The organism is Salinarimonas soli (assembly GCF_008386575.1).
GTDB lineage: Bacteria > Pseudomonadota > Alphaproteobacteria > Rhizobiales > Beijerinckiaceae > Salinarimonas_A > Salinarimonas_A soli.
Genome location: NZ_VUOA01000034.1, coordinates 169,023 through 213,572, shown reverse-complemented (window position 1 = coordinate 213,572; position 44,550 = coordinate 169,023). Strand labels below are relative to the sequence as shown.

36 protein-coding genes and 3 pseudogenes (1 of these 39 cut by a window edge) are annotated in these 44,550 nt (G+C 69.9%); 19 read left to right on the top strand and 20 right to left on the bottom strand.

Annotated features, from left to right (window positions below):
- Window positions 1-54 precede the first annotated feature (54 nt).
- The 8 genes from F0L46_RS19450 to F0L46_RS19415 all read right to left on the bottom strand — a co-directional run bounded on the left by F0L46_RS19450 (window position 55) and on the right by F0L46_RS19415 (window position 7,488).
- The gene (locus tag F0L46_RS19450; RefSeq protein WP_149820618.1) at window positions 55-366 is read right to left on the bottom strand and encodes a cupin domain-containing protein; all 312 of its coding nucleotides are present in this window, start codon (window positions 364-366) and stop codon (window positions 55-57) included.
- A 35-nt stretch (window positions 367-401) separates the two neighbouring features.
- Window positions 402-1,031, bottom strand: coding sequence for a glutathione S-transferase family protein (locus tag F0L46_RS19445; protein ID WP_149820616.1), 630 nt, complete (start codon window positions 1,029-1,031; stop codon window positions 402-404).
- Window positions 1,032-1,104: 73 nt separating this feature from the next.
- Window positions 1,105-2,553 carry a siroheme synthase CysG gene (gene cysG / locus F0L46_RS19440; protein WP_149820614.1) on the bottom strand — a complete coding sequence of 483 codons (1,449 nt, stop codon included), beginning with the start codon at window positions 2,551-2,553 and terminating at the stop codon, window positions 1,105-1,107.
- Window positions 2,528-2,668, bottom strand: coding sequence for a (2Fe-2S)-binding protein (locus tag F0L46_RS27200; RefSeq protein ID WP_368732171.1), 141 nt, complete (start codon window positions 2,666-2,668; stop codon window positions 2,528-2,530). Before F0L46_RS27200 ends, cysG begins: the two co-directional genes overlap by 26 nt.
- A gap of 321 nt (window positions 2,669-2,989) precedes the next feature.
- Window positions 2,990-3,577 carry an ANTAR domain-containing response regulator gene (locus tag F0L46_RS19430; protein WP_149820612.1) on the bottom strand — a complete coding sequence of 196 codons (588 nt, stop codon included), beginning with the start codon at window positions 3,575-3,577 and terminating at the stop codon, window positions 2,990-2,992.
- A 119-nt stretch (window positions 3,578-3,696) separates the two neighbouring features.
- Window positions 3,697-5,952 (bottom strand): xanthine dehydrogenase family protein molybdopterin-binding subunit, encoded by a 2,256-nt coding sequence (locus F0L46_RS19425; RefSeq protein ID WP_149820610.1) that lies wholly within the window; start codon window positions 5,950-5,952, stop codon window positions 3,697-3,699.
- Window positions 5,945-6,997, bottom strand: a complete 1,053-nt coding sequence (locus F0L46_RS19420; protein WP_149820609.1) for an FAD binding domain-containing protein — start codon at window positions 6,995-6,997, stop codon at window positions 5,945-5,947. Before F0L46_RS19420 ends, F0L46_RS19425 begins: the two co-directional genes overlap by 8 nt.
- A complete protein-coding gene (locus F0L46_RS19415; protein ID WP_149820607.1) occupies window positions 6,994-7,488 on the bottom strand; it encodes a (2Fe-2S)-binding protein in 495 nt (164 codons plus the stop codon). The genes F0L46_RS19420 and F0L46_RS19415 overlap by 4 nt, the downstream gene beginning before the upstream one ends.
- 192 nt (window positions 7,489-7,680) lie before the next feature.
- On the opposite strand from F0L46_RS19415, the gene F0L46_RS19410 reads away from it, so the two are divergent.
- The gene (locus tag F0L46_RS19410) at window positions 7,681-8,274 is read left to right on the top strand and encodes a TetR/AcrR family transcriptional regulator (RefSeq protein ID WP_149820605.1); all 594 of its coding nucleotides are present in this window, start codon (window positions 7,681-7,683) and stop codon (window positions 8,272-8,274) included.
- A gap of 77 nt (window positions 8,275-8,351) precedes the next feature.
- Here F0L46_RS19410 and F0L46_RS19405 read toward each other — a convergent pair whose 3' ends face one another.
- A complete protein-coding gene (locus tag F0L46_RS19405) occupies window positions 8,352-9,239 on the bottom strand; it encodes an aldo/keto reductase family oxidoreductase (protein WP_149820603.1) in 888 nt (295 codons plus the stop codon).
- 92 nt (window positions 9,240-9,331) lie between these two features.
- Here F0L46_RS19405 and F0L46_RS19400 point away from each other — a divergent pair, with 92 nt between their 5' ends.
- Complete coding sequence (locus F0L46_RS19400) at window positions 9,332-10,231, top strand: LysR family transcriptional regulator (RefSeq protein WP_149820601.1); 900 nt, start codon at window positions 9,332-9,334, stop codon at window positions 10,229-10,231.
- A gap of 23 nt (window positions 10,232-10,254) precedes the next feature.
- Here the strand turns inward: F0L46_RS19400 and F0L46_RS19395 are convergent, their stop codons facing one another.
- The 4 genes and pseudogenes from F0L46_RS19395 to F0L46_RS19380 form a co-directional block, all read right to left on the bottom strand.
- On the bottom strand, window positions 10,255-10,782 hold the full coding sequence (locus F0L46_RS19395) for a carboxymuconolactone decarboxylase family protein (RefSeq protein ID WP_240540068.1): 528 nt from the start codon (window positions 10,780-10,782) through the stop codon (window positions 10,255-10,257).
- 113 nt (window positions 10,783-10,895) lie between these two features.
- A pseudogene (locus F0L46_RS19390) lies at window positions 10,896-11,618 on the bottom strand (DJ-1/PfpI family protein).
- Window positions 11,615-12,664 (bottom strand): GlxA family transcriptional regulator, encoded by a 1,050-nt coding sequence (locus F0L46_RS19385; protein ID WP_149820597.1) that lies wholly within the window; start codon window positions 12,662-12,664, stop codon window positions 11,615-11,617. The pseudogene F0L46_RS19390 and the gene F0L46_RS19385 overlap by 4 nt, the downstream one beginning before the upstream one ends.
- A 126-nt stretch (window positions 12,665-12,790) precedes the next feature.
- Entirely contained in the window at window positions 12,791-13,546 is a 756-nt protein-coding gene (locus tag F0L46_RS19380; protein ID WP_149820595.1) for an SDR family NAD(P)-dependent oxidoreductase, read from the bottom strand.
- A gap of 136 nt (window positions 13,547-13,682) precedes the next feature.
- On the opposite strand from F0L46_RS19380, the gene F0L46_RS19375 reads away from it, so the two are divergent.
- Window positions 13,683-14,573, top strand: coding sequence for an AraC family transcriptional regulator (locus tag F0L46_RS19375; protein WP_149820593.1), 891 nt, complete (start codon window positions 13,683-13,685; stop codon window positions 14,571-14,573).
- 356 nt (window positions 14,574-14,929) lie between these two features.
- Here the strand turns inward: F0L46_RS19375 and F0L46_RS19370 are convergent, their stop codons facing one another.
- Window positions 14,930-15,787 (bottom strand): oxidoreductase, encoded by an 858-nt coding sequence (locus F0L46_RS19370; protein ID WP_149820647.1) that lies wholly within the window; start codon window positions 15,785-15,787, stop codon window positions 14,930-14,932.
- A 93-nt stretch (window positions 15,788-15,880) separates the two neighbouring features.
- Here F0L46_RS19370 and F0L46_RS19365 point away from each other — a divergent pair.
- A pseudogene (locus F0L46_RS19365) lies at window positions 15,881-16,779 on the top strand (LysR family transcriptional regulator).
- Window positions 16,780-17,117: 338 nt separating this feature from the next.
- Here the strand turns inward: F0L46_RS19365 and F0L46_RS19360 are convergent.
- Window positions 17,118-18,509, bottom strand: coding sequence for an aspartate aminotransferase family protein (locus tag F0L46_RS19360; RefSeq protein WP_149820591.1), 1,392 nt, complete (start codon window positions 18,507-18,509; stop codon window positions 17,118-17,120).
- A gap of 27 nt (window positions 18,510-18,536) precedes the next feature.
- The gene (locus F0L46_RS19355) at window positions 18,537-19,019 is read right to left on the bottom strand and encodes a DUF2147 domain-containing protein (protein WP_149820589.1); all 483 of its coding nucleotides are present in this window, start codon (window positions 19,017-19,019) and stop codon (window positions 18,537-18,539) included.
- A 150-nt stretch (window positions 19,020-19,169) separates the two neighbouring features.
- On the opposite strand from F0L46_RS19355, the gene ispH reads away from it, so the two are divergent.
- Both ispH and hpnH read left to right on the top strand, forming a co-directional pair.
- The gene (gene ispH / locus F0L46_RS19350; RefSeq protein WP_149820587.1) at window positions 19,170-20,156 is read left to right on the top strand and encodes a 4-hydroxy-3-methylbut-2-enyl diphosphate reductase; all 987 of its coding nucleotides are present in this window, start codon (window positions 19,170-19,172) and stop codon (window positions 20,154-20,156) included.
- Window positions 20,153-21,313, top strand: a complete 1,161-nt coding sequence (gene hpnH / locus F0L46_RS19345; protein WP_149820585.1) for an adenosyl-hopene transferase HpnH — start codon at window positions 20,153-20,155, stop codon at window positions 21,311-21,313. The genes ispH and hpnH overlap by 4 nt, the downstream gene beginning before the upstream one ends.
- Here the strand turns inward: hpnH and F0L46_RS19340 are convergent.
- The 3 genes from F0L46_RS19340 to F0L46_RS19330 are packed head-to-tail and all read right to left on the bottom strand — an operon-like array spanning window position 21,272 to window position 25,202.
- Window positions 21,272-21,958 (bottom strand): phosphorylase family protein, encoded by a 687-nt coding sequence (locus F0L46_RS19340; protein ID WP_149820583.1) that lies wholly within the window; start codon window positions 21,956-21,958, stop codon window positions 21,272-21,274. The two genes, hpnH and F0L46_RS19340, sit on opposite strands and share 42 nt — an antisense overlap.
- Before the next feature lie 54 nt (window positions 21,959-22,012).
- Complete coding sequence (shc, locus tag F0L46_RS19335) at window positions 22,013-23,965, bottom strand: squalene--hopene cyclase (RefSeq protein ID WP_149820645.1); 1,953 nt, start codon at window positions 23,963-23,965, stop codon at window positions 22,013-22,015.
- A gap of 34 nt (window positions 23,966-23,999) precedes the next feature.
- Window positions 24,000-25,202 (bottom strand): glycosyltransferase, encoded by a 1,203-nt coding sequence (locus tag F0L46_RS19330; protein WP_149820581.1) that lies wholly within the window; start codon window positions 25,200-25,202, stop codon window positions 24,000-24,002.
- Window positions 25,203-25,449: 247 nt separating this feature from the next.
- Between F0L46_RS19330 and F0L46_RS19325 the strand changes: the two genes are divergently transcribed.
- From F0L46_RS19325 to F0L46_RS19270, 12 genes are all read left to right on the top strand, one after another.
- Complete coding sequence (locus tag F0L46_RS19325; RefSeq protein WP_149820579.1) at window positions 25,450-26,358, top strand: efflux RND transporter periplasmic adaptor subunit; 909 nt, start codon at window positions 25,450-25,452, stop codon at window positions 26,356-26,358.
- Window positions 26,355-29,456 carry an efflux RND transporter permease subunit gene (locus F0L46_RS19320; RefSeq protein WP_149820577.1) on the top strand — a complete coding sequence of 1,034 codons (3,102 nt, stop codon included), beginning with the start codon at window positions 26,355-26,357 and terminating at the stop codon, window positions 29,454-29,456. Before F0L46_RS19325 ends, F0L46_RS19320 begins: the two co-directional genes overlap by 4 nt.
- Window positions 29,457-29,673: 217 nt before the next feature.
- The gene (locus F0L46_RS19315) at window positions 29,674-30,018 is read left to right on the top strand and encodes a hypothetical protein (RefSeq protein WP_149820575.1); all 345 of its coding nucleotides are present in this window, start codon (window positions 29,674-29,676) and stop codon (window positions 30,016-30,018) included.
- 77 nt (window positions 30,019-30,095) lie between these two features.
- Window positions 30,096-30,851, top strand: coding sequence for a gluconate 2-dehydrogenase subunit 3 family protein (locus tag F0L46_RS19310; RefSeq protein WP_188312046.1), 756 nt, complete (start codon window positions 30,096-30,098; stop codon window positions 30,849-30,851).
- A gap of 13 nt (window positions 30,852-30,864) precedes the next feature.
- The gene (locus F0L46_RS19305) at window positions 30,865-32,628 is read left to right on the top strand and encodes a GMC family oxidoreductase (RefSeq protein ID WP_149820571.1); all 1,764 of its coding nucleotides are present in this window, start codon (window positions 30,865-30,867) and stop codon (window positions 32,626-32,628) included.
- Between the two features lie 872 nt (window positions 32,629-33,500).
- Window positions 33,501-35,645, top strand: a complete 2,145-nt coding sequence (locus F0L46_RS19300) for a hybrid sensor histidine kinase/response regulator (RefSeq protein ID WP_240540067.1) — start codon at window positions 33,501-33,503, stop codon at window positions 35,643-35,645.
- A gap of 314 nt (window positions 35,646-35,959) precedes the next feature.
- Window positions 35,960-36,937, top strand: a complete 978-nt coding sequence (locus tag F0L46_RS19295; protein ID WP_149820567.1) for an NADPH:quinone reductase — start codon at window positions 35,960-35,962, stop codon at window positions 36,935-36,937.
- 196 nt (window positions 36,938-37,133) lie between these two features.
- The gene (locus F0L46_RS19290; RefSeq protein ID WP_149820565.1) at window positions 37,134-37,442 is read left to right on the top strand and encodes a hypothetical protein; all 309 of its coding nucleotides are present in this window, start codon (window positions 37,134-37,136) and stop codon (window positions 37,440-37,442) included.
- Window positions 37,443-37,829: 387 nt separating this feature from the next.
- Window positions 37,830-39,365 (top strand): alpha/beta fold hydrolase, encoded by a 1,536-nt coding sequence (locus F0L46_RS19285; RefSeq protein ID WP_149820563.1) that lies wholly within the window; start codon window positions 37,830-37,832, stop codon window positions 39,363-39,365.
- 356 nt (window positions 39,366-39,721) lie between these two features.
- Window positions 39,722-40,420 (top strand): DUF4286 family protein, encoded by a 699-nt coding sequence (locus F0L46_RS19280; protein ID WP_149820561.1) that lies wholly within the window; start codon window positions 39,722-39,724, stop codon window positions 40,418-40,420.
- Window positions 40,421-40,932: 512 nt separating this feature from the next.
- Window positions 40,933-41,811 carry an MBL fold metallo-hydrolase gene (locus F0L46_RS19275; protein WP_149820559.1) on the top strand — a complete coding sequence of 293 codons (879 nt, stop codon included), beginning with the start codon at window positions 40,933-40,935 and terminating at the stop codon, window positions 41,809-41,811.
- A 38-nt stretch (window positions 41,812-41,849) separates the two neighbouring features.
- Entirely contained in the window at window positions 41,850-42,425 is a 576-nt protein-coding gene (locus F0L46_RS19270) for a cytochrome P460 family protein (RefSeq protein WP_240540066.1), read from the top strand.
- Window positions 42,426-42,623: 198 nt separating this feature from the next.
- Here F0L46_RS19270 and F0L46_RS19265 read toward each other — a convergent pair.
- A pseudogene (locus F0L46_RS19265) lies at window positions 42,624-43,035 on the bottom strand (integrase core domain-containing protein); the annotation flags it as partial.
- A gap of 846 nt (window positions 43,036-43,881) precedes the next feature.
- Between F0L46_RS19265 and F0L46_RS19260 the strand changes: the two are divergent.
- On the top strand, window positions 43,882-44,550 hold the 5' portion of the coding sequence (locus tag F0L46_RS19260) for an ABC transporter permease (protein ID WP_149820557.1). It continues 372 nt past the right edge of the window; only the first 669 of its 1,041 coding nucleotides appear in the window; the start codon lies at window positions 43,882-43,884; its stop codon lies beyond the right edge, outside the window.

Below are 44,550 nucleotides of genomic sequence, written 5' to 3'. Positions count from 1 at the left end.
ACGACGGGGCTTTTTGACGTTCATGAGACCGAACAATATGCCGGCGACAGAACCTCAACCCGGCAGGTTCGTCTCGATCACAACCGTCTCGCTGTCGAAGCGCGCCGCGTGCCAGGCGTCCGCCGGGAAATGGAACACGCTTCCCGGCCCGAACGCCCGTGCGCCCTGATCCGTCTCGAGGGTGCCGGAGCCCGAGAGCACCTGCACGAACTGCTCGTGCGGGTGGCTGTGCCGGTCGGCCCTGACCCCGGCGGGCACGCGCACCATGACGAGCGACGCGCCCTCCCCCGCAATCACCCGCTTGCCCACGCCGGACGACGCGACCTCTTCGGGGATCTCGGTCCAGTCGACGCAATGCGGGATCATCGGGCCCTCGTCGTGTTGAGGATGGGCTTACCCGTTCAGGGCTGGGTTCGCCGGAAGCTCTCGCGGTTCGAGACCCGCTCCCACCAGGCACCGACCTCCGGCATGGCGACGAGATCGTCCCGGTGCGGGGTGAGCGTCAGATAGGCGAAGATCGGGGCGAGATAGAGGTCCGCGAGGCTCGGCTCGCCGCCGGCCAGATAGGGCGAGCCGCCCTTGATCCGCATGAGCTCCGTCAGGACCTTCCGTGTCTTCCCCAGCGCCTCGTGGTGGGCCGCGTCGTTCTTGCCGCCGACGAAGTCGGGGAAGAGGTGATAGGCCGCGACGCCGCCCACCATGGGGCCATAGCCATACGAGTCGATGATGCTCGTCACCATGTCCATGCGCGCGCGGTCCTTCAGATCGGCGGGCACCAGAGCGGGCCCGGGCAGGATGGCGTCGAGATAGCGCGCGATGGCCGGCGTCTCGATGATCCTGAACCCGTCCACGTCGACCACCGGCACCTTGCCGAACGGGTGGCGGGTGAGATGCTCCTCGCTCTTCGGCTCGCCCTTGAGCACGTCGACGGGCACCTGCTCGTAATCCGTGACGCCCTTCTCGGCGAGGAGCATCCGCACGGTGCGGACATAGGTCGAGCCGCTGAACCCCCATATCGTGATCTTGGGCATGTGGCACCTCCAGTCGATTCGCGCCCAGGATCGGGGTGTCGCTGCGTAAAGTCCAGCCCGGCCCGACAATCTCTCAGCCGGCGGCCGCCGCAGGAGCCCAGGCCTCCAGGGGATGCGCGTCCCGCAGGCGCATGGCCTCGCCGATCATCACGATCATCGGCCCCGCCTCCCCGGCCGGAACGGCTTCCGCGAGGTCGGCGATCGAGGCCGCGATCACCCGTTCGTCCGGGCGTGTGGCGCGCAGAACCGCGACGGCCGGCGTCCGGGGGTCGAGGCCGTGGGCCAACGCCTCGCCCACGAGGCGCGCGAGCGTCCGGCGCGGCATGTAGACGACCGTCGTCGCGGCGGGATCGGCGAGCGCGGGCCACGAGACGCCTTCGGGCAGCCCGCCGCGATGATCGTGCCCGGTGACGAACTGGACGCGACGGGCGACGCGACGATGGGTCAGCGAGACCCCGAGGCTCGCCGCCGCGCTCTGGGCGCTCGTGATGCCGGGCACCAGCTCGACGGGGATGCCAAGCGCCCGGCAGGCGTCTATTTCCTCCGCGGCGCGGCCGAAGATCAAGGGATCGCCGCCCTTGAGGCGCACGACGCGCCGCCCCTCGCGGGCGAGCCGCACCATGAGGTCGCAGATCTCGTCCTGGGTGCAGGAGGGGCCGTGGCCCGTCTTGCCCACCAGGATCGTCTTGGCCTCGCGCCGGGCGAAGTCGAGGATCTCGGCGGCCACGAGGTCGTCATAGAGGATGATGTCTGCGGTCCGCAGCGCCCGCACGGCCCGCAGCGTCAAGAGCTTCGGGTCGCCTGGCTCGGCGCCGACGAGGGTGACGCAGCCGCCCGCCTCCGGACGGCCGTCGAGGAGCGCCTCGCGGTCGGCCTCGGTCGGTGCGCGATGGGCGTGCAGCATGGCCCGTGCTGCGAAATCCTCCCAGAAGCGCCGTCGCCCGGCGAAGGTGGCGATCCGCTCGCGAACCGCGTCCCGCCAGGCCTTCGCGGCGGCGGTCCAGGCGCCGACCCCACGCGGCAGCAGGCCCTCGATGGCCGAGCGGATCGACTGGCCGAGGACGGGCGCGGCGCCGTCGGTCGAGATCCCCACCACGAGGGGCGAGCGGTTCACGATGGCGCCGAACTGCACGTCGCACAGGTGCGGCCGGTCGACGGCGTTGGCGATCGCGCCATGTGTATGCGCCACGGCCACGAACGCCTCGCAGGCTGCCTCGTCGTCGAGAGCCGCGATGGCGAAGGCCGTGCCGGCGAGATCGTCCGGGGTCCAGTCGCGCTCGTGGAGCGCGATGGTGCCGTTCACCGCGCCGCCGGCCGCTTCCCGCATCTCGTCGGAGGGCTGCGGCGCGAAGACCGCGACCGCGGCGCCCGCGGCGGCGAGGAGGCGGGCCTTCCAGGCCGCGCCCGCGTTCCCTCCCGCCACGACGGCGCGCTTGCCCTCGAGCCGCAGGAAGAGCGGCAGAACGGAGAGCGGCGCGAGACCTGGCGCGACGTTCTCAGTGGGAAGCCGGCGTGCGTTCATGGGCGATGATCCTTTTCAGGTCAGGCAGGCAGGAGCCGCAATTCGTGCCCGCGCGCAAGAGGGCGCCCAAAGCTTCGGGCGTTTCGGCGCGCCCCGTGCGAACGGCATCGCGGATGGCGGGCAGCGTGACGCCGAAGCAGGCGCAGACCAGGGCGCCGCCGCCCTCCGGCGTCCGGCCCGAGAGGAGGGCGATGCGGGCGTCGCGATCGAGCGCGGTGGCCGCGAAGGCGGCACGGGCGGCGCTCCAGCAGAGGCGGTCGCCCGCAGGGCCGACGAAGAGGATCGCCTCGAGACGATCGCCGACGAGAGCCGCGCAGCGATAGATCCCGGCGGTGGCGTTGGCATACTCGATCAGGGCCGCCTCGCCGAAAGCGCCCGCCGCCCAGGCGGCGAAGGGCGCGGGGGGCCTCAGAGGCCGGATAGCCGATGCGCAGCCTCATCCGAGCAGCTCCGATGCGGTGACGATCGCCCGCGCGATGTCCGCGAGCCTGCGCTTCTCGTTCATGGCCTTGCGCCGCGGCAGCGCATAGGCCTCGCTCTCGGAGAGCCCCCGCGCCTGCATGAGGATGCCCTTGGCGCGCTCGATCACCTTGCGGTCGGCGAGCTCCGTGCGGGCGTCCACCAGCTCCCGCTGGTGTCGGCAGAAGGCGTTGAAGCGCAGGATCGCCACGTCGATGATCGACTTGACCCGCTCCGGGCGCAGCCCGTCCACCAAGTAGGCCGAGACCCCGGCGTCGACGGCGGCTTCCATCATGGCCGGGTCCGTCCGGTCGACGAACATGGCGACCTGGCGCGCCACCACCCGCGTGACGTGGAAGAGCTGCTCCAGAAGGTCCCGGCTCGGGCTCGCCACGTCGATCACGACGACGTCGGGGTTGATGGCGGCGAGCCGCGCGAGCAGGTCCTCGGTCTCGCCGATTACGGCGACCCGCGCCACGCCCGCCGAGCGCAGCCCCTCCTCGACGATCGCCGCCCGCGCGGGGCTCGGATCGACCACCGCCACCGTGAAGGTCTCGTCCGTCATCGCTCCCGCGGGCCGTGCTGTCCTGGCGGTGTGCTTGCAAGGACCGTGCCCGGGCTAAGGGGCTAGGGCGGACGAGGTTCGTCGCGGGAGCGCCCCCCTGTAGAGCGCCAGGCAGCCAATCAGGCGAGAAGGTCCGCGAGGCCGATCGGGAAGCTCCGGACCCGGGTCCCGGTCGCGTGCCGGACGGCGTTGGCGATCGCGCCGGCCGAGCCCGTGATGCCGATCTCGCCCACGCCCTTGATCCCGAGGGCGTTCACGTACGGATCGTGCTCCTCGACGAGGATCGCCTCCATCGGGGGAACGTCGGCGTTCACGGGCACGTGGTACTCGCCCAAGTTCGCGTTCATGACCCGCCCCGAGCGCCGGTCCACCACGGCCTTCTCGTGGAGCGCGAAGGACAGCCCCCAGATCATGCCGCCATAGAGCTGGCTTTGCACGAGGCGCGGGTTGATCACGCGTCCCACCGCGAAGGCGCCGACGAGCCGCGTCGCCCGGATCTGGCCCAGCTCCGGATCGACCTTCACCTCCGCGAACACCGCTCCATGGGCGTGCATGGCGTAGTCCGCCCCCGCCGCCGGATCGCGGGCGGCCCGTCCCCGGCCCTCGATCTCGGCGACCCCGGCGCGGGCCAGGATGTCGGCGTAGGACTCGTGGCGGCTCTCGTCGTCGCGGCGCACGAGGCGGCCGTCCCGCGCCACGACCCCGGCATTGCCGGCCCCGAACAGCGGCGAGCGCTCGTCCCCGGTCGCGAGGTCGGCAAGCCGCGCGATGGCGGCCGCGGCGGCCTCGTGGACCGCCATGCCGGCGGTCGCCATGTGGGCCGAGCCGCCCGCGATGCCCGCATCAGGCAGGTCGGACGAGCCGGCCCGGAACTCCACGGCGTCGATGGGAAGGCCGAGCCCGTCCGCCGCGACCTGCGCCAGGGCCGTCCAGGCGCCCTGGCCCATGTCGTGGGCACCGGTCTCCATGAGCCCCGTCCCATCGGCGCGGATCACGGCACGCGCCTGGCCCTGGAACATGAGCGCCGGGAAGGTCGCGGTGCCCATGCCCCAGCCGACCAGGAGGCCCGCCTCGTCGCGCATCTGGCGCGGGGCAAGCGGACGCCCGGCCCAGCCGAAGCGAGCCGCCCCCTGCTCGTAGCACTCGCGCAGGGCCTTGGACGAGAACGGCCGGCCCGTCATCGGCTCCACCTCGGCGTAGTTCGCCAGGCGGAACGCCAGCGGATCCATGCCGCAAGCCTCGGCCATCTCGTCCATGGCGCATTCCAGCGCCAGCGACCCCGGCGCCTCGCCGGGCGCACGCATGAAGGTCGGCGTACCCGTGTCGAGGCGCACGGCATCGTGCGAGGTGCGGATCGCAGGCGAGGCGTAGAGGGAATGCGAGGCGCCCGACGCCGCCTCGTAGAAGTCGTCGAAGCTGCTCGTGGCCGTGCGGGTGTGGTGGTGCAGGGCGGTCAGGCGCCCCTCGCCGTCCGCCCCGAGCCGCAGGGTCTGGCGGGTCGGCGCGCGGTGACCCACGGGGCCGAAGGCCTGCTCGCGGCTCAGCACGAGCTTCACGGGACGGCCGAGGAGGCGCGCCGCCATGATGCCCAGAAGCTGCGGCCCAGACACGCCCGCCTTCGAGCCGAACCCGCCCCCGAGGAAGGGGCTGCGGATGTGGATGTCGCCGGGCATGATCCCGAGGAGCTGCCCGAGCCGCATCTGCGTCATGGCGAGCGCCTGGCTCGGCAGGTCGAGGGAGAGCCGGTTGCCGTCCCAGGCCGCCACGACGGCATGGGTCTCCATCGTGTTGTGATACTGCGCGGGGGTGTCGTAGGTCGCCTCGACCCGGTGCGATGCCGCCCCAAGGCCCGCCTCGACCTCGCCGTGCGCGACGTCCGCCGGGCTTCCCGCTCCCACGACCGCGGGCGTGAAGACCTCCCCGTCGTCGAGGGCCGCACGGGCCGGCTCCTCGTCGAAGCGCGGCGCGAGCCGCTCGGCGCCCTCGGTCGCGGCCTCCAGGGTCTCGGCGATGACGACCGCGATGGGCTGGTTCGGGAAGCGGACGCGGTCGGATTGCAGCACGTTGAGCCGGAAGGCGAAGGGGTTCGTCTTCTCGTCCGGGTCAGTGGCGAGCCTCGGGGCGTTGGCATGGGTCATCACCTCGACGACGCCGGGGACCGCACGCGCGGCCTCGACGTCGAGGAATGTCACGCGGCCGCGCGCCACGCGGCTAACCGCGAGGACGGCATAGAGCATGCCCGGCGGGTGGTTGTCGGCGGCGTAACGGGCGGCGCCCGTGACCTTGAGGACGCCGTCGCGACGGGTCAGAGGCTGGCCGAGGGTGGAGCCGTGGCGGGCACGAGGCCCGGTCAGGCCAGGCATGGGATCAGTCATGGAGGGAGCCTCCGGAGGCGAAGGGGGAGCCGGGAAGGGCGGGCAGCCGCTCGGGCGTGCCGGCGGCGGCAAGCGTCAGGGCGCGGGCGATCACGCGGCGGGCAAGCTCGATCTTGTAGGCGTTGTCGCCGGACGGGCGCGCCTCGGCGAGGGCGAGCGCCGCGGCTTCCTGGAAGCTTTCGAAGCCAGGCGAGGCCCCGGCCAGCGCCGCCTCGGCCTCGCGGGCGCGCCAAGGCTTGAGGGCGACGCCGCCGAGCGCCAGGCGCGCGGCCTCGATCCGCCCGTCCGCGATCCGAAGGGCGGCCGCGGCGGAGACGACGGCGAAGGCGTAGGAGGTGCGCTCGCGGACCTTGAGGTAGCGCGCGTGGCCTGCGAAGGCCGCAGCGTCAGCGCTCAAGCGCACCGCGACGATCAGCTCTCCCGGGGCGAGCACGGTCTCGATCTGCGGCGTGTCCCCGGGCAGGCGGTGGAAGTCGGTGAGCGGCACCTCGCGCCGGCCCCCGCGCCCCTCGATCTCGACGACGGCATCGAGCGCGGCGAGCGGGACCGCGAAGTCGGACGGGTTCGTCGCGATGCAGGCTTCGCTCCAGCCGAGCACCGCGTGCTGGCGATTCTCGCCCGCAAGCGCGTCGCAGCCGGCACCGGGCTCGCGTTTGTTGCAGGCGCTCGCCGTGTCGTAGAAGTAGGGGCAGCGGGTGCGCTGGAGGAGGTTGCCCCCGGTCGTCGCGGCGTTACGCAGCTGCGCCGACGCCCCCGAGAGCAGCGCCTCCGCCACCATGGGAAAGCGGCGGGCGAACTCTTGGTGGTAGGCGAGGTCCGCGTTGCGCACGAGGGCGCCGATCCGCACGCCCCCGTCGGGCAGGGTCTCGATCGCGTCGAGGCCGGGGATCCGGCCAACGTCGACGAGGCGGGTCGGGCGGGCGATGCCGCCCTTCATGAGGTCAAGCAGGTTCGTGCCGGCGGCGAGGAAGGCTGAGCCGGGCTCGGCCCCCGCCGCGACGGCCTCGCTCACGCTCGAGGGCCTGACGTAATCGAACCGGTTCATGCAGCCTTCTCCGCGTCGGAGGTGAGGGCGCGCTGCGCCTCGATCACCGCCTCGGTGATGCCCGCATAGGCACCGCAGCGGCACAGATTCCCGCTCATGCCCTCCCGCACGCGCTCGGGATCGTCGCCGGCCTGCCCCTCCCCGATCAGGCCCACGGCGCTCATGATCTGCCCCGGGGTGCAATAGCCGCACTGGAGGGCGTCATGGGCGATGAAGGCCTGCTGGACGGGGTGAAGGGCGTCGCCGCGCGCCAGCCCCTCGATGGTGAGGATCTCGGCGCCGTCGTGGCTTATGGCGAGCGCGAGGCAGGAATTGATCCGCCGCCCGTCGACGAGGATCGTGCAGGCGCCGCACTGGCCGCGGTCGCAGCCCTTCTTGGTGCCGGTGAGGTCGAGGCGCTCGCGCAGGAGGTCGAGGAGGGTGACCCGCGGGTCGTCGAGGTCGATGCGCCTCGGCTCGCCGTTGATGGTGAGCGTAATGGACAATGGCATGCTGCGCTCCATTGAGAGAGCCGTCGTCGGCACGGCGGGCTCGGACGGGATCCGGCCCCGGTGACGACGTGTCGAACGCATGGTACTTCGCGGGAGGGGTGTCGCCGGCCTCGACGGCCGGCCGCTTGCCCGCTTCGGCAATTATGCGGAGGATGCCTCCGCTTTTCAAGAGCCCGGTTTCGGAAAAGTCCGATGGACGAGGACAAGGGCAAATCGGCAAGGCGGCCGCGGGCGGATGCCCTGCGGAACCGCGAGCGCATCCTGGAGGCCGCCAAGGCGGTGTTCAGCGCCGGCGGACCCGACGCGAGTCTCGAGGCCGTGGCCCGGGAGGCGGGCGTCGGGATCGGCACGCTCTATCGCCATTTCCCCACCCGTGAGGCCCTGTTCGAGGCGGTGTACCGGCGCGAGGTGCAGCAGCTCGCGGATCTCGCCGACCAGCTGAAGGTCGATGCCGAGCCCTGCGAGGCGCTGCGGCGCTGGCTGCGGGCGAACGTGGAGTTCGTCGCGACGAAGAAGGGCATGGTCGCGGCGCTGGCTCTGGCTGTCGACAAGCGGTCCGACCTCACCGCCCTGTCCTTCGAGCGGCTGACGGAGGCCGTGGGCGGCCTTCTCGAACGCGCCGCGCAGGCGGGGGAGATCCGATCCGACATCGGGCCGGAAGACGTCCTGCGGGCGCTCATCGGCATGTGCTACCTGCACGACAAGCCGGGCTGGCAGACGAGCGTGCTGCGCCTCGTCGACGTCTTCGTCGACGGGCTCTGCCGCGGACGCCAGGGGGGCGATTGAGGTCCCGGTTGCGGCCGGCGGAGCGAGGGCCGAAGGCGCCTCAATCACCACGGTCCAATCCCCGCCTCCGTCCACGCCTATCCATTCCGCTCGGGATGCGGGCCGCTCAAGCCGTCCAGCTCCGCGAGCACGTCGTCCGGCAGCACGAGGGCGGCCGCGGCGACGTTCTGGTTCAGGTGAGCCACCGACGACGTTCCCGGGATCACCAGGATGTTGGGCGAACGCTGCAGAAGCCATGCGAGAGCGACCTGCACGGGCGCGACGCCCAACCGCTCCGCCGCCGCCGAGAGCGCGGCGGACTGGATCGGATTGAACCCGCCGAGGGGAAAATACGTGACGTAGGGAATGCCCTGGCGGGCGAGCGAGCCGATGAGCCCGTCGTCGTGCCGATGCACGACGTTGTAGTGGTTCTGGACGCAGGCGATGGGGCAGATGTCGATGGCCTGCACGACCTGGCGGACGGTGGCGTTGCTGATCCCGACATGCCGCACGAGCCCCTCCTCCCGAAGGGCGGCGAGCGCCGCGAGCGGCGCCTCGATCGAGCCCTCGGCAGGCCCGTGCGGATCGAACATGAACCGGAGATTCACGACCGGCAGGACGTCGAGCCCGAGATTGCGCAGGTTGTCGTGGACCGCGCTCCTCAGCTCCTCGGGGGAGGAGGCAGGGAGCCACGACCCGTCGGACCCCCGCCGGGCTCCGACCTTTGTGACGATCACGAGGTCGTCCGGGTAGGGGTGAAGGGCCTCCCGGATCAGCCGGTTGGTGACGTGGGGGCCGTAGAAGTCGCTGGTGTCGATGTGGTTCACGCCGAGCGCCACCGCCTCCCGGAGCACGGCGACCGCCGCGGCCGGGTCCTTGGGCGGCCCGAACACCCCAGGCCCGGCGAGCTGCATCGCGCCGTAGCCGAGCCTCCGGACGGTGCGGTCTCCGAGCGCGTAGGTGCCTGACTTCTCGATGATGGACATGAGACTTCTCCTGTAACGGATTTCCATCTGGTGCGGGCTCACCCGTGCGATAAGCTGCTGCAATCGGCACGACCCGTGCGCGGAGGCGAACAGTGAAGGCGGACCTCGGGGACGTCACGGCTTTCCTCTCGGTGGCACGGGCCGGGGGCTTTCGCGAGGCCGCCCGCGCGACGGACGCAAGCGCGTCCGGCTTGAGCCAGGCGGTCCGGCGGCTCGAGGAGGCTCTGGGCGTGCGCCTTCTCCACCGCACCACGCGCAGCGTCGTGCCGACCGAGGCGGGGCGCGATCTCATCGCCCGTCTGGAGCCGGCCCTTCGCGAGGTCGAGGCGGCGCTGGACGGGGTGAACCGCTTCCGCGACCGCCCCGCGGGCACCCTCAAGCTCAACGTGCCGGTCAGCGCGGCCCGGCTCATCCTCCCCGGGATCGTCCCGCTCTTCCTGGCGGCCTACCCGGAGATCCGGCTCGAGGTGACGGCGGACAGCGCCGTGCTGGACGTGCTGGCCGCGGGCTTCGACGCGGGGATCCGCTACGACGAGCGCCTGGAGCAGGACATGATCGCGGTGCCGATCGGCCCGCGGGTCCAACGCTTCGCGGCAGCCGCCGCCCGCGCCTATCTCGACCGCCGCGGGCGGCCGGAGCACCCCCGCGACCTGCTCGGCCATGCCTGCCTGGCGACCCGCTCCGGCCAGGGCGTAGGTCCCTGGGAGTTCGAGCGCGCCGGTGAGATCGTACGCGTCGACCCGACGGGGCCCCTGGTCGTCGCGATCGGGGGCGGGATCGACCTCGCGGTTGCGGCCGCCCTCGCGGGCACCGGGATCGTCTACACCTTCGAGGGTTTCCTGGCGCCGCATCTCGACGGCGGCGCGCTGGAACCGGTGCTCGAGCCCTGGTGGCAGCCCTTCCCCGGCCCGTTCCTCTATTATCCGGGGCGGCGCCTCGTCCCGGCGCCGCTGCGGGCCTTCGTGGACTTCGTGAAGACCATCCACGCTTGAGCGCTCCGCCGACCGATGACCTTTCAAGCGGCGCGCCAGGCATGCTCCGCGAATGCGGTCTCGAGCTGCGGCGTCGTAACGTTCGCGGTGTAGTTCGTGATGGTCGATGCCGCGCTGACGGCGATAACCTCCAAGAGATGGTGCGGGGCGAAGCCCGGGGCGAGGAACGCGTCCACGTCCTCTTTGCCGAGCTTGCCCCGCCGCTCGATCAGGGCTCGCGTCAGCGCGGACAGGGCAGCGAGGCGGGGGTCTCCGGGCAGGCTACGCGAACGGATGGCGTCCACGTCCGCGGCGGAAATTCCCTGCTGGAGCGCCAGAGCCGAATGGAAGGCGGACGCCCACTCGCTCCTGTTGGTCACAGCGTTCGTCAAGAGGAGAACCTGGATCTCCGGCTCGGAGAGGCTGCCTCCGTGCACCTTGCCGAAGACGGAGACGAGGCAGTTGATCAGCACGGGCGACGTCGCCATCGCGCCGGCTATGTTCGGGATGAGTCCGAAGGTGGCAGCCAGGACCTCCAGGGCCTCGCGGGACGCCTCGGGGGCGGTGCTCATGGAGTGGATGGGAAAGTGGGTCATAGTGATTCATCCGGTCTTGTCGGTTGCGATCCGCCGGCCGGGGAGGCCATGCGGGCGGTGAAGGCGGCGCGGACGAGACGGCGAGGGTGTCAGCCCATCGGGTGCAGGGGGCGCTCCTCACGCAGCCGTCGTTCAAATTGCAACGCCGTTGCCCTGCGCCGGCGCGTGATCTCCGCCGCGGACTCGCGGGCCCGGGCTACGATGACCGGAGGCGCACGGTCCGGCGTGCCGGCGTCGAACGGGGGTTCGGGCGCGTACTGCATGGCGAGCTGAATCGTTTGCGCGGCCTCGTCGCCGCGCAGCCTCGCCGCCACCCGGAGGGCGCCGTCGATCCCCGCGGTGACGCCCGCCGCGAAGACCACGTTGCCGTCCTCCACCACCCGCTCGTCGACCGGGGTCGCCCCGAAGTGGTGCAGGAGGTGGAGGGCCGTCCAATGGGTCGTCGCCCGTCGCCCGACGAGGAGCCCGGCGGCCCCACAGATCAGGGCGCCCGTGCAGACGGAGAACACGCAGAGCGCCGACGAGGCTTGGGCGCGCACCCAGGAAAGGACCGCCTCGTCCTCCATCAGGGCCTCCTGGCCCTAGCCGCCGGGGATGTGGACGACGTCCAAGGGCGGCGCCTCCTCGAGGGCGCCATCGGGCGCGAGGCGCAGCCCGTAAATGTCCCTGACGGGCTGCCCTCCCGGGCTGAAAACGCGGTACGTGGCGTTCGGGACGCGGGCTAGAACCTCGAAGGGGCCGGCCAGGTCGATCTGGTCGAGGCCTTCGAACAGCAGGGACCCGATCTGGAGGTGTCGTTCGCTCGGGATCATGGGTGATCTCCTCTGAGGTCATTCGTCGACCGGCGGCGCCTGTCGCCATGGAAGCGGTCGCGGTACTGGGCCGGGGGCACGCCGACGTGCCTGAGGAAGGCGCGCCTGAGGGTCTCCTCGGTCCCGAAGCCGCAGGAGGCGGTCACGACCGAGAGCGCCTCGGTGCCGCGCTCCAGGAGGCGGCGGGCCGCCTCCACCCGGATCGCCTCGACGGCACGTCCCGGGGTCTGTCCGGTTTCCGCCCGGAAGGAGCGGGCGAATTGCCGGGGGCTGAGGTGGACGCGCTCTGCAAGCCGCTCGACGGAGATCGGCTCGCTGAGATTGTCGGCGACCCAGGCGAGCACGTCGGTGAGGCGCGCGGAGGTGCTGGTCTGGGCGCTCAGCAGGGTGCTGAACTGCCGCTGGCCACCCGGCCGCCTGAGAAACATGACGAGCTCGCGGGCGATCGCCAGGGCGAGCGGGTGCCCGTGGTCGTCCTCGACGAGCCCGAGGGCGAGATCGATCCCGGCCGCGATGCCGGCCGAGGTCCAGACGGCGCCGTCGCGGATATAGATCGGCTCCGGATCGACCCGCAGATCGGGGTACCGGCGGGCGAGCTCCGCGCACCAGCGCCAATGGGTCGAGACGCGCCGGCCCCCGAGCAGCCCCGCCTCGGCGAGAAGGAAGGCGCCGGTGCAGATCCCGACGACCCGGCGGGCCCCCTCGGCGAGCTCCCGGATCAGGGGGGACGCGGGGGAGCCGCCCACATCCCGCCGCGCGCCCTCGCCGCCGGCGACCACGAGCGTGTCCACCGGGAACCCGGCCTCGAGCTCGTCCCGGGTGACCGACGAGGCCAGTCGAAGTCCCGCCGACGTGTTCGGCTCCTCCGGCGAACCGAGGATGTGCAGATCGATCTCGTAGGGGCCGTCGCCGCTCGCCCCCCTCCCCGCCTCGACAGCTTCCATCGTCCGCAGCCGGTTGGCCTGGGCGAAGACCTCGATCGGCCCAGCGACGTCGAGCAGCTGGGCGGGCGCAACGGCCAGAAACAGGATCTTCTTCGGCAGCATCTCCGGAACCCTCCGGCCATCCTCGTTCGTGTCCAAGGAGGGTGCCACCCGGGTCCCGCGGCAGCAATGCCATGGTTCCCACAGATCCGGACATCCTCAAGCCCCCGGATCGGCGACGTGAAGCGCTCAGATGCCCTGGCCGCCGGACACCTCGATGCGCTGCGCGGTCACCCAACGGTTCTGCTCCGACAGGAGGCTCGCGATCATCGGCCCGATATCGTCGGCCACGCCCACACGCCCCAGCGCCGTCATCTCGGCGAAGTACCGGTTGAACTCGGGCGTGTCGCGCACGGCGCCGCCGAAGAAGTCCGTCTCGATCGCGCCGGGCGCCACGGCGTTCACCGCGATGCCGCGGGAGCCCAGCTCCTTGGCCATGTAGACGGTGAGTACCTCGACGGCGCCCTTCGCCGCCGCGTAGGCCGCCCAGCCCGGCGCGGAGACCCGGGTCAGGCCGGTCGAGAGGTTCACGATCCGGCCGCCGTCGGCGATGAGCGGCAGCAAGGCCTGCGTGAGGAAGAACACGCCCTTGAAGTGGACGTTCACCAGCCGGTCGAACGCTGCCTCCGTCATCTCGCTGATCGGGGCCACGTCGCCGTGGCCGGCGTTGTTGACGAGGTGATTGAAGGTGTCGCGCCCGAACTCGTCCCGCAAGGCCGCCCTCAGCCGCTCCGTGAAGGCCGGGAAGCCCGCGACATTGCCCGTGTCGAGCGGGAGCGCGACCACCTTGCGGCCGAGCGCCCGGATCTCGGCAGCGACAGCCTCGGCGTCCTCGGCCCGGCTCTGGTAGGTGAGGACGACGTCGCCGCCCGCGCGGGCGATGCTGAGTGCCGTGTTGCGGCCGAGCCCGCGGCTGGAGCCGGTGACAAGAGAAATGGTGGTCATGGCTGAAGCTCCTCTGATCTGACCGCTCCTGTATGCTCCCGACCGGCGTATCCGTGTTGTCGTGGACGGCTCGTTCCTTGCCTAATCCTGCCAAGCGTGGGATGCGCGACCGGCCGGGGCGGGTTAAGATCCTTCGATGAGCAGACTTCTCGACGCCGTTCGCCGCCACGCCGAAGGTCACTCCGACCGGAACGGCATCGGCCGGACCCCGATCCCGGGTCTCTACACCGTGCGGGCCACCGCGCCGGGCGACCTCGTCCATGCGATCTCGCGCCCGCTCGCCTGCCTGGTGCTGCAGGGCGCCAAGCAGGTCACGAGCGGCGCCCGGGTCTTCGACTTCGCGGCCGGCGACTCGCTCCTGATCACGGCGGACGTGCCCACCGTAAGCCAGATCACCCGGGCGAACCCGGTCGCGCCCTACTACTCCATCGTGCTGGAGCTCGACGCCGGGGTGATTGCGGACCTGAGCGCGCAGATGCAGACGGGCCCAGTTGCCGACGGCGGGCCCGTAGGCGGCGAGCCCTTCGACGCCGAGGTGGAGGACGCGGCCTTGCGGCTGATGGGGCTCCTGGAGCGCCCGGCCTCGGTTCCGGTGCTCCAGGCCCAGCACGTGCGGGAGATGCACTATTGGCTGCTCGCCGGACGTCACGGGGCGACGATCCGGCGGCTGGGCTGGCCGGGGAGCCACGCGGGCCAAGTCGCGCGGGCGGTCGCCCTGCTGCGCGGCGAGTACGACAGAAGCCTGCCGGTCGAGCGCCTGGCGGCCGTCGCCGGCATGAGCCCGTCCTCGTTCCACAGGCACTTCCGGGCGGTCACCACCCTCTCGCCACGTCAATTCCAGAAGCAGCTGCGCCTCATCGAGGCCCGGCGGCTCATGCTGTCCGAGGGCATGTCGGCGAGCCACGCGGCCTTCAAGGTGGGTTACGAGAGCGTGCCCCAGTTCACACGCGAGTACGGCCGGCTGTTCGGCCTCCCCCCGGTCAAGGACACGGAGGCAGCGCGCCGGCAAGCGGAAGCGGCCGCCTGAAGCCCTGGATACCGTGTCGGGCACGCGGCGCGTTCATGGTGCGCGGGTTCGGCTCGAGCGCGTCCTGCCCAACCGGCAGAGGCAGCGCAACGCAGGCGAGCTCGACCGAGCCGCTCCCGGGTGTGCCTCCGCTCCGTCGACGATGCTTGCAGGTCCTGCCCGTCTTGCGCGCCAAGCCAGCCATCCAGCGCCCTGACCGCGTCATCCGGCAGCACCAGAGCCGCCGCGCGATGTTCCGGCACAGGTGCTCGATCGAGGGGGGGCCCGGGATCAGGAGGATGTCGGGCGGCCGGTGAGTCAGCCGGGCGAGAGCGACCTGCATCTGCGGTGCGCTCTCGCCTGGTCATCCCTCCTGCTTACGCGTCCGCCTTCTCGGTGATGTCGGTCCCTCGCGTCACGGCCTCCCAGGCGTCCGTCTCGCGTCGCAGATCGTCCAGCTTCGTGCGCAGCTGTTCGAGGGCGTCGCTCCCGATCAGGAGGTGCACCGGCGGCTTGTCGGCTTCCACCGCGGCGATGATCGCCCGCGCGCCCAGCACCGGATCTCCCGGCTGCTTGCCGTGGCCGGCCTGGGTGCCGGCGCGCAACTTGCCGGCCGTACCGGCATAGTCGTCGATGATCGTGGCCGACTGCTTCATCGAGTCCGGCCCGCGAAAATCGGTGCGGAACGCGCCGGGCGCCACGACCGTGACACCGATTCCAAGGGGCGCGACCTCCTTGGCCAGGGCATCGGACATCGCCTCCACGCCGAACTTCACCATGTTGTACCAGCCCACGCCTGGATAGGTCAGCAGGCCGCCGATCGAGCTGATGTTCACGATGTGCCCATTGCGGCGCGCACGCATCGCCGGCAGCACGGCCTTGATGAGGTTCACCGGGGCGAACAGGTCGGTCTCGAAGAGCGCACGGACGTCGTCGTCCTCTCCCTCCTCGATCGCCCCGAGATAGCCGTAGCCCGCATTGTTGACGAGCACGTCCACCGAGCCGAAGCGATCCTCCGCGGCCCTGACGGCGGCGGCGATCTGGTCGCGGTTCGTCACGTCGAGGGCGACCGCGAGTGCGGCATCGCCGTGCTCCTCGACAAGCTCGGCGACGTCCTCGAGGCGCCGGGCGGTCACGACGACGCGATAACCGGCATTGAGCGCCTCCCTCGCGATGGCCCGGCCCAGCCCCTTCGAGCAACCGGTCACCAGCCAAACGGCGTTGTGTGCAATCATGTCGACCTCCTTCAACAGAGCCTGAAGGTGGCGCGTGGATCGTCATACGATTAGGTGTCATCATTCGCATGGGCCGTTGAATGAGGTTGGATGATCAAGAAGCCGAGCCTTGACGATCTGGCGGCCTTCGCAGCCGTCGCCCGCAGCGGCAGCTTCACGAAGAGCGCCGCCGCGCTGGGCATGTCGACCTCGAACCTCAGCCACACGATACGCCGCCTCGAGGCAGATCTCGGGCAGCGCCTGCTCCAGCGGACCAGCCGAAGCGTCGCCACCACGGAAGCGGGAGACACGCTCCTTGCCGCGCTCGGTCCATCCCTGGACACGATCGACGAGGCGCTGGGCGCCGTGGAGCGCGGCGCCGGCCGGGTGGCGGGCACGCTACGCATCACGGCGACGAGGCAGGCGCATGAGGCCGTGATCAGGCCTGCGCTGCCGCCCTTCCTCGCGGCTCACCCGGACGCAGCCGTCAAGGTCATGGTCGACTACGCGTTCCGGGACATCGTCGCCGACCGTTTCGATGCGGGATCAGGCTCGGCGAGAAGATCGAGCGCGACATGGTCGCGGTCAGGGTCGGACCCGACCTCAGCATGGCCGTGGTCGCATCGCCCACCTACCTCGCCGGGCGCGGGCCGATCCTGCACCCCCGTGATCTCACGGGACATGAGTGCATCAATTACCGCATGACGGGGTCTGGAGCCATGTACGCCTGGGAGTTCGAGCGCGGGGAGGAGGTGCTGACCGTTCAGGTGCCGGGAGCGTTCGCGACCAACGAGCCTTGGATCATGCTGCAGGCAGCGCTCGACGGTCTTGGTGTCGGGTACCTCCTCGACCATGAAACGGCGGGTCACGTTCGCGAGGGCCGTCTGGTTCGGCTCCTGCAGGAATGGACACCACCTTTCCCCGGCTTTCACCTCTACTACCCGAGCCGACGCCAGATGCGCCCGGTGCTCGCGGCCTTCGTCGATGCGCTCAAGCGCGGGCGCATTCGGTGACCCACCTGCCAGGAGCCCGCTTGCGCCGGGCCTAGGCCGGATGCTGCCGGGCCGGTGCGCCGCGGGACGGCGGATCCACGACTCGACCGAACAGGCAGGCCGCCTCGCCTTCGCGGACAGCTGCTGTGCATGTCCTTCGGGGGCGTGAGCGGGTCCAGCACTCCAACGAAGCGCACATCGCAATCGCGGCTGAGCGGCCCCCGGATGCGTCAAGCCGGCCGGCGGTCCAGACCTGGATCGAGGCTTACGAGGCGTTCCTCGGACACGTCCGCCACCCTGGGTTCCCGGGCGGGACGGTCGAGGAGCCAGCGATCAGGGCTCGACGGCTTCCCCAGCGCTCAAGCGGCTCCGGCACGCATCTTCATGGCATGGCCGGCCAGGGTCTTGCCGAGCGACCAGGCGGCTCCCGGCACCCGGTGGCTGTCGGCGATCACCGCGTCGAAGGCGCGCTCGATCCACTCGCAATCTCCGTCGGAGATCACGAGCGGGGGCAGGAGCTTCACCACGTGGCTCGCATGGCCGGCGACTTGCGTGAGGACCTTGTGCTCCTTGAACAGGGGCACCGTGATGAGCTGGCAGAACAGGCCCTTGTTCATGCCCTCGAGCATGGTCCAAGCCGCCTTGAGGGACATGGAGCGGGGCGGGCCGAACTCCACCCCGATCATGAGCCCCTTGCCCCGCACGGTCTTCAGGAACTCGTAGCGCTCCGCCATCTCGGCGAACGCGGCCATGAGGCGCTCGCCCTTGGCGGCCGCGTTCTGCACGAGGCGCTCGGACTCGATCGCGTCCAGGGTCGCAAGCCCCGCCGCCATGGCGAGGTCGTTCTTCGAGAAGGTTGAGCCGTGCACGACCGCCCGGTCCATGCGATCGAAGATCTTGTCGAAGATCCGCTTGCGGGTGAGCACCGCGCCGACGGGCACGTGGCCGCCCGACAGCGCCTTGGCCAGCAGCACCATGTCAGGCTCGACGCCCCAGTGCTCGACGGCGAGGAACCGGCCCGTGCGTCCCATGCCTGTCTGGATCTCGTCGGCGACGAGGAGGGTGCCGTAGCGCCGGCAGAGATCCGCGGCGGCCTTGAGATAGCCGTCGGAGGGGATGTTGACGCCTTTGCCCTGGATCGGCTCGACGATGAAGGCGGCGATGTCCCGGGACGCGAGCGCCCGCTCCAGCGCCGCCAGATCGTCGAAGGGGACCTCCGCGCAGCCCGGCAGCAGGGGCCCGAAGCCCTTGCGGAACACGTCGTCGCCGGTGATCGAGAGGCCTCCATAGGTGAGCCCGTGGAAGGCGTGGCCCGCGAAGACGATGCCGGGCCGTCCGGTGGCCCCGCGGGCGAACTTGATCGCCGCCTCCACCGCCTCGGCGCCCGAGTTCGCGAAGAAGGCGCGGTCGAGGTAAGGCGCGTAGCCGAGGAGCCGCTTCGCCAGGAGGCCTGCGAGCGGCGAGACGTCCATCTGGACGAGGTTCGGCAGGTCGCCGTCGAGCACGGAGACGAGGGCGTCGCGCACCCCCGGGTGGTTCCGGCCGAGGGCGAAGACGCCCCAGCCGCTCAGGAGGTCGAGATAGCGCTCGTCGTCGCGGTCCCACAGATACGGGCCCTTGGCCCGGCGGAAGCCCACGTCGTAGCCGATCACCTTGAGGACGCGCACCATCTGCTCGTTCAGGTGCCTGTTGTGCAGCTCGTAGCGCTCGCCGTCGTGCTCGGCGAAGAGGGAGGCGATGTCGAGGCTCATCCGGATCTCCAGGCGGCGCGGCGGGTCTCAGCGGGTGGTCGGCGTGCCCGGACGTCCCTTGCCGGGCGCCGCCGGGGTGGTTCCGGTGGCGTCGACGGCGCGGGTCCACGTCTCGCCGCCACACAGGAGCCCGCCCAGGATGCAGCCCTCGATGCGCAGGGCGCCAGGCCCCTGCGGCGACAGGGTGGCCGCGTAGGTCCTGCCGTCCTGGGCATTGTACACGCTTCCCTGCCAGCGGTCCGGCCCAGCCGACTTCATCGTCTTGATGATCTCGAGCCCGAGGACGGGCTGCGTGCGCCGGCTCGGGTCCGGATTGTGCTCGTCGATCCCGCCCGGGGTCTTCGTCCAGACGACGGTGCCGCACAGGGCATCCTTGCAGGGGGCGATCCTGATGACCGCCGTCTGATCGGCGACGACCCAGTCGCCCGCGATCTCGACGGCATGGGATGGCGTGCCCAGGGCGATCAAGGCCGCGAACGCGGCCGCCGGCCGAGCGATGATCCGTACCATGTGATGTCTCCGGTCCCGGAGCGTCCCCGCGGCCGTGCGAAGCCGAAACGCGGGGCTGAAAGGAACTAGCTCTCGCAAATGCGAGTCTTGTAGTCTCAAAGCGGCAAGGGTGAGGCGTGCCCTTGTGAGGGCGACCAGCTGGATGGCGGAATGGCACCCATCACGACACCTCATCGGCCGCCCCTGCGCGTGGTGCTGGCGAAACCGCGCGGCTTTTGCGCGGGCGTGGAGCGGGCGATCGAGATCGTCGAGATGGCGCTGGCGCAATATGGGCCTCCCGTCTATGTCCGCCACCAGATCGTCCACAACCAGCGCGTCGTGAGCCGGCTGGAGGCCGAGGGCGCGGTCTTCGTCGGCGAGGTCGACGACATCCCGGTCGGCGCGGTCGCGGTCTTCAGCGCCCATGGGGTCGCCCGGGTCGTCGAGCGGAACGCCGCGGCGCGCTCGCTTCGCACCATCGACGCGACATGCCCCCTCGTCGCGAAGACGCATCAGGAGGGGCAGCGCTACGCGCGACAGGGCTTCGAGGTCGTCCTGATCGGCCATCGCGGGCATCCGGAGGTCGTCGGCACGCTCGGCCGGATCCCGGGCGTCGTCCACCTGATCACCTCGGTGGCGGACGTCGCGGCGATGCACCCGTCCGACCCGAGCCGCCTCGCCTACGTGACCCAGACCACGTTGAGCGTCGACGACACCCGCGACATCATCCTGGCTCTCAAGGCGCGCTTCCCGGCAATCGTCGGCCCGGACACCCGCGACATCTGCTACGCGACCCAAAACCGGCAGAACGCCGTGCGGGCGCTCGCCGAGGTGACCGACGTGGTCCTGGTGCTCGGGGCTGCGAACAGCTCGAATTCCAACCGGCTGCGCGAGGTGGCCGATGGGGCAGGCGTGCCCGCCTACCTCATCGAGGACGCCACGGCGCTCGACCCCGCCTGGCTCGCCGGCGCGTCCCGGATCGGCGTCACCGCAGGCGCCTCGGCCCCGGAGGAGCTGGTCGACGAATTGCTCGACCGTCTCCGACTTCTTTTCGACACGGAGATCGAGACTCTTCCCGGGATCGAAGAGAGCGTTCGATTCCGGCTCCCCGAGCCGTTCGCGCGCGGACCGGAGCGCGGCAGGAGATCCGATCCATGACGGTGCCGATCAAGCAGCAGATCCGCGTGGGGGCCTACATCATGAGCCAGCGCCTGCGCGGCCGTGAGCGCTACCCGCTCGTCCTGATGCTGGAACCCCTCTTTCGCTGCAATCTCGCCTGCGCGGGCTGCGGCAAGATCGATTACCCCGACGCGGTCCTCAACCGGCGCCTCTCCGTCGAGGACTGCGTCCAGGCGGCCGAGGAGTGCGGCGCGCCCATCGTGTCGATCCCCGGCGGCGAGCCGCTCCTCCACAAGGAGATCGGCGAGATCGTGAGCGAGCTCATCAAGCGCCGGCGTTTCGTCTATCTGTGCACCAACGGGCTCCTCCTCGAGAAGAAGCTGCATCTCTTCACGCCGAGCGACTACCTCACGTTCAACGTCCATCTCGACGGCCTGAAGGAGGAGCACGACCGGTCCGTCTGCCAGGGCGGCGTGTTCGACCGGGCGGTCTCGGCCATCCGCGCCGCCAAGGCCAAGGGCTTCCGGGTCAACGTGAACGCGACCCTCTTCAAGGGCGTCGATCCCGACCGCGTCGCGGCCTATCTCGATTTCGTGACGGACGACCTCAAGGTCGACGGGGTGAGCATCTCTCCGGGCTATGCCTACGAGCGCGCGCCCGACCAGGAACACTTCCTCAACCGCCAGGCCTCGAAGACGCTGTTTCGCGAGATCTTCCGGCGGGGCAAGGGGCGCCGGACCAAGTGGCGCTTCGGGCAGTCGACGATGTTCCTCGACTTCCTGGCGGGCAACCAGGACTACCGGTGCACGCCGTGGGGAACGCCGACCCGCAACGTCTTCGGCTGGCAGCGGCCCTGCTACCTTCTCAACGAGGGCTATGTCCCGACCTTCCGGCAGCTCCTCGACGAGACGGACTGGGCCTCCTACGGCACCGGCGCCTACGAGAAGTGCGCCGACTGCATGGTCCATTGCGGCTACGAGCCGACCGCCGTCACCGACACGGTCGAAAACCCGCTCAAGGCGCTCAAGACGGTTCTGCGCGGGATCCGCACCGAGGGGCCGATGACCCCGGAGATCTCGCTCGAGGGGCAGCGGCCGGCCGAGTTCGTCTTCGAGCGGGTCGTGACCTCCGCGATCGAGCACGGGCGGCCGCCGTCAGCGCCCGCCGCCGGCGCCAGCAAGCACAGCGTCGCGTAGGGACCTGAAGGCGGCGCGGGTGTCGAGGGCAAGCCGCGCCACGGCGGGCCACTCCCCTGGCTTGGTGAGGAGGGCGCGGGCGATCCGGGGCAGGTCGACGGTGCCGTCCCCCCGGAGCGGCACGCGGGCGACGCCCGGCAGCACCGTCCCCGCCCCGTCCGCAACCGCTCGCACCACGATGAAGGGAAGCCCGAACGCCTCCGCGGCCTCGGCTACGGCGCCGCTCTCCATGTCGACGGCGAGCGCGCCGAATTCGCGGTAGAGCCGCTGCTTCTCGGTGGCCGACGCGAGGAGCCGGTCCGATCCGGCCACCGGTCCGACATGGACGGGGCGCCCCGTCAGGGCGACCCGCCGCCGCGTCCAGGCGAGCCATGCGGGATGAGTTTCGACCTGGCGTCCGTCGGGCAGCACCACCCGGTCGGCAAGGACCACCTCCCCGGCCCGCAGGCTCGGATCGAGGCCGCCGGCCAAGCCGAAGCTCAGGAGCGCCGACACCCCGCTTTCCGCCAGCCGTTCGGCCTCCGCGCGGGCGACGTCCGGGTCGGCCCCGGTGCGGACCACGACGAGCCGAGTCCTGGAGCGCAGCCGCAGCGGCCCGAGTAGGCGGGCCTCCGCCTTGAGGCCCGTCAGAACGCCGATCCGCATCGGGCAGCCTCCGTCCCCCGCTGGAGCCGGATCAGCCGCAGGCAGGCACCAACGTCACATGCCCCAGGGCACCCTCGTCTCCCCGCGCAGCAGGCGCTTATAGCGCGCGAGCGCCCAGAGGGGGAAGTAGGCGGCATAGCCGTGGTACTTCAGGTAGAAGACGCGCGGGAACCCCGTCCCGGTCCAGGGCTCCTCGCGCCAGCGCGCGCCCTGGCGAGGGGCGCTCTCCAGGAAGGCGGCGCCGCGCCGGGCCGCTTCCCCCGCGCCCTCCCCGGCCGCCATGAGGGCGAGCACGGCCCAGGCCGTCTGCGAGGGCGTGGAGGGGTAGGCGCGGTCGCGGCCCGCGGGCGCGTAGGAGGCGCAGTCCTCCCCCCAGCCGCCGTCCGGGTTCTGGCGCGCCTTGAGCCAGTTCCCCGCCCGGCGCATCGCGGGGCTGTCGGGCGGCTCGCCCACGGCGTTGAGGGCGCACAAAGCCGACCACGTGCCGTAGACGTAGTTCACGCCCCAGCGGCCATACCAGGAACCGTCCGGCTCCTGCTCGCGGCGAATGAAGGCGACGCCGCGCCGAACCGCGTCATGATCCCGCCCGAGCCCGAGCTGGGCCAGCATGCTGACGCAGCGCGCCGTGACGTCCACGGTCGGCGGGTCGAGCAGGGCGCCGTGATCGGCGAAGGGGATGGCGTTGAGGTAGTGGTAGGTGTTGTCGACGTCGAAGGCGCCCCAGCCGCCGCTGCGGCTCTGGATGCCGACGATCCAGGCGCAGGCCCGCTCCAGGCACGCCCGGTAGCGATCCGGATCGGCCCGGTGGAGCGCCATCGCGACCACCGCCGTATCGTCCACGTCCGGGTAGTGGTCGTTCCGATACTGGAAGGCCCAGCCCGAGGGGGGCAGCAGGGGCCGCTTCCAGGTCCAGTCGCCGCGGGTCTCGGCGATCTCCCGGTCGAGGAGCCACTGCGCGGCGCGATCGAGCACCGCGCCCTCGATGGTCTCCCCCGCCTCGAGGAGGGCATGCATAGCAAGGGCGGTGTCCCAGACCGGCGAGAGGCAGGGCTGGCAATAGGTCCGCTCGCCGTCGACGAGGAGCTTGCGGATCGCTTGCTTCGCCGTCTGGACCGCCGGGTCGTCCTTCGGGCGGCCGATGGCGTCGAAGGCCATGACCACGTTTGCCATGGCGGGGAAGATCGCGCCGAGGCCGTTGTCGCCGTTGAGGCGCGGCTCGATGAAGTCGATGGCCGCCTGGATCGCCCGCTGCCGCATGCCCCGGGGGAAGCGCGGCTCGACCTCCCGCAGCAGGCGGTCGAGGTGGAGGAAAGCAGGGCCGAGGCGGGCATCGGCCGGATGGGTGATGTAGGCCTGCTCGTCCTCGGGCGGCCGCAAGAAGAGCTCCCGGATGTGGACGCCGCGCGGGTTTCGCGCCTGAGGCCGCAGCGCCATGAGAATCAGGAGCGGGACGATCACGGTCCGCGACCAGTACGAGATCTTCTCGACGTGAAAGGGCGACCGCCGCGGCAGGAGCATGAGCTCGACGGGCATGGCCGGCACGGCGCGCCAGGGCACCTGCCCGAAGAGCGCGAGCGCGATGCGCGTGAACACGTTCGCCTTCGCGGCGCCGCCGAGGCTGAGGATCAAGCTGCGGGCCCGGATCATGTGCGGCGCGTCCGGATCGTCGCCGGCGAGCTTGAGCGCGTAGTAGGCCTTCACGGTGGCGGAGAGATCCGGTTCACCCGCCTCGAACAAGGGCCAGCCGCCGTTCGAGGCCTGGCATCCGCGGATATAGGCGGCGATCCGCCCCTCCTCCGCCGGATCGATCTCGTCGAGATAATGCTGGAGGAAGATGTACTCGGCCGAGATCGTGACGTCCGCCTCGAGCTCGAACAGCCAGTGACCGTCCGGCCGCTGCAGCGCGACGAGCGCCGCGCGGGCCTCGGCCACGATAGAGGATTCCCCGCCGTCGAGGGGAGCGGAGACCGGTGGATCGATCCACAGCCGCCCGTCCGCGCGGAGCATCACGGGCGGCAGGTCCCGTCTTGCGGTTCCAAGATCAGAAGGTCGCGTCAGAGCCAATCGAACCCCCTTGCGTCCGCCCTTTCCAGGCTCCCCCGCGGCCTCGCCCATGGGCGGCCGCCGAGTCGATCGTCATGGCACAATAGAGCACGGCCGCGCCGGGCAGGAGCAAGGCCCTCCAGGGCGCGAGGCCATAGAACCGGATCATCGGCATGAACGCCACGGTCATGAGAACCCACGCGAGGGCGCCGAGTGCGGCCGCAGGCAGGTTCTCGTGCCAGGGTGCGGACAGGACGAGACCTGGCGGCACAAGATAGACCAGGATCATGCCTACGATGGTGAGGCCGAGAAGGACGGGAGAGTGCCGCAGCTGGGTATAGGCGCTGCGCGCCACCATCCCCCAGATGCCCGACAGGCCGGTATAAGGCCGCACGCTGCGGACACGCCCCGTCAGCCCGAGCCAGAGCGACCCGCCGCCCTCCCGCCCCCGTGCCTTGATCGCGCGGGCAAGGGCGCAGTCGTCGATGATCTCGCCCCGGATCGCGGCGAGGCCCCCTGCCCGCGCCAGGGCCTCCCGGCGCAGGAGCACGCAGCCCCCGGCCGCAGCCGCGGTGCGGCGCCGGCGGTCGTTCACCCAGGCGAACGGGTAGAGCATCGCGAAGAAGAACACGAAGGGCGGGACGAGCAGCCTCTCCCATGGTCCCTCGCAGGACAGGCGGGCCATCACCGATACGAGATCCCGATCCTCCGCCGACACCTTGGCGACGAGGCTGCGCAGGGTGTCGGGATCATGCTCGATGTCGGCATCCGTGAACCAGACGAAAGGTGCGTTCGGCGCCTCGCGGGCGGCGAGGTCGAGGCCCTCGCTGAGCGCCCAGAGCTTGCCGGTCCAGCCGCCCGGAAGCGGGCGCGAGACCACGATCCTCAACCTCTCGCCGCGACCCCGGCGTTCTGCGGCGAGACGCGCCAGCTCGGCGGTGCCGTCCGTGCTGTGATCGTCCACAAGGACGACCGTGAGCGGGCCCGGATAGTCCTGGTCGACGACGGAGGCGATCGTGCGCCCGATGACGCCAGCCTCGTCGCGCGCGGGCACCACCGCGACGACCGCGGGCCACGGCACGCGCGGGTGCACCCTGTCGTCGAGCCGCTCGCGTGCTCGCCAGAAGCCGCCCCGGGCGAACACGAGCACGGCCCAGATCGCGAGGCTCGCTCCGGCCAAAGTCAGGGGCACGAGGCTCATCCCACCTCCAAGCGAACATGTCCCGGGCACCATCGCTGGGCAGGGCAGCGGGCCGGCTCCATAGCCACGATGGTCCGCCCCCACGCGAAGCACCGCACCAGCGATGCGCCAAGTAGCAGGGCTCAATGTGGTCTTCGTACGGCCGAGCCCATGATGGACAATCAGGGAGGGATCTGGCTTTCTCGATTAACCGTTCACGCCAGGCTTGGAGCGACGGGTCGGCAGGGATGATCTGGATCGGATCGCGATGAGTCTCCCCTCTGTACGGCACTGGCTCCGGCGCCGTGCCGCCCCTCTTGCGATCCCGCTCCTCGCCGTCCTCGATCCCTTGACCATGGGGCTGGCGGCACAGCCCGGCCCGGCGGGTCAGGCCGTGACGGTCGCCCGGGTGGCGGAGGAATGCCTCGCGGATCGCGTGCCGTTCATCGGGATGCTCGTCGCCCGGGAGGATGCGCTCGTCCTGCCCCCCATCGAGGGCGGGCGCGTCACGGAGGTTCTCGTCGAGGAGGGCGCGCGGGTGACGGCGGGACAGGTTCTCGCGCGCCTTGCCCCGCCCGGTCCGGCGGGGAGCGGCGGCGAACCGATCGATGTGACCGCTCCGGTGGACGGCCTCGTGCTGGCCCGCGGCGCCCGGATCGGTGTGATCGCGTCGGCGTCGAGCCCGGACCCGCTCTTCCGGCTCGCCCGGGACGGCGCGATGGACGTGGCGACGGGCCTTGCCGTCGCGCGCCTCGCCAATGTCCAGCCGGGCCAGGTCGCGCGCCTCCAAACGCCGGGCGGGCTGATCGCAGGCCGCGTGCGCCACGTCGCGCCCGAGATCGACCGTCAGAGCCGCCTGAGCCTCGTCCGCATCGCCTTCGAAGCCGACCCGCGGCTGCGGTTCGGCGCCTCGGTGGCGGGGACGATCGAGATCGGCGCCGGCTGCGGCCCAGTCGTGCCGATCTCGGCGCTCGTCGCCGAGGGAGAGCGCACCATGGTCCAGCGGGTCCGGGACGGTCGGGTCGAGACGGTGACGGTGCGGCCCGGGCTCGTCGAGGGCGGCCGGGTGCAGATCCGGGAGGGACTCGCGGCCGGCGATCTCGTCGTCTCCCGCGCGAGCGCCTTCGTGAGGGACGGCGACCTCGTCCGCACGATCCTCCCCGAGACCGCGCGATGAGGCTCAACGTCTCGGCGGCCTCGATCCGGCGGCCGATCCCCGCGCTCGTCCTCTTCCTCGTCCTGGTTGCCCTGGGCATGACGAGCCTGCAACGGCTGCCCGTGACCCGGCTGCCGTCTGTGGACCTCCCCATCGTCTCAGTGGTCGTCCCCCAGTTCGGCGCCGCGCCCGCCGAGATCGAGGCGCAGGTCACCAAGCCCGTCGAGACGGCGGTCGCCAGCATCGCCGGCGTCCGGCACGTATCGTCCTCGATCACCGACGGCTTGTCGTCGACGCTCATCGAGTTCCGGCTGGAGACCGACCCGGCCACGGCCGTCAACGACGTGAAGGACGCGCTGGGGCGCCTGCGGGCGGACCTGCCCCAGACCGTGCAGGAGCCGATCGTCCAGCGCATCGAGATCGCCGGCCTCCCGATCGTCACCTTTGGCGTCGTCGCGCCCTCCCGGACGGCGGAGGAGATCTCCTCCTTCGTCGACGACACGGTGAAGCGGGCGCTGCTCGGCGTCGCGGGGGTCGGCACGGTCGAGCGCATCGGCGGCTTCGACCGGGAGATCTCCGTCACCCTCGACCCGGTCCGCCTGGCGGAGGCGGGGCTCACCGTCCCGGGGGTGAACCAGCAATTGCGGGCCGCGACCGCCGACATGGCGGGCGGGCGGGCGCCGGCGTCGGGTCGCGATACGGTGATCCGGACGCTTGCCGGCGTCCACACCGTCGAGGCGCTCGCCTCGACCCCGATCGCGATGCCGAACGGCTCGACCCTGCGCCTCGACGACCTCGGCACGGTTCGAGACACGGTGGCGGAGCCGCGCACCTTTGCCATGTTCGACGGCGAGCCCATCGTGGCCTTCGCGGTCTCCCGGGCCCGGGGCGCGAGCGACGTCGACGTCGCGCGGGAGGTCGCGGCTCGCGTGGCCGCGCTCGCCGCCGCCCACCCCGGGGTCTCGTTCAGGCTCGTCGACAACCCGGTCGAGTACACGATCGGCAACTATCACGCGACGGTGAGCACGCTCCTGGAGGGGGCGGCGCTCGCGGTGATCGTGGTGTTCATCTTCCTCAAGGACTGGCGGGCGACGCTCATCGCCGCGATCGCCCTCCCGCTCTCCATCCTCCCGACCTTCTGGGCCATGGAGACGCTGGGCTTCTCCCTCAACCTCGTCAGCCTGCTCGCGATCACGCTCTCGACGGGGATCCTCGTGGACGACGCCATCGTCGAGATCGAGAACATCATCCGGCACATGCGGACGGGGAAGTCGGCCTACGACGCGGCGCTGGAGGCGGCGGACGAGATCGGGCTCGCCGTAATCGCGATTACGGCGACGATCATCGCGATCTTCGTGCCATCGAGCTTCATGGGCGGGATCGCGGGCCAGTTCTTCAAGCAGTTCGGCGTCACGATCGCGGTGGCGGTGTTCGTCTCGCTCCTCGTGGCGCGCCTGATCACGCCCATGCTCGCGGCCTATTTCCTGCGCGACAGCTCGGCCGCGCACGCCCATGACGAGGCCGACGGGCGCATCCTGCGGGCCTATACCGGCCTCGTCGCTTGGTCGGTGCGCCACCGGATCGTCACGGTCGTCCTCGGCCTCGCGGTCTTCGCCGGCTCGATCGCGAGCGCGCTGCTCCTGCCCACGACGCTCCTGCCGCCCGAGGACACCAGCCGCTCGCTCGTCGTCCTCGAGCTGCCGCCCGGTGTCGGCCTCGACGGGACGCGCGCCACCGCCGACGCGGTGACCCGGCGGCTGAAGGCGATCCCCGAGGTGCGCTCCGTCCTCGTCCAGGGCGGGCGGGTGCCGATCGGCGCTCCCGAGGCCCGGCGGGCGACGTTGATCGTCGATTACGCGTCTCGCGCCGAGCGCAAGCGGCCCCAGCGCGAGCTCGAACGCGTGATCGCCGACGAGCTCGCCCAGGTGCCCGACATCCGCTTCTACTTCCTCGACGCCAACGGCCTGCGGCCCGTGACCGTCATCGTCACGGGGGAAGACGGGGCAGGCGTATCGGCTGCCGCGGCCGACCTCGCGGCGCAGATGCGCCGGCTGCCGCAGCTCAGCAACGTGATCTCCACCGCCTCCCTGGCGCAGCCCGAGATCCGGGTGCTGCCCCGCCCCGAGGCCGCCGCCCTCGGCCTGCCGTCCGCGGCGCTCGCCGAGGCGCTGCGGGTCACGACGCTCGGGGATGTCGGCCCCAACCTGCCCCGCGTCGACATGGGCGGGCGCCTCCTGCCCGTGCGGGTTCGGCTCGATCCGGCCTTCCTGGAGGACCGGCTCTTCCTCGAGGCCCTGCAGGTCGCCGGACCGCAAGGCCAGCCGGTCCCCTTGGGCGCCGTGGCGGAGGTGCAGCTCGGCCAGGGGCAGGCGAGCATCGAGCGCTATGACCGCGCGCGCAGCATCACCATCGAGGCCGATCTCGCTGGAGGCGTGGCGCTCGGCGAGGCCATGAGCGCCACGCTCGCCCTGCCGGCCGCGCGCCAGCCGCCGCCCGGCATCTCGGTGCGAGAGGCGGGCGACGCCGAAACCATGACCGAGCTGTTCGACGGGTTCGCCATCGCCATGCAGGCCGGCCTGCTCCTGGTCTACGGCGTGCTCGTCATCCTGTTCGCGAGCTTCCTCCAGCCGATCGTGATCCTGTTCTCGCTCCCGCTGTCCATCGGCGGCGCGATGCTCGGGCTCCTCGCCGCCGGACAGCCGATCAGCATGCCGGTCTCGATCGGCATCCTCATGCTCTTGGGCATCGTGACCAAGAACGCCATCCTGCTGGTCGATTTCGCGCTGGAGGCCGAGGCGCAGGGCTTAAGCCGGGAGCGGGCCATCGTCGACGCGGGCCGCAAGCGAGCTCGCCCCATCATCATGACGACGGTCGCCATGGTGGCCGGCATGGTTCCCTCGGCGCTCGCCATCGGGGCGGGCGGCGAGGCACGGGCGCCGATCGCCATCGCGGTCATCGGCGGCCTGATCACCTCAACCCTGCTCTCCCTCGTCTTCGTCCCGGCCGTCTTCATGCTCATGGGCGATCTCGGCCGCGCCCTCCGCCCGCTGGCCGGCCTCGTAACGGGGCGACGAGGGCGGCCGTTGCGGGAGGACGAGCGTCGCGGCGAGGTCGGGTGAACGGCTAGCCGACGAGGCTTCCGTTCAGGATCGAGCACGTGCTCTGAGGCGCCGTCACTGTCGCCGGACCCGCGATGCGCGCCCGGCCTATACCTCCGTGTATCCACCCTGAACCAAGATGTCGCGCGGCACCCCGGGCGCATGATGGAGCGTTGAGGCGCCTTTAGCGAAGATCGACCCAGCTTCAGACCACCCCCGCTCCGCCCGGAGGACGCCGATGAACCGGTCGACCCGAACCGCCCGACAGCGACTCGCCCCGTCGGCGATCCTGTGCGCGTGGTGCATCGTGCAGGTCTCCACCGCCGGGAGCGCGCTCGCCGGTTGCGCCGAGGATCTGACCCGTATCCAGCTGGCGCTTCCCCACGCCGAGCCGCAGACCCGGTCGCACGTGAGCCCGCTTGTCACGCAAGCCGCGGCCAGAGCGAAGGCGGTCGACGCGGCGGGCTGCGAGACCCTGACACGCCAGGCGCTCGAGGCATTGCACCTCCCCACCCTGGCGGCCGTCCAGCTCTCGACCCCGGTCACCGAGCCGCCCGCGCAGGGCTCAGGCCGCGCGCGGTGAACGCCGGCTCGGGCGCGGCAGGGCCGGGGCCCGCCGTAGGCTCGATCCGCTCCATGCATCCAGGAGGACGCCGCGCCATGAACGCTCCCGACGGGCCCCCGACCCAGACCTCGCGACGCAACTTCCTCATCGCGGGCGTCGCCGCCACGGCCCTTGTCGGCGAGGCGGCGACGCCCGCCGCCGCACAGACCCCAACGGCCGCCGCCGTCCCGGACAAGGCGCCCCCGGCCGGACCCGGCCCGGCCGGTTCGCCGGCACCCTTAGGTCCCCAAGGGTACCGCTTCCTGTCAGGCGCCGAGGTCGAGACGCTCACCGCCATGGTCGACCGGCTCATCCCGGCGGACGAGACCGGTCCGGGCGGCGTCGAATCCGGGGTCCTCACCTTCATCGACCGCGAGCTCGGCGGGCAGTTCGGCGCTGCGGCGCGCTGGTACATGGCCGGGCCGTGGGCCGAGGGCACGCGCTCTCAAGGGTGGCAGCTCGCGCTCACCCCGGCCCAGGTCTACCGCACGGGCTTCCTCGCCCTCGACCGCTGGTGCGTCGGCACCCGGGGCAAGCGCTTCGCCGAGCTGTCCCCCCCGGCGCAGGACGAGGTCCTGACCCTGATGCAGGGCGGCAAGATCGACCTGGCCGGCCTGTCGTCCGCCGTGTTCTTCGATCTGCTCTGGCAGAACGTCGTCGAGGGCTATCTCAGCGACCCGCTCTATGGCGGGAACCGCGGCATGGAGGCCTGGCGCATGATCGGCTTCAAGGGCGCCAACCCGGTCCTGACCGACGCCGTCGACCTCAACGGCGAGCTCTACCAACTCGATCCGATCGCCATCGGCGCCTGACAGGGAGGCCCTCATGCCCCGCACTATGCCACGCGTCGACATCGTCATCGTCGGGATGGGCTGGACCGGCGGCATCGCCGCCCGCGAGCTCGCCGACACGGGCCTGCGGATCGTCGGCCTGGAACGCGGCCCGTTCCGCGACACGATCCCCGACTTCACGGCGCCGCAGGCGCTCGACGAGCTGCGGTGGAGCGTCCGTGGCGAGATGTTCCAGAACCTGTCCCGGGAGACCGTGACGTTCCGCAACAACCTCGACGAGACGGCGCTCCCGATGCGCCGTCTCGGCGCCTTCCTGCCCGGGGACGAGCTGGGCGGGGCCGGCGTGCACTGGAACGGCCAGCACTGGCGCTTCCTGCCCTCCGACTTCCGCATGCGCAGCCTCAACGAGGAGCGCTACGGCAAGTCCTTCATCGATCCCGAGCTCACGATCCAGGACTGGGGCGTCACCTACGAGGACCTCGAGCCGCATTACGACAAGTTCGAGCATGTGTGCGGCACGTCGGGCCGGGCGGGCAACCTCGACGGCAAGGTCCAGGCGGGCGGCAATCCCTTCGAGGGCCGGCGCTCGCGGGACTACCCGACGCCGCCTCTGAAGCAGGGCTACGGGCCGCGCCTCTTCGCGCAGGCTGCGGAGAAGCTCGGCTACAAGCCTTTCCCTCAGCCCGCCTCGAACATGAGCGCGGAGAGCTACACGAACCCCGACGGCGTCCAGATGGGGCCGTGCACCTATTGCGGCTTCTGCGAACGCTTCGGCTGCTACAATTGGTCCAAGGCGAGCCCCTTCAACACGGTCCTGCCGATCGCGCTGAAGAACCCGAACTTCGAACTGCGCTGCGACAGCCACGTCACCCGGGTGGAGCTCACGCCCGACCGGAAGGCGGCGCGGGGCGTCACCTATGTCGACGCCACGGGCAACGAGATCTTCCAGCCCGCCGACCTCGTGCTGCTCTGCGCCTTCCAGTTCCACAACGTGCGCCTCATGCTCACGTCGGGGATCGGAGAGCCCTACGACCCGAAGAGCGGGCGGGGCACGACGGGCAAGAACTTCGCCTACCAAACCATGGCCTACGTCTCCCCATTCTTCGCGGACAAGCGCATGAACGCCTATGCGGGCGCGGGCGCCATGGGCATGGCGATCGACGAGTTCAACGGGGACAACTTCGACCACGAGCCGCACGGCTTCGTGGGCGGCGGCTATATTCTCGGCCAGACCACCGGCATGCGGCCGATCCAGCAGACGACCCTGCCCGACGGCACCCCGTCCTGGGGCGCGGGCTGGAAGCGGGGCCTGCGCGACTGGTACGACCGTTCCTTCCCGATCCAGGCCCATGGCGCCAGCATGGCCCGGCGCACCAACTACATCGACCTCGACCCGACCTACCGCGACGCCTACGGAATGCCGCTCGCGCGCATGACCTTCGACTTCTCGAAGAACGATCTCAGGATGCGGGAATTCCTCGTCGGCAAGGTGACCGAGATCGCCCGGGCCATGAACCCGACGCACATCAAGGTGTCGCTCCCCCCGGTGCCGTTCAGCATCGTGCCCTACCAGACCACGCACGTCACCGGCGGCGCCATCATGGGAGCGGACCGCGAGACCTCGGCGGTCAACACCTACCTGCAGAGCTGGGACGTCTCCAACGTGTTCGTGCACGGCGCCTGCGCGTTCCCGCAGAACGCCGGCTACAACCCGACCAACACGGTCGCGGCGCTGACCTACCGCTCGCTCGAGGCCATGAAGGCGAGATACCTCAAGAGTTCCGGGCCGCTCCAGTAGGCCGGGTGGACCCGGGCCACCTCGGCTCCGTGGGGCCCCGATCAGCCCGAGAGCGCGCTCCGGACGCAGCCGGCGATCCGACATCCGACGCCCCCCGCGCAACCAAGGCAGGCCACCATGTCCGGCGACCAAGACCCCACACGTGCCCCTGCCGATCTCCTCGATCATGACACCGTCGAGCGGGCGGACGTCGAGTCGTTCCCGGCCAGCGATCCGCCCGCCTGGACGGGGGTGACGGGGACGCGTCTGCCAGCCGGGCTGGATCGGCTCCGCGCCGACGCCGCCGCGGACGTCTCGCCGCAGGCGCAGCAAGCGCCGGAACGGCATCGGCACACCAGCTAGAGGCGTGCCCTCGCCGTATGAGATAAAACAGGGATTCGGAGGCTGGACCATAAAGGGTGCCATTCTCCACCCTCGTCCTGAGGCGCCCACCGCAGATGGGCCTCGAGGGGCTCTCCAGGGGCCTCCGAACGGCCATGGCAGCGTTTTGCGAGCTTCGAGGCCGGGCTCCGCACGGCACCTCAGCATGAGGGGAACAGGAGCGAACCGTCCCGGGTCAGGCTCTCTGGTGGCGACCTTTCGCACAAGCGCCTGACCGACGGCCTGACGCCCGCCGAACGACGCGCACCTTACGACGGATCTGGCTTACGAGCCGAGCGAACGCCCAAGCCCAGCGGAGCCTGCCCGACGGTGTCGGGCACGTCGCGATCCTGCGACGGCGGCTGGCACCGGTAAGTGGTCGCAGCGGCCAAGCAATGGTGCTAACTAGCCGCGATGCGGTCGGTATCCCCTCTCAAGCGGTCGAGCCTCCTCCCTCGATGATCCGCCTCCATCGTTTCCTGCTCGTCGCCTCCGTCCTTGTGCCTGCGGCCGTGTTCGCCGCCGCCGCGCTGTGGAACCGCTCGGAGGTGCTGCGGGAGGACACGCAGACGATCCAACGCACGACTGCCATCCTCCATGAGCATGCGCGCAAGGTCTTCGACACCGTCGAGCTCGTGATCGGACGAGTGGACGACCGGACACGAGACCTGTCGTGGGAGGAGATCGCCTCCCCTGCGACGAGCGCCTTCCTCCGCGATCTCAAATCGCCTCTGGAGCAAGCGGTCTCGATCTGGATCACCGATGCAAGCGGGCGCGTTCGGGCAGGGAGCCAGGCCTGGGATCCTGCCGTGAGCCTGGCAGATCGGGACTTCTTCGCCGCGCAGCGCGAGCGGGATGCGGGGCTGTTCATCAGCGAGCCTTTCCAGGGCAGGGCCACGCGGACATCGTCCTTCGCCGCCAGCCGCCGCCGGTCCGCCGCCGACGGGCGCTTCGGCGGCACGATCCACGTCTCGCTCAGCCCGGATTACTTCTCGCGCTTCTTCGACGAGGCGAGCCCCAACGGCCCGGACTTTGCCGCGCTGATCCGCCAGGACGGCGAGATCCTCGCTCGCAGTCCCGTCCGTGCCGCTAACGCCCGGGTCGCGCCGGACAGCCCGCTCATGCGGGCCATCAAGGATCGGCCCGATGGTGGCTTGGTGTCGGGCGTGTCCCAGGTCGACCGGCGCGACAGGGTGTTCGCCTATCGAAAGGTCGGGCCCTATCCCCTCTACGTCTCTTTCGCGATCGACCGGGACGTCATCCTGAGCCGCTGGCGCAGCAATATCCTGGCCTACGGGATCGTGGCCCTCCTCTCGGCCCTGACGCTCTGCGGGGTCTCCTGGCTGGCGCTACGCCGCGCGCAGGCCGAGCAGATCGCCGTTCTCGCGATGCGGCGGGAGAGCGAGCAGCGGCTTGCGGCCGAGCAGAGGCTGTTCCAATCGCAGAAGATGGAGAGCCTGGGACAGCTGACCGGCGGCGTCGCTCACGACTTCAACAACCTGCTCGCCGTGGTGATCGGCAACCTCGACCTCTTGCGCAAGCGCGTCACGGAGGACGAACGCGGGCGCCGGCTCCTCGAGAATGCCATTCAAGGTGCCCAGCGGGGAGCCGTCCTGACCCAGCGCCTCCTGGCCTACTCGCGCACCCAGGAACTTGCGCCCAAGGTCGTCGACGTCCCGGCCCTGGTGGCGGGGATGATGGACCTTCTGCAGCGCTCCCTCGGACCTGGCGTGCGCATCAAGACGGCGTTTCCGCCCGAGCTGCCGCCGGTCATCGCCGATCCGAACCAGCTCGAGCTCGTTCTCCTGAACCTGGCGGTGAACGCGAGAGACGCGATGCCCGACGGCGGGACGGTAACGTTGAGCGCGCACCCGGACGAGGCGCCTGGAGTGGGGAAAGGCGATCTCCGGCCTGGAGCCTACATCCGCATCACCGTCCAGGACACCGGCCTGGGGATGGACCCGGAGACGCTGGCCCGCGCGATCGAGCCGTTCTTCACCACGAAGGGGGTCGGCAAGGGAACCGGCCTGGGCTTGTCCATGGTCCACGGCTTCGCGGTTCAGTCCGGAGGCGCGACGCGGATCACGAGCAGCCTCGGCTCGGGGACGTCGGTGGACGTCTGGTTGCCCCGGAGTTCGACGCCCGCGCTCCCCGAGGCTGTCGAAACGCGGGAGGAACGGTCGCACCGTGCCCGCACCATCCTGCTGGTGGACGACGACCCGCTCGTGATGGCGAGCACGTCGGCCATGTTGGAAGACATCGGCCACACCGTGCTGGAGGCTGCCTCGGGCCGGGCGGCGCTCGCGCTCCTCGGCGCGAGCCCCTCGGTGGATCTCGTGATCGCGGATTACGCCATGCCAGGGATGACGGGATTGAAGCTTGCCGAACGGCTCCGCACCGACCGGCCCGAGCTTCCGTTCCTGCTGGCCAGCGGCCACGCCGAACTGCCCGAGCAAGCCGACATCCTGGTAGCGCGCATCACGAAGCCGTTCCGTCAGGACGAGCTGGCGAACGCCATCGACGACGTCTTGAGGCGTGCGGGCGCTTCCGCGCGGCGGGACAGCCGTCCGCCGCCCCCCGGCGCGAGGCGAGCCGAGGCGCGGCACGAGTCTCAGGGAGCGCAACCGGTCGATCCAAGGAACGATCGGGCGACGTAGCCTGGGCTCTCGGTCGAACATGCCGGCTGAGGGACCTCGAGGGTGTGAGCGGGCGGTCGCGCCGACTAGGGCGAGTTGGGCAGCCGTCCTCCACCGTCCGCCGGAAATGGCGAGGCTGCCAAGGCGGGCCCGCGCGGGATCCGCCTGGCAGGCCAGAGAGCGTCCGGCCGGCGCGACATCGACGGGCAGGCGATCGAGACGACAGCTGTGATCCCGGCGGCGAGGGCGGTCGGTCGTGAAGGCGGGATGAAATCGCCCCTCTCCCGCGCAACGGGATTCGGCCCTATGCTGGCCGCCTTAGGAGAGCCGCGCCGATGAGGGCAGCCTGGTACGAACGTAACGGTCCGGCCCGTGAGGTCCTGCAGGTCGGCGACAGGCCCGACCCGGAGCCCGGGCCCGGCGAGGTTCGGGTGCGCGTGCATGCGTCGGGCGTGAACCCCTCCGATTGGAAGACACGCTCGGGCTATCGGCCGATGATCGCTCCCCTCGTGGTGCCGCACAGCGACGGCGCTGGCATCGTCGACCGGGTCGGACCGGGCGTCGATCCGGGCCGTGTCGGCGAGCGGGTCTGGATCTGGAACGGACAGTGGAAGCGGCCGTTCGGGACGGCGGCCGAGCTGATTGCCCTTCCAGGCGAGCAAGCGGTGCCGCTTCCCGAGATCACCTCGTTCGAGGCGGGAGCATGCCTTGGGATCCCGGCCTTGACGGCTCACCGGGCCGTGACGGTGGACGGTTCGCCCGACGGCCAGACGATCTTCGTGGCGGGCGGTGCCGGGGCGGTGGGGCACTACGCCATCCAGATGGCGAAGCTGCTCGGCGCCGAGCGGGTCATCGCCTCCGTTAGTTCCCCTGAGAAGGCGAGGCATGCCCTCGAGGCGGGCGGCGACGACGTGATCGACTATAAGCGCGAGGACGTCGCGGAGCGGATCGCGGACATCACGAGAGGGCGCGGGGCAGATCGCGTCGTCGAGGTCGACATCGCGGGCAACGCAGGGCTCCTGCCCAGGATCGTGGCGCGAGACGGCTTGTGCGTGGTCTACGGCTCGAACGCGCCGCAGGCGTGCCTCGACTTCGGGCCCATGATCTTGAGCGGGGCGGCCCTGCGCTTCTTCATCGTCTACGAGCTGTCGCGGGCTGCCCGGCAGCGGGGAATCGCCGACCTGACCCGATGGATGACGGATGGCAGCTTGAGACACGCGGTCGGGGCGACGTTCCCGCTCGACGCGATCGTCGAGGCCCACGAACGCGTGGAGAGCGGCAGGACCCTCGGAAACGTGATCGTCGCGCCCTGACGGGTGAGGGTTGGCCGGCGACGGCGGCTGCCTTGCGCCCATCCTGGCCGCACACACTGGCTGCCTCATCTCCGGAAAGCGGACAAGTGTCCACGACGAGCGCGCTCGGCTAAACGAAGGGTCGAGCGTCCTCAGAGCGCCAGCCCGACGAAGATCGGATAACGTAGCGGCCGTTCAAAGAAGCGGGAGCGCATCGATGCGGACGCAGTGGATCCTGACTCTCGCAGCCCTTCTCGTCGGTACCCCTGCCCGCGCCCAAGGCCTACCCAACATCCCCGGGCTCGGCGCGCCACAAGCCGAGACGCCCGGGCAAAAGCGCGCTTTCTGCGGGCACGTCGCCATGGCGGCCGTGCGGTGCGGCACGCTCGATGTCGTCGGCCTGACGACCTGCCTCGTGCGAACCCTGCCACCGCGAGACTCGGTCCGGATCGCTCGCGTCGCTCAAGCCGCGAACGGCAACGCCGGCGCGGTGCTGACCGAATGTGGCGTGGCGGGCGGCCGGTAGCGCTGATCCACCTCCTTTGAAGTGGTCACCTCTGAGGTATGGCTCGTTGCCCCTGAGTAGGACGGACCGACCTCATTGAGACCTTCTGTCTGTCGAGCGGCATGGCCGCTTCGAATGCGTGTGCGCCGAAACGTGCCTTGCCGCTTCTGGTCAGACTACGTCGTTCCTTCCGGCGCACCGTGTGTCCAGCAGCGTACGCGCCGCGCGCCCGGGAGGGCCCTGGCGCCGGCTACTGGTCAGCCCCTGCGTTCTCGAGCACTGGCATGCCTGGCGATTTGGGGTAGCGTGGTCACTCGTCCAGGCGGAACGCACGGTCGATCGAAGGACCTTCCATGTCTCGTGAGAGGCCGGCCCGCTGTTCCCCCGCTCCTCGTGCAATCAAGGCTCATGCGCCGACACACCTCGACCCTCGCCCGTGCGGCCCTCGCCGTCATCGCAGCCGCGGCGATCGGGCTCAGTCTCGCCATGCTGGCGCGCACGCAGGCTGGTCTGTCCGTCGAGCGCGTCGCTATCGGCTCGACGCCTGCCACCATCTATCGCCCGCAAGGGGGCAGGCCGGCGCCTGTCGTCGTCGTGGCGCACGGCTTCGCCGGCTCGCAGCCCCTCATGGCCGCCTTCGCGACCACCTTCGCCCGCAACGGCTTCATCGCTGTGACCTTCGACTTCCCCGGCCACGGGCGCAACCCGCAGCCGTTGCCCGGCAACCCCGCGCGCGAGGGCGGGACGACGGGCGCGCTCGTCGACACGACCGTCCGGGTCCTTGCCTACGCGCGCACCCTGGGCGACGGCCAGCTCGCCCTGCTCGGCCACTCGATGGCCTCCGACATCGTGATCCGCTCAGCCCAGCAGGACGCGGACGTAGGCGCCACCATCGCCGTCTCGATGTTCTCGCGCACTGCCACCGCGACGAGCCCGCGCAACCTCCTCGTGATCACCGGAGACTGGGAAGGGCGGCTGAAGACAGAAGCACTGCGGGTGGTCGGGCTCGCGAGTGCCCCGGATCCCGCGCAGGCGGGCGTCACCTATGGCGACCTCGCTCTCGGGACCGCCCGGCGCGCGGCATTCAGCCCGAGCGTCGAGCATATCGGCGTCCTGTTCAGCCCGCATTCCATGGAGGAGGCTGCCGGCTGGCTCGAGGCCAGCTTCGGCGTGCCCCCAGGCGCGATGCGCTATGTCGATCGGCGTGGCCCCTGGATCGTGCTCCTGCTCACGGGCTTCGTGCTCCTGGCCTGGCCGCTCTCGCGGCTTCTGCCCGTCGTCCGTGATCCGCCGGCGGGCGCGGGTCTGTCGGGCTGGCGCTTATGGGCGCTGGTCGCCGGCCCGGCCGTGCTGACGCCTCTCATCCTGCGTGTCGTGCCGACCCAGTTCCTGCCCGTGCTCGTGGCCGACTATGCCGCGGCCCATTTCGCGCTCTACGGGCTCCTGACGATCGGCGGTCTCCGGCTCGTTGCTCCGCGCCGGGACGCGAGCACCCGCGTAGCGGTCCCCCGCGCTGCCCTGATCGGTGCCACGTTGGCCGCGATCGCCTACGCGGTCGTCGGGCTCGGTGCCATCATCGACGCCTGGATCGCCTCCTTCGTGCCGGGTCCGGGACGGGCGCTGATCATCCTGGCGATCCTCGCGGGCACGCTCCCTTACTTCCTCGCTGACGAGTGGTTGACCCGCGGCAGCGCGCGCTGGGCTTACCCTGCCTCGAAGCTGGCCTTCCTCCTGTCGCTGGCGCTCGCCGTCGCCCTCGACCCGAGGCGGCTGTTCTTCCTCGTGATCATCGTGCCGGCGATCCTGGTGCTGTTCCTGATCTACGGCGCGCTCAGCGCCTGGGCGTACCGGCGGACCGGCCACCCCGCCGTCGGCGGGCTCACCAACGCGGTCGCGTTCGCCTGGGCGCTCGGGGTCACGTTTCCTCTCGTGGCCGCGCAATGACCGGAAGGGCGAACCAGGCTGAGACGCTCGATCAAACGAAGCTCGGTCGTGTCAGTGCCCCCCATGGGAATGTCGGAAGAAGGTGATGGACGGTGGGACTCTCCAGCGCCCATGTGAGGCATCTGTCGTCGGTTTCGTCGCGCCCGCAAACCGGGCATCCCAACTGCCATGCGGGCCGTCTCGCTTGCGCCAGTTGCGGGACTTGTGTTCCGTAGAGCGGAGCCTGTTCCTGGCCACGCCACTAGCTTCAGGACCAAGCACTTGACCTGCCGACAGACCTGCAGGCCACTCGGCTGCCCGCGCTCTGCCTGTGTGTACCACCACTCTTCGATCGAACGTAATCGGGATCGGATCACATGACCGGACTGCAAGGCCGTGGCGCCCTTTTGGTATGGAGCGGGGTCGTGCCGGAGAGCGAGGCCGACTACAACATGTGGCACAGCCGCGAGCACATGCCCGAGCGACTGGCCGTTCCCGGCTTTCGGCGCGGTCGCCGCGGCATCGCGGTTTACGAGGCTCCGCCGGGGCAGAAGTACCTCATGATGTATGAGGCGGACGACGCGGCAGTCTTTGTGTCGGCGCCGTACCTAGGGCGCCTCAACGATCCGACGCCATGGACCCAGCGTGTCCTTTCCGCTTACGTCGAGCCGTCGCGCACGGTCTGCAGCGTCGTTGCGAGCACGGGACGCGGCGTGGGTGGCTGGCTCGGTACGCTCCAAGTTTCAAAAAGCGACGTCACAGGCCTGCGACGGTGGGCTCAGGGCACGTGGATGGACGACGTTCTCGCCCGGGACGGTCTCCTGGGCGCTCACGCGCTCGAGGGCGACCGGACCCTTGGCCAGCAGCCGACCGCCGAGAAAGCCTTTCGCGAGAGCCGCGGTGACCGCGATCGCACGGTCGACTTCGCATTGCTCATCGAGGGATTCGATCGCGATGCCACCCAGGCGGCGCTCGACGAACTGACTCGCCATGTGTCCGATCTCAGCGGATCACAACCTGTCTCGACCCTCTACTTCATCCAGCATGTGATCACCTCGTCGGATGTCGACTTGTGAGCTAGCCCGTTGGAGGCATCCCGCGATTGGGCCGTTCGACCCGCGGTGGCCACGCGCGAGGTCGAAGCCGCGACGCTCTTTGGCCACCCTAGTTCATCCGTTTCCTGCGCTTGCGAAGGACGAAGCGCCCCGGATCTGATCGCCTCGCTCGCCCTGCGCCCGCTTCTGGCTTCAGTCGCGCTCCCCACAGCGGGCAGGTTGCAAATGCTCACAAGAACTCACGCACATAAACTTTCTTGAGGCGCATTCTCGTGGTCATATCTCCGAGGATCGAAATACAGTGATGTTTCGTATCGAATAATCACGGATGCCGAGCCGAAAACGGCGGCAACAAGCATCCGTATTCCAGCCTCATCGGTGCTACGCCGCACGATAATTACGAGATTGGACTATAAGATCATTTGACTTGCCCGTCACGCCGATGCGCCCGAAGACCGATTCGCCTCATCTGGCCACTTCGGAGAAAGCTCTCCTTTGATGGCACTGTTCACTCAAGTTGAAGGTGCAGTTCCATGGGTATGGCCACGCACGCCCCACAGCCGCTCCCCCTTGATGCGGGGCCCTACCGGTTCAGCGAGGGCGCGTTTGAGATCACGATCTTGAGCGACGGGTTTATCATGCTGCCGCCCGACATCGTCCTCCCCGACACTCCACCACCGGAGCGAGCCCCGATCATGGAGCAGCTCGGCGGGACGGCTGACGGTGCGCCGTTTCAGGTAAATATCCCGCTCATCCGAACGAAAGATGACCTTATCTTGGTGGACAACGGCTCAGGGATCCACTTTCAGGCCAGCGCCGGTCGACTGGCTGCGAATTTGAAGGCTGCTGGTATCGGGCCAGAAGCGATCACCAAAGTCGTGTTCACCCACATCCACCCGGACCACTCGGGCGGCACGACGCTTTCGGACGGCAGCCTCTTATGCCCGAACGCCCACTACTTCGTGGCGGATCCGGAGTGGCGCTTCTGGACCGACCCGAACTACGAAGCTTCGATGCCCTCCGCCCTGCACGGTTTTGCCCGCGGGTCTCAACGAGACATGGCGGCCGTTGCGGACCGTCTCACGCGGTTCAGGCCGGGCGACGAGATCGTGAGTGGCTTTCGCTCTATCGCGACGCCCGGTCACACGCCCGGTCACGTCTCGTTCGAGTTGGCTGGAGGTGAGGGTTTGATCATCGCGGGCGACGTTGCCACGAGCAACGTCGTATTTTTCGAGCATCCAAGCTGGCATTTCGGGTTCGACACTCAGCCGGACATTGCGCTCAAGAGCCGACAAGCCTTCCTCGACCGGGTCGCGGCCGAGAAGATCAAGGTGCTCGGCTACCACTGGGCCTATCCCGGCCTCGGCTATGCGGAGCGCAAGGGGGCAGCGTACCGGTTCGTCGCAGCCTGAGGACGCAGCGGTGAACGGCGTGCGCTCGATGCGTGATCATGACCGGAAGCGATGAGAGAGTATTCCCGATGCCCGACATACCTGCATTCCATCGGCATTTAGCTGTTCTGCCAGTCGGTCTCGCAGTCCTCGCGGGCCTCGCAATCGCCTCGGTGTCGGCCTCTGAACGCGCGCAGGACGACACCACTCCCCGCGCAGCGATGACGTTACCGGCTGAGTACCGTGACTGGTCATTGATCGCCGTCGCCCGGGAAGAGGGGAAGCTCGACGACGTTCGCGCTATCCTTGGCAACGCAGCTGCCATCCAAGCCGCAAGGACCGGAACGCTTCCATACCCGGACGGATCGATCATCGTCCGCCTTGCCTGGAGCTTCGATCGGCTACCGGAAAGCGAGCAGGCCTTTGGGCAACTACAATCCTTCACGTCAGGCCATCCCAAGAACGGGGTTCAGGTCATGGTGAAGGACACGGTGCGATTTGCTGAGAGCGAGGGTTGGGGTTATGCGCAGTTCAACGAGGGCCGAATCGCCAACGAAGCGGTGAATGGTACGTGCTTACCTTGTCACCAGATCGTTAAGAACCGCGACTTCGTCTTCAACCGGTACGCCCGTTAAGGTTCGCCGCCATTTAATTCCATGATGACGTCCTGCCCCTTCAGCTCGCAAGTTGGATGCCTGCTTTCGCGCTCTTTCCACCCACCCAGCCAGGCGTTGGCCTGACCTCGTTTGTTCTGCCGTTTAAGGGTGGAGTCTGGTCACTGGAAGGACCGGACCATGAAGCGATCGGCGTTACCGGACGAGCATGACCGGCCCTCACCGAGTGGTCCTCGTGGAACGTTCGTTCAGGGTTGGCCTTTGCACCACGGCGAGCTGGGGTGGCGCAGCCGGCCAGGCGGGTTGACGTGGCACAATCATCCCTGGCGCGGGCGGCCGATAGCCGAGCGAGGCATGAGGTCTGACCGTGTCGTCGTGTCGTCGCCAGCTCTCGATCACGTGTCTCGCGCCTCGCGCAAGCTGTAGAAGATCTTCCCATCCAAAAGCTCGTCCCGGAGCCGGGCGTTGAACGACTCCACGGACTCGTTCTCCCACGGCGAGCCCGGGGCGATGAAGGCCGTCTTGGCCAGACCGCCGTAATCCAGGCCTAGCCGAACGTGGCCACGAGCTCCGGCCCGTTGTCCGACCGCACATGCCCGGGCACCCCGCGCAGGATGAATAGGTCCGAGACGACGTGATCACGTCCGCGGCTGTCGTCGAATGTCACGGTGAGAAGCACGTTCTGCGCATCGCAAGCATTGACCGACCGACCCTGTCGTCCGCTCTGCGCCTGTATCGGTTATTCAGGGCTGGAGGCGGCCCATCAGAAAGCGGACACATGGCACGGCAAGCAGCGAGCCGTGGCTGTGCTACGTGCGGACGTCGAGCCGGTGACTGAAGGCGCTCACGTCCGCAGTTCTCGCCTGTGTCCCATAGCGAGCTGCTGATCCCTATCTTTCTCGCCCAGCATATCCCTCTAACGCGCCTAGCAGCTCCGGGTCTCGCCGCTTACGGGACCTACAGATGCGGCTCCGCGCTCAGCTGATTGCCGCGCATGCCATGACTGGCCGCGTCGTGAACGTACGCTGCGCCAAGCCGTTACGTGTGCCCCCCGGGTTGCCTTCGGAGGCTTGTGGGCTGGCGCGCCATCCAGAAAAGGCGCGCAGGTGAATTCTGATTGACCCAGGTAGCAGGCAATGAACAAACCCCAAACTGGAGATCCGGACTACACTCCGTCAATCTCCGGTTTCAGAAAGTCCGCAGACGCAATTCATATCTAATAATCAAACTCGTTCGACCTATCGTCCAGCTGGATAGGTATTAGGTGTAGTTTACCTTTTTATTGCGTTGCAACATCCCTACGTCATTTTTTCACATCGTCTTGAATCCCGCGACGGTAAGCACTCGCAAACTGGCGAAGTGAGCTTACAAGCTGCCTTGACATTGCGGAACGACCTGCCCTACCAATCAGACGCACGGTCGAGTTTAGCGTGATGTTCACTGAACAGAAGACCTCCTCGAACCCCCGGACGCCCGAATGAAAGGCCGTCTCGATCCGCAGCTCGTGTTCCTCGTTCTCACGAACGTCGGCATCCTCGCTGCCGGAGCCTGGGCCTCGGGAGGCGTCTTCATCGATCCATACAATCTTCAGTCGATGGCGAGCCAGGTGCCCGAACTCGGGCTCCTCGCCATCGGGGTGATGCTCGCCATGATCTCCGGCAACGGGGGCATCGATCTATCGGGTATCGCCCTTGCGAACCTTGCCGGCGTCACCGCCGCTCTCCTGGTCGGAGGGATGATCTCAGCAGACGACGCGCCCCTCCTGTTCAGCGTTGCCTTCGGGATAACAGCGGTGGCGGTCGGCCTCGCCGGCGGGGCGGTGAACGGCCTGCTGATCGCTGGATCGGGCCTCACGCCGATCCTTTGCACGCTTGGGACCCAGCTCCTCTTTACCGGGCTCGCCGTCGTCCTCTCGAACGGGCGGGCGGTCTCGACCGGCAGCCCGGCGCCCCTCGAGGAACTCGGGAACGGAACGTTCCTCCAAGTGCCGACCTCGTTCTTGCTCTTCATCGCGGTCGCGGCCCTGATCGGGATGGGGCTTCGTTTCACCCCGTCGGGAATCCGGCTCCTCCTTATGGGGACCAACCCGGTCGCGGCGCGCTTCGCGGGCTTCGCCCAGGGCCGCATGCTGGTGGCGACCTACGCG

Coding starts and splice junctions, on each gene's coding strand:
- F0L46_RS19450 (WP_149820618.1), bottom strand. CDS start 366: ATGATCCCGCATTGCGTCGACTGGACCGAGATCCCCGAAGAGGTCGCG.
- F0L46_RS19445 (WP_149820616.1), bottom strand. CDS start 1,031: ATGCCCAAGATCACGATATGGGGGTTCAGCGGCTCGACCTATGTCCGC.
- cysG (WP_149820614.1), bottom strand. CDS start 2,553: ATGAACGCACGCCGGCTTCCCACTGAGAACGTCGCGCCAGGTCTCGCG.
- F0L46_RS19430 (WP_149820612.1), bottom strand. CDS start 3,577: ATGACGGACGAGACCTTCACGGTGGCGGTGGTCGATCCGAGCCCCGCG.
- F0L46_RS19425 (WP_149820610.1), bottom strand. CDS start 5,952: ATGACTGATCCCATGCCTGGCCTGACCGGGCCTCGTGCCCGCCACGGC.
- F0L46_RS19420 (WP_149820609.1), bottom strand. CDS start 6,997: ATGAACCGGTTCGATTACGTCAGGCCCTCGAGCGTGAGCGAGGCCGTC.
- F0L46_RS19415 (WP_149820607.1), bottom strand. CDS start 7,488: ATGCCATTGTCCATTACGCTCACCATCAACGGCGAGCCGAGGCGCATC.
- F0L46_RS19410 (WP_149820605.1), top strand. CDS start 7,681: ATGGACGAGGACAAGGGCAAATCGGCAAGGCGGCCGCGGGCGGATGCC.
- F0L46_RS19405 (WP_149820603.1), bottom strand. CDS start 9,239: ATGTCCATCATCGAGAAGTCAGGCACCTACGCGCTCGGAGACCGCACC.
- F0L46_RS19395 (WP_240540068.1), bottom strand. CDS start 10,782: ATGAGCACCGCCCCCGAGGCGTCCCGCGAGGCCCTGGAGGTCCTGGCT.
- F0L46_RS19385 (WP_149820597.1), bottom strand. CDS start 12,664: ATGCTGCCGAAGAAGATCCTGTTTCTGGCCGTTGCGCCCGCCCAGCTG.
- F0L46_RS19380 (WP_149820595.1), bottom strand. CDS start 13,546: ATGACCACCATTTCTCTTGTCACCGGCTCCAGCCGCGGGCTCGGCCGC.
- F0L46_RS19375 (WP_149820593.1), top strand. CDS start 13,683: ATGAGCAGACTTCTCGACGCCGTTCGCCGCCACGCCGAAGGTCACTCC.
- F0L46_RS19370 (WP_149820647.1), bottom strand. CDS start 15,787: ATGATTGCACACAACGCCGTTTGGCTGGTGACCGGTTGCTCGAAGGGG.
- F0L46_RS19360 (WP_149820591.1), bottom strand. CDS start 18,509: ATGAGCCTCGACATCGCCTCCCTCTTCGCCGAGCACGACGGCGAGCGC.
- F0L46_RS19355 (WP_149820589.1), bottom strand. CDS start 19,019: ATGGTACGGATCATCGCTCGGCCGGCGGCCGCGTTCGCGGCCTTGATC.
- ispH (WP_149820587.1), top strand. CDS start 19,170: ATGGCACCCATCACGACACCTCATCGGCCGCCCCTGCGCGTGGTGCTG.
- hpnH (WP_149820585.1), top strand. CDS start 20,153: ATGACGGTGCCGATCAAGCAGCAGATCCGCGTGGGGGCCTACATCATG.
- F0L46_RS19340 (WP_149820583.1), bottom strand. CDS start 21,958: ATGCGGATCGGCGTTCTGACGGGCCTCAAGGCGGAGGCCCGCCTACTC.
- shc (WP_149820645.1), bottom strand. CDS start 23,965: ATGCTCCGCGCGGACGGGCGGCTGTGGATCGATCCACCGGTCTCCGCT.
- F0L46_RS19330 (WP_149820581.1), bottom strand. CDS start 25,202: ATGAGCCTCGTGCCCCTGACTTTGGCCGGAGCGAGCCTCGCGATCTGG.
- F0L46_RS19325 (WP_149820579.1), top strand. CDS start 25,450: ATGAGTCTCCCCTCTGTACGGCACTGGCTCCGGCGCCGTGCCGCCCCT.
- F0L46_RS19320 (WP_149820577.1), top strand. CDS start 26,355: ATGAGGCTCAACGTCTCGGCGGCCTCGATCCGGCGGCCGATCCCCGCG.
- F0L46_RS19315 (WP_149820575.1), top strand. CDS start 29,674: ATGAACCGGTCGACCCGAACCGCCCGACAGCGACTCGCCCCGTCGGCG.
- F0L46_RS19310 (WP_188312046.1), top strand. CDS start 30,096: ATGAACGCTCCCGACGGGCCCCCGACCCAGACCTCGCGACGCAACTTC.
- F0L46_RS19305 (WP_149820571.1), top strand. CDS start 30,865: ATGCCCCGCACTATGCCACGCGTCGACATCGTCATCGTCGGGATGGGC.
- F0L46_RS19295 (WP_149820567.1), top strand. CDS start 35,960: ATGAGGGCAGCCTGGTACGAACGTAACGGTCCGGCCCGTGAGGTCCTG.
- F0L46_RS19290 (WP_149820565.1), top strand. CDS start 37,134: ATGCGGACGCAGTGGATCCTGACTCTCGCAGCCCTTCTCGTCGGTACC.
- F0L46_RS19285 (WP_149820563.1), top strand. CDS start 37,830: ATGCGCCGACACACCTCGACCCTCGCCCGTGCGGCCCTCGCCGTCATC.
- F0L46_RS19280 (WP_149820561.1), top strand. CDS start 39,722: ATGACCGGACTGCAAGGCCGTGGCGCCCTTTTGGTATGGAGCGGGGTC.
- F0L46_RS19275 (WP_149820559.1), top strand. CDS start 40,933: ATGGGTATGGCCACGCACGCCCCACAGCCGCTCCCCCTTGATGCGGGG.
- F0L46_RS19270 (WP_240540066.1), top strand. CDS start 41,850: ATGACCGGAAGCGATGAGAGAGTATTCCCGATGCCCGACATACCTGCA.